Source organism: Aromatoleum toluclasticum ATCC 700605, assembly GCF_000378245.1.
Classification (GTDB): Bacteria; Pseudomonadota; Gammaproteobacteria; order Burkholderiales; family Rhodocyclaceae; genus Aromatoleum; species Aromatoleum toluclasticum.
Map to the genome: position 1 here is coordinate 1 of NZ_KB899494.1, position 57,671 is coordinate 57,671.

Here is a 57,671-nt window from a genome sequence, read left to right on the forward strand (position 1 = left end):
CGCTGCGTCTTGATCCCAAAATGCTGGCCCGGAGCAGGCCTGACGAACTCCATTCGAAGCGCCGATGCCACAGAATCGGGGGCGATTCCCAAGTGCGTCGCCCTCATCCCACCGCTGGCGCCGGCGTCGGTCTCCCGCGCTCGAATTCAATCTCCATAGCGCATCGCCTACGCTGAGCGCTCCCGACCGAAATCCGCGGTTTCCTCCCTGGAGCGTTGTCCAACGCCTGCCATCAGCCTCGACCGATCATCGACGGCTTTCCCGATTGGCAGGCGTCGAACAACGCTAAACCAGTGCCGACCTTGGGCCTGACGCCGACGTCGGGCGGCAATGCGGCGGTTACCTGCCGCTCACCTGCTTGCGGCGGTGAACGACCGCTTCCTTTGTCTGGCTATAGCCGGACCCGACCCAACGCAGCTAATCACTCGACCCATGGCTCACCGGCAGGCGCCAGAGCCAAGCGGTCGTCCAGTAGGACTGCCCAAAGACCGCCGGTCCGCAAGAGTCGGCATATGCCCCGCAATTCAAACCAAGCAGCAATGCTCGCCCTGAGTATTGCAGCAAAGCTGCCAATTAGCACCAATCTGTAAGGCGTTTCTCGTATATCACGATACTTTTTTGTCTCTTCCTTTTTTCGCGTACCGCTCCTCCATGGCTTCCACAACCGCCTTGTTGCGCATGAGAAAAGATCCCTGCAGCCGCTTCAGCAGACTTTGCGCATGCACGGGCTTCGACTGCTGTCCAGGAAGCTTTTTTGTGGCATGGGATTTCAGCTCGATGCCGCGCTGGGTCTCCAAATCGATTCCCGCCGCCGCGGCCAAGCGGACTTTCTCCGCATGTGGCATGTGAAACATGTAGAGGTGGCGAGCGACCTGCCCCTGCAGCAGCTTGTAGCCGAAGTAATTGCGGTCCATGGATTCGGCCAAAGCTTTTATTTCCTCGCTCGGCGGGTTGCCGGGATAGCTCAACTTGGATGAAGCCTTGACGATCTGGTAGGCAAGGCTGCCTTCGGCCCTGGCCACTTGGTCGATGATGGCCGAGAGCTTGGGAGAACCGATAATCTCGCCTTGGCGGCTCACGAACGAATCAGCCACGGCCCCCAGGACATTGAAGATGAATCGCTTGGCAATTTTGTCCGCCCTTTCAGCGGGCACGGACGGCCAGTTCTTTTTGAGCCGGTCGGTAATTTCCATGAGGACAGCATCCGGCGCCGAATTGATGACAGAGATGAAGTAATTGACCCCGCGCAGCGGCGCATCGAAAAGCCGCTTGACCAGATCGGTCTTAACATCCTTTGGGATCGAGCCGTATCGGCCCTTGATGACCTGACCGAGGATCTCGCTGGTCTTGAAGAGAAGATTGAGTTGGGTTACCTGATCCAGTTCCTGGATCGAGGAAACTTCCTTATCGAGCATCGGTTCAGGCAACTCGGCCGCCTTGTCCTCGGTTTTCCGGGCCTCGCGGTTGTTTTCGACCACATTGGTCGCATCGACCACGATTTTCGCCTTGTTGCTGACCCAGGTGTTTAGGAGCTCGGCGTCATCTTCCAGCCTCAGTATCGGGATATCGCCCAGAATTGAAGTCAGTAGATCGGCGATTTCCTGGATTACCCAGTCACTTTGGATATGATGTGTCAGGAAGAGGACGACGTTGGCGTTCTCCCGCAGATACAGATGGGCGCAAAGGTGTTTGATGAGATCCCTGATCTCCACCTTTTCGCTATGGATTGCTAGGTACTTAGCGACGAAGAAGTATTCCAAGTAGGAATAGGCGAAGGCATAGCCGCCATTCCGGGCAACGAGGATCTTGGTCCTTTCGAGTAAACGCAGCCGCTCGATAGGGTCGGTGGGGTGCATTTCATCGGAAAACCACTGGTTGAATCTCATTAGGTCGGCTGCGCTGAGGACCTTCTCTTTGCTCTGGAAATACTCCCAGGCCAGATAGACGAGATAGCTTTGAATCTCATCGATCTCGTCCGCCTTGACCCGTGCAAGGGTTAGGGAGTGGCGGAACATGTATTCGTAGTATTGTGCCGTTCCTGCGTTGGCCAGGGATCCGCGCTCGTTCACTTCGATGGTCTGTAGTAGGACCAGCGTATTAAAGGCAGTCATCGGCACAAGCCCCTTGCTGAGGACGCTGTTGATCGCCCGCTCGGCGGAGTGGACCTTCTCCTGGAGTTCCACCTCCCCCCGCGGGCTGCCGATCTCGTACCAGCGGCGGATGAGATCATGCCGCAGCTTGTAACCGAAGCCGAGCATCCTAAAGTCCTTGTACTCGGTGGTGGCTTTGGCCGCTTCGGTCGAAGAGATGACGGAAACCTCGTAGCGCTCGCCGGCAGTGGTGATGACCCGACCGAACTGTCCCTCAATGTTTCTCAGGACTCGGGCAAGGACATCTCCCCGGGAGCCCACTTCATCCAGGTTGTCGACCAGGGCCACCTTTTCCTCGAAGGGCACTTGGGCGTACTTGTGGACCGATTCATCGCCGTACTGGTCCGCAACCAGACGGTCAACGTGCCGGCGGAAGTGTTCGGCACCATCGATGGCGTCCTTGGCGTCGAACAGGAGGGGTTTTAGTCCCTGGCACAGGAATTGGGCATAGAGGTGTTTCAGAAGACACGTCTTGCCAAACTGTTCATCCCCATAGATGAGGACCCGGCGGTGCTCTTCCTTCAACTGGAGGAAAACCGACGCATTGACGACATCCTGCTCGTCCTTTTCGCTCTCGAACTCGGTCAGATCCGGGGAGACGAAAACATCGGAAAGCTGAATGACTTCGCGCTCCGGATGCAAGAAAGACGCATCAAGCGCCTCGAGCCAACTCTTGGCCCGATCTGTGAGATGAAAGCCGTTCTTAGGCCGCCGCTTTGGAATGGGCTGGGTGTTCCCCCAGTTCGCGAAGGCTTTCGGCGGCCGGTAGCATTCTCCATCCCAGGCAAACGACTCCGGTGCCACGGTTTCCTTGTCGATATCGATCAGGATTACCGCATAACCCGAAGAGCCATTCTCATCAAGCGCCGCGGCCTCGAAGAAGAGCGACGAACGCTTTTCAAGATCGCTCACCAAGCTAGTAGTTAGGTTGTGCTCATGCCCTGACATCACCATCTGATAGTTGGCCTTGGCCATCTCCCGCAATGGGTGGTAGGCGGTCTGAGCGTACCAGTTAAGCGGGTGGTGCATCATGAGGATGTTGATGTTGGCCGTATCCTCCTGGATGGCTTTGTAGCGCTCGACGGGGAAGACCGCCTCGCCCTCTGGAACGGTGGCCACCCAACTCGGATTGATAGCGGAAAACCGCAGGGTTTTCTCGCCGAAGGTGTAGCGGTAGTCCTTCCAGAGCTTGTCGCCGCAGCACATGCCCGTGGTGCCAAGGCCCCCTTCGAACTGATAGTAGTGGGCGAGGGGTTCAGTGCAGACATCGATGACGTCATCGTCAATACTTGGACCGGTCTCGGATCGCAAGGATTTCACGAGGTGGGTGCGGGTCGACTTCGACTGTTTGAACGTGCCATCGTGGTTGCCCGGGGTTACCAGAATCTCGATCTGACCGAGGAAGTCTTTACGGAGATCGGCCCTCAATTCATCCACGAAGGTGCGCGCCAGTCGGAATTCCTCCGCCTCACCGGATTGGGTGATGTCACCGGTATAAACGATGAAAATCGCGCCAACATCTGCGAGGATCGGTCGCAATGTCGCCGCGATCTGGCGATGCCGGCTTAATACCGGCGAGTTGGCGTTATGGATATGGCTGTCGCTAAGATGGAGGAGGATGGCTTTCATGGCGTCGCTTGACTCAGGGTTTCGGCATGGCCATAAGCATAGCTGATCTGCATGATGTGGGTGCCCGCGGCCTAGACCCAAAACAACCATCAGCCTTGGGTACTGAGGCGTTAGGGGCGAGCTACCACCCTCGAGGCAGCAAACTCGACCGCCCGCTGGGCTTGCCTTGAATACTGCCTTCTCGCATGTCCGGTTTCCGTGTGGAAGCGGCCCGTGTTGCTAGCAACCATGAGCGTCGACTTTGGCCGAGCAGCCGCCCTCAAGTCCGACTCGCCCAAAAAAAAACGTGGTAGTGGGCTGTCAGACGAGCCAGTCACGTTACCACTGGGGCTTGCTCACGTTCTCTGCGAAGGCGGAGAACATGAGGTTGAAGCTGAGGCTCACCCGCTCGTGTTCGCTGCCGTTTGCGTCGACGGAGTGCTGCAGGTAGGACGGGAACATCAGCAGGGTGCCGTTCGTGACGCTCACGACGACGTGATCGGTATTCTCGGCGGTAAGTTCGACGACCGGCGGCCGGATGAGGGCGGTCTGGGGTCGCGGGTCGTGGAAGTTGATGGTGTCGGCGCCGGGCGATGTGCGCAGGTAATAAACGCCACTCAGGAAGTTGTTCGGGTGCATGTGCATCGGGTGCGCGGCGCCCGGGGCGAGGATGTTGGCCCAGCAGCCGGTGATCTCGAAGGCGTCGTAGCCGGTACGCAGGAATCGCAGCACGCTCTTCGCTACGCTGTCGATGCACGCGACAAGCTCCGCGAATTCTGCGCGGCGGTGCAGCGTCTGCACGGACTGCCAGCCCTGGCCTGGTGCGAGCGGCGCCGCGTCGCGCCGTAGCTCGTCCAGCACCGCCAGCAGCTTCGCGCCCATCGGTTCGTACAGCTCCGGTTTCAGCTGGACCTTCCACACCAGCGTGGCGAACATCGGAAAGACATCCGAGGAGCCCCAGCGGTTGATCTCTTGCACCATGACACGACTTCCCGCTTCGAAAGCCAATCGCAAGCATTCGGAGACACGTTTTCAGAGCAGCGTTGCCTGCGTCGCCGTTACCCACTGCATTTCAATATAGATCCGTGCGAGCCGCGGGGCTGCCTCCCGCGTGACGGGAAAAACGGGGACAGACCACAATTTGCGCAGTCGCGGGAAAAACGGGGACAGACCACAATTTGCGCAGTCGTGACGCGCTGGATGAGCTCCCTGACTTACTTGCTTCCCTCCCCACCTCCGACTCCCCCAACTGCGCCTCGTCGAGAAACAGGTACTCGTTGCCATCGACCCGCGGCTCGCGCTCGCGCCACGCTTCCAGCACGGCGTCGATGCCACTAAGTTAACGGCGTGCTTCCATGTCGTTCCCGATTTGATCGCGCGCAGGACGTAGGTACACTGCGTGCTCTGCCCGCGAGGCCCCGCCCCTGCCCATGTCGTTCTTCCGCACCGTGAAATTCCGCATCATCGGACTCGGCATCGTGCTCGTCGTCGTCGGGGTCCTGGTACGTCAGCTCGTCATCCTGCCGGCGGTGCGGGACCGCGTGCACGACGTCGTAGCGGACGCGCAGGTGTCGATCGCGACCTATGTTGCTCGGGACCTCGCTTACAGCCTCCACCTGCGCCGCACGCTGATCGGTGAATTGGCGGGCACGCTGCCGCCTGCGCTGCCGCCTGCGCTGTTGCCGCAGCACGCGCAGCTCGCGACGTGGCTGGGCGAGCGCGAACGCCTGAGCCCGCTCTTCGACCGCGGGCTGCGGGTGCTGCGGCCCGATGGCGAGCGGGTGGCGGACAGTCCCAGGGCCGGCGGCGGCGATGCGTCGCCCTTGCCCGCCGTTTCCGAGGCCGACTGGTTCCGTGCGGCACTCGGTTCGGAGGGTCCGGTGATCAGCAGGCCGCACCGCGACGGTGCCGACGGCGCGCCGGTCATCGTCATGGCGGCAGCGGTGCGCGACGGCGGCGGGCGCGTGCTGGGCGTGCTGGCAGGCGAACTGCGGCTCGACGAGGGGGGCTTTCTGCGCGAACTGCAGCAGACGCGGCTGGGCGCGAGTGGCGGATTCCGGGTGATCTCGCCCGCCGACAAGCTGTTCGTCGCCTCGAACGACCCGGCGATGGTGCTCCAGCCCACGCCGGCGCCGGGCATCAACCTGCTGCTCGATCGCGCGATGACCGGATATCGGGGCGCCGGCATCATGGTCGATGCGCAGGGCGCGAACGAACTCGCAGCCATCGCGGCCGTGCCCGACACCGGATGGCTCGTCGTCGCCCACACGCCGACGGCCGAAGTGTCGCAGCCGGTCGCGGAACTGCGCCGCCTGCTGTGGCGCAATTCGTTCGGCACGATGATCGTGCTGAGCCTCATCCTGATGCTGGTGCTGCCGCGCCTGCTGCGGCCGCTGACGGATGCGGCGCGCGCGATTCGCGAGATGGCCGACGGCAAACGGGAGCTCGCCCCTCTCGCCATAACTCGCCAGGACGAAGTCGGTGACCTGCTGCTCGGATTCAACAGCCTGGCGACGAGGCTGCACGACAAGGAGCAGGCGCTTCTGCAGACCCTGAAACAGCTCGACCAGCTCGCCGGGACCGATGCACTGACCGGTGCATGGAATCGGCGCCAGTTCTACCAGGTCGTGACACTGGAACTCGAGCGCGCCCGCCGCTATCGTCACCCCCTCGCGCTGATCCTGCTCGACATCGATCTGTTCAAGGGCATCAACGATCGCTACGGCCACGTCAAGGGCGACGAAGTCCTGCAGGCAGTCGCGGGCTGTATCCGCAGTACCCTGCGCATGCCCGATTCGCTGACCCGCTGGGGGGGCGAGGAGTTTCTCGTGCTGCTGCCCGACACGGATCTCGCAAGCGCGAGGGTGCTGGCCGAGCGCGCACGGGCCTGTATCGCGGCGTATCACATGGACGGAGTCGACAGCATCACGGCGAGTTTCGGCGTGGCCGAGCTGGGCGACAACGAATCCCGCAACGACTGGATCGCGCGCGCCGATGCCGCGCTGTACCGCGCAAAGCAGGGCGGACGAAACCGCGTCGAGGCCGATCATGCCGTGGTCAGCCACACGGCAGAGCAGGACGGACTGATCAAGCTCGTGTGGCATGCGTCCTTCGAGAGCGGCAACGCCGAACTGGACACCGAACATCGCAAGCTGTTCGACGAAATCAACGCGCTGTGGGCCCTGATCGTTGCGGAGCGCCCCATTGCGGAGATTCGCGCGGCCATCGAGGCGCTATACGGGAAGATGCTGGGCCATTTCCGCGACGAGGAACGGCTCCTGCAGCGCATCGGCTACCCCGACCTCGCCGCGCACATCCGGATGCACGATGCGCTCACCGTACGGGCGGACACGCTGATCGCGGACTTCCGCCGCGGCGGCGCGGACTTCGGCGCGCTCTTCACCTTCCTCGCCCACGACATGGTCGCCCGACACATCGTCAGCCAGGACCGCGCCTATTTTCCATACCTGGAAGCGACATCGCGATCGGATCACGGCGTCGCGCCCGTCACAGCGCATGGCGGTGATCGTCAGCTCCGGGCGGACAGCGCCGCATCGGCCCGGACCGCCCTCGCGGACGACGCGGCGTAGAAGACCAGCGGCTGTTAAGCTGTTCCCGCCAGGCCGGGCAACCGACCGGCGCTGTCTAACAGGCTCCCCGCATGAAGACCCTGCTGATCGTCTATCACACCATGACCGGCGGCACGCTGCAGATGGCGCGCGCCGCCGCCGATGCGGCCACCGCGGACGGCTCGGTCGCGGTGCGCCTGCTGCATGCGCACGAGGCGGGCGCCGACGACGTCCTGGCCGCCGACGGCTACATCTTCGCGACGCCCGAGAACCTGGCTGCGATTTCGGGCCAGATGAAGGATTTCTTCGATCGCACCTACTATCCCGTGCTGGATCGCATCAATGGCCGGCCTTACGCGACGCTCGTGTGTGCGGGCAGCGACGGCAGCAACGCGGCGCGGCAGATCGAGCGCATCGCAACCGGGTGGCGGCTGAAGCCGGTCGCGCCGCCGCTGATCGTGTGCACGCATGCGCAAACGCCCGACGAGATTCTCCGGCCGAAACACATCGGCGCCGACGAGCTCGACCGCTGCAAGGAACTCGGCGCCGGAATCGCGGCAGGTCTGGCGCTGGGGATCTTCTGAAGGAAGTCGGCGGCGGTCGCGGCCCTTGCCGCCTTCCGTGACCCGTACAATTCCCCCTTTCAGCCCCATTTTCATGAGCCTGCCTTCCATGACCGACGTGACCATCTACCACAACCCGCGCTGCGGCAATTCGCGCGGCGCCCTGCAGATCCTGCGCGAACACGGCATAGAACCGCGCGTCGTCGACTACCTGAAGACGCCGCCGGGCCGTGACGAACTGGTCGGACTGATCTCGGCCAGCGGCCTCGCCGTGCGCGAGATCATGCGCGACAAGGAAGCCGTCTTCGCCGAGCTCGGCCTTGCTTCGCCCGAGCGCAGCGACGACGAACTGATCGACGCGATGCTCGCGCATCCGATCCTGATCAACCGCCCTATCGTCGTGACGCCGCTGGGCACGCGGCTGTGCCGGCCGCCCGAGCGGGTGCGGGAGATCCTGCCGCCGGCCTGAGGCGCCGCGTCCCGGGCGGCGCGCACCCGTATGGCTCACGACACCTTCGCATCGTCCCCAAACCGGTGCGCTCATCGTTCTCACGCGGACGACGGCGACATGCAGCAGTTTGTTTTTCCTGAATTTTTTGCTTCAGGTCGCGACGGCCCGGATTTTGCGTGACTTCCATCGAGCGGCGCGGGACGGTCGTCGACTGTGCACGACTTCAATCCGCCCACACCGGCTCCACAAGATCCTGGTTCGTTTTCCAGGACGGCTAGCACGAAGACCCTCCCGGTCTTCTCCCTTCTTTCAAGAGGAGACATGCCATGCCACACCGGCCCATTCGCGAAGTCATCGGCCAACGCCCCTTTCCCACGGTCACGTCCGGCAGCACGATCCGCAACTCATCGATCATCATGCGCGAGATGAAATCCTCGGCAGTTCTGATCGTGGATAAGGGAAAGCTGCTCGGCATCCTGACGGAGCGCGACATCGTGTTCCGCGTCGTCGCCTGCGGACTCGATCCGGCCACCACGGCGGTCGAGAGCATCATGACCACGAAAGTGCAGACGATCCACAAGGACAAACCTTTCGGGCACGCCCTGCATCTGATGTATGAAGGCGGATTCCGCCACATGCCCGTCGTGGACGGTCGCGGAACGCCGCTCGGCTTGCTCGCCGCCCACGACGCGCTCGACATCGATGGTCTTCAGCTGGGACAGGATCTGGTGCGCCGCGAGGAAATCTCGGTCATCCTCTGACGCACCGCCTGTCGCCGTACCGGCAATGGCGGTGCGGCGACAGGGCCCGACTCGGCGCGAAACGGGGTAGTCTGTCGCATTGACTTGCCGTGTCGATAGTCGCGACACAAGGGTAACGCGATGCGTGCAGTATGGATCTCGGGACTGACCGCGCTGGCGCTGTGTGCCGGTCTTGCCTGGTATCTCGCGCCCCTCGATCCCGGCGCGCTCGCGCTTCAGTTTGCCTTCACACCCCGAGCCTTCGGGCAGATCATCCATTTCTGGTCGCCTGCCGATCTCGAGCGCTACCGCAGTCACTTGCCCGTCGACTATGCGTTGCTGCTTGCATACGGAGCATTCGGCTACCTCAGCGCGACGCGGGCACGCGTCTTCGCCGCCCATGCGCCTTCGTTCCGCGGTGTTCTGAAGTGGCTTCTGCCGCTCGCGGCATTCTTCGACGCGCTGGAGAATGCCTTGCATTGGTGGCTCACCGAGGTGCCGCGCTTCGGGGTGCCTCTCCTGTACGCGGTGTCGGCCGGGGCCTCCTCGCTGAAGTGGCTGCTGGCCCTCGGCTTCGGGCTGATGTGTGCCTACGCGCTTTTTCGCGCCGAGGACTAGCCGCAGGACGCGAGTTGCGATGGATTCGATACGCGCGGCTTCGGTCTTGGTCCCTACCCGCGTTCGAACAGCACGCGGCAGTCGCGCCGCGCGCCGCACATTACCGCATCCGCGAGCTGCTCGACCGCATCCATGTCCTGTGCGTGATTGTGGAGCGGGATGCGCAGGGTGCGGCTGGCGAGCTGTGCGGGATTCTGACTGATCGTGTACACGACGGCTGGCACCGGCCGCCCGGTACGCGGCGTCACCGGCGCGATCGGCGGCTCCGGGGAATCTGCGACCGTTTCGAGCATCGACGGGGGCGCGGTCAGCAACCGGCACAGCACCGATGTCGACCGGTCGTACCAGCACACCCAAACCGTTTCGGCACCGTCTGCGGCTGCCCGGCCGGATGCACCGACGCCGCACGCAAGGACGCAAAGACCAGCCAGATACGCAGGAAACTCGCCCATATCATGTCACTCGTATATACGAAGGACATTTTAGCGATCGTCCGTCCACCGAACGCGGTAATCCCTCACGCCGGCCCTGTCGATAGCCTATGCGGTAACGATTGACGAGCACCCGGCATCCCGGGCTATAATCCGCGCCCTTCAGCAGTCACTGCGATCCGCCCCGTGCGGCCGCAGGAACGCGACGAAGCCTTGGTGGTGAAATTGGTAGACACGCTATCTTGAGGGGGTAGTGTCGCAAGACGTGCGAGTTCGAGTCTCGCCCAAGGCACCAATCAGAAGTCCGGAGCAGTCCGATCCAGGCCAGCAATCCCGTGCTCTACGAGGGATCTGGCCTTTTTCACGTCTGCCCGCTGCTGCCGGCACACACTGAAATCAGCCGTCCCTGGGGGCATTGCCTGGGAACGCGGCGGTGCCCGCCGGTCGGCTGTTCCCGGAGCTCCGCACCCCTTCACGTCGCCGCAAAAGCCTCCGCGACGGCGGCGCAGACGATGCGGCCCGCATCGATATTCACGCCGGCCGCGAGGTGCGGATCGTCCGCCGTCGCGCGTTGCCAGCCCTTGTCGGCGAGCGCGAGCACGAAGGGCAGGGTGGCGCTGTTGAGGGCGAAGGTGGAGGTGCGTGCGACCGCGCCGGGCATGTTGGCGACGCAGTAGTGCACGATGCCGTCCACGACGTAGGTTGGATCGGCGTGGGTGGTCGGGTGGCTGCTCTCGAAGCAGCCGCCCTGGTCGATCGAGACGTCGACCAACACCGAACCCGGTTGCATGCGCGCGAGCCAGTCGCGCGGCACGAGCCGGGGCGTGCGTGCACCGGGCAGCAGCGCGGCACCTATCGTCAGGTCGGCCTTCAGCACCAGCGACTCGATCGCGCCGCCGGTCGCATGGCGGGTGCGGATGCGCCCGGCGAAGAGCTCGTCGAGACGGCGCAGGCGCTCCAGCGAGGGGTCGGCGACGGTGACCTCGGCCCCCAGCCCGACGGCCATGCGCGCGGCGTTGTAGCCGACCACGCCCCCGCCCAGGATCACGACGCGCGCCGGCGCGACGCCGGGAACGCCGCCGAGCAGGACGCCCGAGCCGCCGTGCGGCTTCTCGAGACAGCTCGCCCCGGCCTGGATCGCCATGCGTCCGGCGACCTCGCTCATCGGCGCGAGCAGCGGCAGGCCGCCCGCGGGGCTGGTGACCGTCTCGTAGGCGATCGCGGTGGCCCCGGACGCGAGCAAGCGGCTCGTCTGCTGCGGGTCGGCGGCGAGATGCAGGTAGGTGAACAGTACCTGGCCCGGCCGCAGCAACGCGCATTCCTGCGGCTGCGGCTCCTTGACCTTGACGACGAGTTCGGCGCGGGCAAAGACCTCGTTGGCGCTATCGACGATTTCCGCGCCTTCGGCACGGTACAGCTCGTCGGGCAGGCCGATCGCCGCACCCGCGCCGCTCTGCACCAGTACGCGATGACGGTGGGCGACGAGTTCGCGCACGCTGTGCGGCGTTGCGCCGACCCGGTATTCGTGCGTCTTGATTTCCTTCGGGATGCCAATTTGCATGATCGAGGGTCCGTGGGAAGGCAGGCGGCCCGCCTGCGGGGTTCGTGCCGGAGCGCTGCATGGCGGACTCGGCAAGTCTCGATGATGAACGCGCCGACGCCCGCCTGTCATGCTGCGCCACAACACGCGTACGAATTCCCGGCGCCGGTATCTGTGGCGCTATCACCAAGGTGCTAGGCGTCATCGCGCCGCGGCGCGCCACTGCGCGATTTGCGGTTTTTTGTTTTCCTTCCGCCGGATTGCCTGCTAGCCTGTCGGCACCGCACGCAGGATCCGACGGACCACACGCTGTTACACGACGAAAATGACACCTCGGCAAGGTTTCGAACGCGTCTCGCCCAATGACATCCGTCTCGGCGAACCCCTGCCCTACGCGGTGTACGACGGTTCCGGGATGCTGTTGCTGCAGGCCGGTTTCGTGATCAATACCGTGAAGCAGCGCGAGGTGCTGATCGCCAACGGCTGCTTCATCAGCAACGACACGCACCACCCCAAGGCCGCGTATCCGACCCTGCCGGTGGCCTCGGTGAGCGAGGAGCACAGCTCCTTCGAGATGTTCGACCTGCTCAAGCTGCGCCTCAAGCGCACCTTCGACCTGTACAAGCACGGCCACCTGGGTGACGAATTCGTGCCGCGCATCGAGGGCATCGCGCTGACGATCCAGGAGGCGTGCACGCACGACACCGACTCCGCGCTCGCCAACCTGCATCTCGACTACGACAGCTCCTACGCGGTCATCCATCACCTGCAGGCAGCGATGTTGTGCGAGCTGATCGGCAAGAAGCTGGGCGTGCCGGACGAGTCGCGCCTGCCGCTGATCAAGGCGGGCCTCACGCACGACATCGGCCTGCTCGACATCCAGGACACGCTCGACCAGCAGCTCGCGCCGCTGACCCCGTTGCAGCGCGAGCGCATCCACCGCCACCCGATCGAGAGCGAATCCATTCTCACGAGCCTCGGCGTGCGCGAGAACACCTGGCTCGACCCGGTGCGCCACCACCATGAACGGCTCAACGGCACCGGCTACCCCGACGGCAGCTCGGGCGACGCGATCAGCCTGCCGACGCGGGTGCTGGCGATCGCCGACATCTACAGCGCGATGGTGCGCGACCGCCCCTACCGCAAGGCGATGGTGTCGACCGAGGCGATGCGCAAGCTGATGCTGGAGCAGGGCTCGGCCACTGACAGCCGCCTGATCGGCATGATGATCAAGGAGATCGGCGTGTTCCCGCCGGGTGCGACGGTGCGCCTCGCGAACGGCGAGATCGCGGTCGTGAAGAAGCGCACGGTGAACACCGCCTGTCCGCTGGTATTTTCCTTCGTCCGCGCCGACGGCATGCCCATGCTGACCCCGGCGCAGCGCGACACCGCGCACGAGCCCTGCCGCATCGAAGGCATGGTGCCGTTTTCCAGCCACCGCGGCGCGGTCGTGGTGCTGCGCGGCCTGTGGAACCGCCACTGAGGACGAGCCCGATGAACCGCTTCGAATGGACGCCGGAATACTCCGTCGATGACGCCGAAATCGACCGCCAGCACGCGGAACTGATCGCGATCATCGACGAACTCGCCACCCAGCTGCACGGCGAGGGTCCGTCGGACGGCGCGCGCAGCGTCTTCGACCACCTCGCGCATTACGTGACGACGCATTTTGCGTACGAGGAAGAGCGCATCGCGCGCGCCGGATACCCCGACGACAAGATCGCCGCGCACCAGGCCGAGCACAACGCGATCCTGCGCCAGGTGCAGGAGTTCGAGCGCGTCTTCGAAAGCGGCGATGCCGCGGCACTGCAGGAGATGATGCCCTTCCTGTACGGCGAATGGCTGATCCATCACATCTGCGGCACCGACAGGGAATACGTGCCCTGGCTCACGGCCGCGCGCTGACGCAGCGGCTCGCCCCCGCGAGCGCCCGAATCGGGTAGCGTTACGACACCGGCAACACACCCCGTTCATGACAATCCGATCGCAGGCGGACTAGAATGAGGCGGTAACCCGATCCTCGCGCGGTTCCTATCGCCATGCTCCGCCTCCCTGACCGCCTCTACTGGGTGCTTCCGCTCGGGGCATGGACCGTCCTTATCCTGCTGTCGCTGGGGCTGATGCTGCATCAAAGCCAGAACACCGCGTTTGCGACCGCACGCCAGCAGGGACGCGACATCTTCCACATGATCGAGGCGATGCGGCTGTGGAATTCGCAGGCGGGCGGCGTGTTCATGCGCCAGAGTGAAGCGACGCCGCCGAACAAGTACCTGGATCTGCCCGAGCGCGATCCCGTCACGACCTCGGGCATCCCCCTCACCACCGTCAATCCCGCCTACATGACGCGCCAGATGGCTGGCGTCATCGAGAAGGAAAGCGGCATCCGCATCCACATCACGAGCCTGCGCCCGATCAACCCCGGCAACCTCGCCGATCCGTGGGAGACGTTGGCATTGCAAGCCTTCGAGAAGGCCGGCGAGAAGGAACGCAGCGAGATCCACCACACCGGGGGCGAACCGGTGATCCGCTACATGGCACCGCTGTTCGTGCGCAAGGAATGCCTGAAGTGCCACGAGAAGCAGAAGTACAGCGTCGGCGACGTGCGCGGCGGCATCAGCGTGTCGATCCCGGCGACGGATTTCGTCGCGCGCCTCGACGCATCGCGGCGCCAGCTCGTGATCACGCATGCCGGCGTGTGGGCGATCGTCGCGCTGATGCTGACGATCTACCTGCGCCAGTATCGCCTGCAGTGGAACAACCTCAAACTCCTCACCGCGACACTGGAAGACCGCGTGCGCGAGCGCACCGCCAAGCTCGAGGAGGAAACCGCCGCCCACCGCGCCAGCGAGCAGGAAGCGCGGCAGCACCACCAACGCTTCCTCGACCTCGTGAATACGACCGACGGCATCGTGTGGGAGGCCGACGCGCAGACCTTCGTCTTCGCCTTCGTCAGCCGCAAGGCCGAGAGCCTGCTCGGCTATCCCGTCGAAGACTGGCAGAAGCCCGGATTCTGGGTCGATCACCTGCATCCGGATGACCGCAGCTGGGCACCGCAGTACTGCGCCTCATGCACCGGTCGACTGGAGCCGCACCGCTTCGAATACCGCTTCATTGCAGCCGACGGCCGCGTCGTGTGGCTGGAGGACATCGTCACTGTGGTCGCCGTGGATGGCAGACCGACGCTGCTGCGCGGCCTGATGGTGGATATCACCGCGCGGCGCGAGGCCGAGCTCGAAGTGCGCCACCTCACGCAACGCCTGATGCTGGCGACGCGCGCGGCCCATATCGGCATCTGGGAATACGAACCGCAGAGCGGCAAGGTCGTGTGGGACGAGGCGATGTACGAACTCTTCGGCCTGAGCCCGGACGAATTCCACGGCCACATCGACGACGTCACGGCGCGGATCCTGCCCGACGACGTGCCGCACCTCACCAAACTGCTCGACGAGACCCTGAATACCGGCAACGACTTCGTCACCACCTTCCGCATCCTGCGCCACGGCACCGAGATCCGCCACATCGACGCCCAGGCGGTACGGGTGCCCGGCAACGGCCACCAGCCGGTGCGCATGATAGGTGTCAATCGCGACGTCACCGAGCGCAAGCGCAACGAACAGGAATTACTGCGCCTGGCGACGACGGACGTACTGACCGGTTGCTACAACCGCGGCTACCTGCAGCGCATGCTGGAACTGGAGATCGACCGCGCACGACGCCACGGCGATATGCTGTCGCTGCTGATGTACGACCTCGACCGCTTCAAGAACATCAACGATACCTGGGGCCACGGCGTCGGCGACCAGGTGCTGGCACACGGCGCCGCGGTGGTGCGCGACACCATCCGCCGCACCGACACGCTGGCGCGCTGGGGCGGCGAGGAATTCATGGTGCTGTGCCCGCGCACCTCGACCGCGGAAGCGAAGGTGCTCGCCGAACGCGTGCTGCAGGCACTGCGCGAGCACCCGACCCCGCCCGCCGGAGTCGTCACGGCGAGCATCGGCGTCGTCACGCTGCGCCCCGAGGACGACGCCGACACCCTGCTCAAGCGTGCCGACGACCTGATGTACCTCGCCAAGCAGTCGGGCCGCAACGACGCGTGCTGCGACACGGACGCGGCCTGAGCACGCCCGCGCTCACGCCAGCCCCGCGGCGACCCGGTATCCGGCCGCCGCCTCCACCAGCCAGTCGCGGAAGGCCGCCAGCGACGCCGTCTCCGCCTTGCGCTCAGGGATGATCAGGTAGTACGCCTTGGTACTCAGATACACGTGCTCGCACGGGATCACGAGGCGCCCGCTGTCGAGCTCCTCGCGGATCAGGAAGGGGGGAATCAGCGCGATCCCCATGTCCTGCATCGCCGCCTGCGCGAGCATGGAGAAAAGCTCGTAGCGCGTGCCGGTCATGTCGTGCGTGACCTGCATCCCCAGGGAGCCGAACCACTCGCGCCACCCGTAGGGCCGCGTCGACTGCTGCAGCAGCGGCAGCGTCGCGATCTCCTCCGGCGTGAGCGCGGCGCGTCCCTGCAGCATGCGCGGACTGCACACCGGGGTGGGGTTCTCGCGCATCAGGAAATGCGCCTCCGTGCCGGGCCAGCCGGCGTCGCCGAAGTACAGCGCGGCATCGAACTCGGTGTCGGCGAACAGGAAGGGGCGCGTGCGGTTGTTCATATTGACGGTGACGCCGGGATGCTGCGCGAGGAACTCGCCGAGCCGGGGCAGCAGCCAGCGCGTCGCGAAGGTCGGCATCACCGCAAGTTCGATCGTCACGCCGCGTCCGTGGTGGGCCATCACGGACAGCGTGTCGCGCTCCATCGCGTCGAGGCGCGCGCTGATCTGGCGGCTGTAGGACAGGCCCGCCTCGGTCAGCGTGACGCCGCGCTTGGTACGGCGGAACAGACGCAGCCCGAGGAAGTCCTCGAGCGAAGCGATCTGGCGGCAGATCGCGCTCTGCGTGAGCGCGAGTTCCTCGGCCGCACGCGTGAAGCTCTCGTGCCGCGCGGCGCGCTCGAAGGCGAGCAGTGCGGCGGTGCTGGGAATCTTGCGGCGCATCGAGGCCTCCGTAAAGTGCGCAATGCGCATGACAGGAAAGAACGCACGGGTGCCTCCGTTGGAGCGGCTACGGCCGTGCGAGGAGGCTGATATCCTTGTGGGAGCGGCTTCAGCCGCGAAGCCGCTGTGTTGCGGAGTGAAGCGCCCGTTCGCGGCTGAAGCCGCTCCCACATCGCCACGGCCATCGCCGTGACCGTTTCAACAAGTGCGTTTTCCGCACAAGCTATCACGAAATTTTCGTTTGTCGCAGCGCTCGATGCGGAACTATAGTGCAGTCACGCACGAAAGCCGGGTGGCCCCGGCGTCCCACCATCCGCCGCATTGAGGAGATTCGACATGGCAACGAACCGCGTGACTTTCGACTGGGCCGACCCCCTGTATCTCGACAGCCAGCTCACCGACACCGAGCGCATGGTGCGCGACAGCGCCCGCGCCTACAGCCAGGAGCGCCTGCTGCCGCGCGTGCAGGAAGCCTTCCGCCACGAGAAGACCGACCCGGCGATCTTCCGCGAGATGGGCGAACTGGGCCTGCTCGGGCCGACGATCCCCGAGGAATACGGCGGCGCCGGCATGAACTACGTGGCCTACGGCCTGATCGCGCGTGAAGTCGAGCGCGTCGATTCCGGCTACCGCTCGATGATGAGCGTGCAGAGCTCGCTCGTGATGGTGCCGATCAACGAATTCGGCTCCGAGGCGACCAAGCAGAAATACTTGCCCAAGCTCGCGACCGGCGAACTGATCGGCTGCTTCGGCCTGACCGAACCCAACCACGGCTCCGACCCCGGCAGCATGGTCACCCGCGCCAGGAAGGTCGACGGTGGCTACAGCCTGTCGGGCGCCAAGATGTGGATCACCAACAGCCCGATCGCCGACGTGTTCGTCGTGTGGGCGAAGGACGACGCCGGCGACATCCGCGGCTTCGTGCTGGAGAAGGGCTGGAAGGGCCTGTCCGCCCCGGCGATCCACGGCAAGGTCGGCCTGCGCGCCTCGATCACCGGCGAAATCGTCATGGACGAGGTGTTCTGCCCCGAAGAGAACGCCTTCCCGACCGTGCGCGGCCTGAAGGGACCGTTCACCTGCCTGAACTCGGCGCGCTTCGGCATCGCCTGGGGCGCGCTCGGTGCCGCGGAAGCCTGCTACGAGACCGCACGCCAGTACACGATGGACCGCAAGCAGTTCGGCCGCCCGCTCGCCGCGAACCAGCTGATCCAGAAGAAGCTCGCCGACATGCTGACCGAGATCACGCTGGGCCTGCAGGGCTGCCTGCGCCTGGGCCGCCTCAAGGACGAGGGCAACGCGCCGGTCGAACTGACCTCGATCATGAAGCGCAACTCCTGCGGCAAGTCGCTCGACATCGCCCGCGTCGCGCGCGACATGCTCGGCGGCAACGGCATCTCGGACGAGTTCTGCATCGCGCGTCACCTCGTGAACCTCGAAGTGGTGAACACCTACGAGGGCACGCACGACATCCACGCGCTGATCCTCGGCCGCGCCATCACCGGCATCGCCGCGTTCTCGAACTGAGTTCGGCACACTCGCCCGTCCCGGCACCGACCTGATCCGGGTCGGGCGCCCGGGCCGGCGCGACGACCCCGACCATCGGGGTTCCTTCTTCCTCCGGGACGCGACCGGGCAGCACCTGCCGGTCGCGGCTCATTCCCGCGGCGCGCTCCGCGACCCCGGCGCAATCACCCGCGCCTAGCCCCCGGCCGCCCCCAAAGCCACCCCCAAGCCGCCTGCCTTCCGCACGACACGGCACATCTGCCCTGCCCGATTCCGGCACACCGGTGTCCTTGGCGCGGCACACTCCACGGCATCGACCGTTCAGGACGGTAGAATTCTCCGACACGCAGCCCGGGCGTCCCGCACTAGCGGTCCCGCGATGCGCCAGGCCGGAGGAACACGATGGAAAAACCGACGGATGCGACTACACCGTGCAACGCGACGGACGCGGCCCGCATCACCGCGCTGATCAACCGCTCGCCGGTGGTGGCGATCGAGTGGCATAACCAGCCGGGCTGGCCGGTCGGTTTCGTCAGCGACGGCGTCGCACAGTGGGGCTACAGCCGGGATGACTTCATCTCCGGCCGGATCCGGTATGCCGACCTGATCCACGCAGACGATCGCCCCCGCATCGAGCTCGACGTCGCCGAACACCTCGCCAACGGGCCGGACGACTACCGCCAGGAATACCGCATCCGCACTGCCTCCGGCACCTGGGTCTGGCTGGACGACCGCACCTGGCTGACGCGCAACGAACACGGCAACGTGACCGACATCCACGGCGTGCTGCTCGACATCACCGCGATCAAGATCGCCGAAGCCGAGGTGCGCCGTCTCAACGCCACACTGGAAGACCGCGTCGCCGAGCGCACCGCCCAGCTGCAGGCCGCCAACCAGGAACTGCGCTCGTTTTCCTATACCGTCTCGCACGACCTCAAGGCGCCGCTGCGCGGCATCGAGGGCTACAGCCAGCTGCTGCTCGAACAATACCGCGACCGCCTCGACGAGGACGGCCACCACTTCCTCATCAGCATCCGGCGCGGCGCGATGCACATGCACGAGCTGATCGAGGATCTGCTTACCTACTCGCGCATCGAGCGCCAGACGCTGGATATCCGTGCCGTGGATCTGCCCGCCCTCGTGCAGGGCGTGCTCGACGGATTCGCGCACGAGATCCGGGCACAGGGCATCGAGGTCGTCGTGAAGGAACTGCCGCCGCAGATCCGCGCCGACCCGAGCGGGCTCACGCTGGTGCTGCGCAACCTCGTCAGCAACGCCCTCAAGTTCACCCGCGCCACGTCCATGCCGCGCATCACGATAGATGCGTACCGCCGTGACCGTCATCTCGTCCTGACGGTGGCCGACAACGGCGTGGGCTTCGACATGAAGTATCATGATCGCATCTTCGAGATATTCCAGCGTCTGCATCGCGCCGAGGACTATCCGGGCACCGGCATAGGGCTCGCGCTGGTGCGCAAGGCGCTGCAGCGCATGGGTGGAACGGTGTGGGCGGTCAGCGAGCCCGGCCAGGGCGCGACCTTCCACGTGGAGCTTCGGCAATGACAGGCGAGCATCGCCCACGCAGCATCCTGCTGGTCGAAGACAATCCGGTCGACCTGGATCTCGCCCTGCGCGCCTTCTCGCGCCAGGGCGCGGAGTGCAGGATAGAGGTCGCACGCGACGGCGAGGAGGCACTCGCCTTCATGCACCGCTGGGAACGGGGACACCCGCTGCCGGCCCTGGTGCTGCTGGACATCAAGCTGCCGCGCGTCAACGGGCTGGAGGTGCTGCGCCAGCTGAAATCGCACCCGCGCTTCGGTTACATCCCGGTCGTGATGCTCACGACCTCGGGCGAGGATGCCGACCTCGGCCAGGCCTACGAACTCGGCGCCAATTCCTACATCATCAAGCCGGTCAACTTCGCGCGCTTCATCGAAGTGACCGAACAGATCGAGCAATACTGGTGTCTGCTGAACGCACTTCCGAACTAGGCGGACTGCGCGTCCTCTACGTCGAGGACAACGCCGACGATGCCGACCTTGCACAGCGCATGCTCGCGCGCGTCGCACCGGACATCGCGCTGGATGTCGTGCCCACCCTGACGGCGGCCCTCGCGCGGCTGTCCGGCCCGCTGCCTTACGACCTGCTGCTGTCGGACCTGCGGCTGCCCGGCGATTCCGGCCTCGAGCTGCTCGCCGAGGTGCGCCGTCGCCAGCTGCCGCTGGCCGTCGTCGTGCTCACGGGTTCCGGCGACCAGGTCGCCGCACTGGCGGCGCTGAAGGCCGGCGCCGACGGCTACGTGCTCAAGCGCGGCGACTACCTCACGCAGCTGCCGGCCACCCTGCGCGCCGCATTCGCGCGCTTCATTGCCACCCCGGTGCGCCGCCTGGCGCCGCTGCACGTCCTGTACGGCGAACACGACGCCCGCCGCGCAACGCTGACGCGCCAGCACCTCGCCCGCCACGTGCCGCACATCCGTCTCGACGTGGTCGCCGACGCCGCAGCGGTGCTCGCCGCCGTGCCGCCCGACCCGGCGCAGGCGCCCGACTTCGACGTCCTGCTGCTCGACACCGGCATCGGCGGGATGGACGGCCTCGAACTCGTGCGCGTGCTGCGCGAGCAGCGCGGGCTCGCCCGCCCCATCGTGCTGCTGGCCGGCAACGGCGGCGAGGAGATCGCGGCCCAGGCGCTGAACGCCGGCGTGAGCGACTGCATCGCACGCCACGAAGGCTATCTCAACGCCCTGCCGGCCACCCTCGAAAAAGTGCGCGAGCAGGCCGAACTGCTGCGCGAGCGCGCCGAACTGCGGGCGACCAGCGCGCACCTGTCCTACCTGCTGGCAGCGAGCCCTGTCGTGCTGTACACGCTGCGCATGCACGACGGCAGCCTGGTCGCGAACTGGATCAGCGCGAACGTCGAACGCATCGTCGGCGGTACCGTGGACGAAGTCCTCGCCCCCGGCTGGTGGCTCGCCCACCTGCACCCGGCCGACCGCAAGGCGGCGCTAGACGCTCAGACCGGCTTGCTGCGCGAGGGCCGGCTCGACCACGAATACCGCTTCGTCGCCGACGACGGCCGCGTGATCTGGATCCGCGACCAGATGCGCGTGCTGCACGCGGACGACGGCGGGCCGCTGGAAGTGGTCGGCACCTGGACCGACGTCACCACGCTGAAGCAGGCCGAGCAACTCAAGGCCGCGCGCGGTTCCGTGCTCAACCGCCTGGTCGCAGGCGATCCGCTGCCGGTGATCCTCGAAGACGTCGCGCAACGCCTGGAACAGCTCGTTCCGCCCATGCGTGCCTCCATCCTGCTGATCGACCCGACGACCGGCTGCCTCACGCACGGCGCCGCGCCCCGGCTGCCGGACTACTACCGCGAAGCCGTCGAGCAGCTGCAGCCGGGCGAGGGCATGGGCTCCTGCGGCACCGCCGCGATGCGCGGCGAGGCGGTGATCGCCACGGACGTGACGACCGACGTCAACTGGGTGCCGTTCCGCGAGATCGCTGCGCGCGCCGGCTTCCGCTCCTGCTGGTCCTTTCCCTTCCGCGACGCCGTCGGCGCGGTGCTCGGCACCTTCGCCGTGTACTTCGACACGCCACGCGAAGTGGACAAGGCACTTGTCGCGATCATCGACGAATTCACAGCGATCACCGCGCTGGCGGTGCAGAAAGTGCGCGCAACCGACGCGCTGCGCCAGGCCGCCGCGGTGATCGAGAGCACGCGTGACGGCGTCATGATCACCGACCTCGAGCGCCGCATCGTCAGCGTGAACCGCGCGTGGTGCGAGATGACCGGTTTCTCGCGCGAGGAGGCGCTCGGCCGCGTGCCGCAGATGCTGAAATCCGGCCTGCAGAACGACGCCTTCTACCGCCGCATGTGGACGCAGATCACCCACAACGGCGACTGGCAGGGCGAAATCTGGAACCGGCGCAAGAACGGCGAGCTGTACCCGCAGTGGCTCAGCATCAGCACCGTGTACGACGACGAACGCCGGCCGACACACTACGTCGGGGTCATGACCGACATCAGCAAACTGAAGCAGTCCGAGGCCCAGCTCGAGCACCTCGCGCACTACGACCCGCTCACCGATCTCCCCAACCGCCTGCTCGTTCAGTCGCGCCTGGAGCACGGGATCGAGCGCGCCGCACGCCAGGGCAGCCACATCGGGGTGCTGTTCATCGACCTGGACCGCTTCAAGACGATCAACGACAGCCTCGGCCACCACGCCGGCGACGAGGCGCTGGTGGAGATCGCCAACCGCCTGCGCGCCTGCCTGCAGCGCGACGACACGCTGGCGCGCTGGGGCGGCGACGAGTTCCTCGTCATCCTCGAAGACCTCGCCAAGCCGGACGAGGCCGCCCACGCCGCGCAGACCTTGATCGACCGGCTGCGCGAGCCGCTGCTGCTCGCGGACGGCCAGCCGGCGTATGTCGGCGCCAGCATCGGCGTGAGCATGTATCCACAGGACGCCCGCACCGCGGCACCACTGATCCAGCATGCCGACACGGCCCTGCACCAGGCCAAGGCGCAGGGGCGCAACACCTACCGCTTCTTCACCGACGCGATGAGCCAGGAGGCGCAACGCCACCTGAGCCTGGAACGGCGGCTGCGCCACGCCCTCGCGCACGACCGCTTCGTGCTGCATTACCAGCCGCAGGTCGACATCGCCAGCGGGCGCATCGTCGGCTGCGAGGCGCTGCTGCGCTGGAACGACCCCGAGGAAGGCCTGGTGCCGCCGGGACGCTTCATCCCCTTCGCCGAGGAGAGCGGCCTGATCGTGCAGATCGGCGAGTGGGCGCTGCATTCGGCCTGCCAGCAAGCGCGCCGCTGGGCCGACGCCGGCCTGCCGCCGCTGCGGGTGTCGGTGAACCTGTCGGCGCGCCAGCTGTGGCAGGCCGAGCTGCCCGACCGCATCGCCGCGATCCTGGAAAGCACCGGCCTGCCGGCGCAGGCGCTGGAACTCGAGCTCACCGAGAGCATGATCATGGGCCACGAGGCCCAGGCCGTCGAACGCCTCGGCCAGCTGCGCAGCATGGGCCTGCGGCTCGCCATCGACGACTTCGGCACCGGCTACTCGTCGCTGTCCTACCTGAAGAACCTGCCGATCGAGGTGCTGAAGATCGACCAGAGCTTCGTGCGCAACATCCCGCAGGACCGCAACGACATGGAGATCGCCGGCGGCATCATCGCACTCGCGCGCAAGCTCAACCTCAAGGTCACGGCCGAAGGCGTCGAGACCGCGGCCCAGCTCGCCTTCCTCGCCGGGCAGGGCTGCGACAGCTACCAGGGCTACCTGTTCAGCCGCCCGGTGCCGGCGGAGGAATTCGAAAAGCTGCTCTCATAGCTCTCATAGCTCTCGTAGGGCGGGAGGAGCGCAGCGTATCCCGCCACCGCGGCATATGCGAACACGGGGCGGTTATCTGGCGGGATACGCCTTCGGCTCCTCCCGCCCTACGATTCAGCGCGTCATCACCACGGCGCATCGCCCGCGACTGCTGCCGGAGCCGAGGCCGAAGACGCCGCCGCCGCCGCCGGGGCCGCAGGGCTTTCGCCGAAACCCGCGGCCTCGCCGCCCTTCAGTTCCCCACCCAGCGCCTCGACCACCGCCGGCAGCAGGCGCTGCAGCTCGCCGGTCATCAGCGCGAAGCCCGCGTCGAACAGCGCGCGCGCGTCCTCGGCGCCTGCCTGGTCGAGGTTTTCCTTCACGACGTCGAGGAAGTCGAGGCGCTTGATCTCGAACTTCTCGGTCAGCACGAAGCTCACGCGGTCGTCGAAAGTCAGCGCGAGGCGGGTCGGCAGCTTGCCGGCGGTGAGGTGGCCTTTGATCTCGTCGCCTTCGAGCGGATGGCGCACGTAGCGCACCGCGGCCTTGTCCTCGCTGACCGAACGCAGCTCGCAGTCCTGGTCGATCGTGAAGCCGGCAGGCGCCTCGTTGCCCGCGAGCCAGTCGGCCATCGCACTGGTCGGCGACAGCTCGGTGCGCACCAGCGCGAGTGGGAGAGTGTCCAGCGTCTGGCGCAATACCTCCAGGACGTCCTCAGCGCGGGCCTGGCTGGGCGCATCGATACCCAGCCACCCCCCGGTGGGGTCTATCCATGCAAAGGCCTTCCTGCGCCGTGTAAACGCGCGCGGCAGCAATTCCTGCAAAACCTGCTCGCGCAGATCCTTCATCTGCTTGCGCCCGGGTTTGTAGCCCTGCTGATCGGCCAGCGCCTCGGCGCGCTCCTCGGCCTCCTGCTTGACCACCGACGAGGGCAGCAGACGGTTCTCCACGCCCAGCGCGATCAGCCACTGGCCGCCGACCTGGTGCACGAGGAATTCGTCACCGGTGGGCGAGAGCCAGCCGCGGGTTTCCTGGTCCTGGCTGCCGCAGGGCTGGAAGCGTTTGCGTGCGAGCTGTTCTTCCAGGGCTTCGGCCGTCATCGTCCAGCCGGCGGGAACGCGATAGATCTGCAGGTTCTTGAACCACATGGGAAATTCGTCCGTGTTGCGGGTTATTGGGGAAATGCGCGGAAAACGCACGGGGAACGCGGACGGCGCTGCGAAACCGCGTCCCGCGGCGCGCAGGGCCGGCGTTCGCGCTACTGGATGCGGCCCGACTCGGTGATCATGCGGATCACGCGCAGGGTGTCGACGTCGGACTGGTGGTAGGCCGACTTGATGTATTCGACATAGGCGACGTCGTCGCCGGTGCCCTGTTCGGTCAGCGTCGTACGGTAACGGAAGCGCAGCACCATCGTCTCGGGGGCCGGCTCCTCGATGCTGATCGTGAGGCTGCCGCCGGCATGCGCGTCGGTGCGTTCGGTGTCGAAACGCACCCATTCCATCGGTTGCAGCGTCACGCGGTCGTGGATCACCGAGTTGCCGAACCTGAGCTCGCGCACCAGTTCGGTGTCGCTGCGCGAAAGGATCGTGCACGCCTCCAGGCCGGGCAGGAAGGGGCGCGAATCCTCGGCGCGGCACAGCAGGCCGAACCACAGCTCCTCGCGCGTGAGCGGCGCGACCAGCGGATTGTCCGGGTCGTTCACGACCAGCAGATGTTCAAAATTCACCAGCAGGCTCCAAGTGCGGGGCGACCATGGTACCGGGGCGAAAGTGTCCCGGATGTTTCGGTTAGCATCCGCCCATGCACATCGAACGAATACTCCATTCCCAGGGGTTCGGCAGCCGCAAGGAATGCCGCGCCCTGATCCGTGCCGGCCTGGTCGCTGTCGCAGGCCGGATTCTCGACAATCCCGCCGAAGACTTCGCGCCCGAAGGCCTCGAATTCAGCGTAGACGACGAAAGCTGGGTCTACCGCGAAAAGGCCTACCTGATGCTGCACAAACCCGCCGGCTATGAGTGCTCGCGCCGGCCCCAATTCCACCCCTCGGTGTTCGCGCTGCTGCCCGACATGCTGGCGAACCGCGACGCGCAGTGCGTGGGCCGGCTCGACCAGGACACCACCGGCCTGCTGTTGCTCTCCGACGACGGCCAGTTCATCCACCGCTGGAGTTCGGGCAAGAAGCGCACGCCCAAGGTGTACGAGGTCACGACCAGCCATCCGGTGGACGACGCCTTGATCGCCGCCTTGCTCAAGGGCGTCGAACTCGTCGATGAACCGGCACCGATCGCCGCGGCTGCGTGCCTGAAAACCGGGGAGCGGAGTCTACGGCTGACGATCACCGAAGGCAAGTACCATCAGGTCAAGCGCATGCTGGCCGCGGCGGGCAACCACGTCGAGGCCCTGCATCGCAGCGTCGTCGGCGGACTGTCCCTGCCCGACGATCTCGCACCGGGCGACTGGTGCTGGCTCGATGAAGCCGATCTGGCCCGCCTCGCCACGTATTCCGAAGACGCCTGAACACCGGCCCGCAACGGGCCGTCCTGCACGGGCTGCGTCCGCAGCGCCGTTTCCGCACCGTGCATTTTCCCTTCCTTGCAGTCTGCACTCCCCGTGTTCGAGGGGAGTGCTCTCCTTTCCGGGGGCACCCCGGCCGCCTTCCGCAGCCTCGTGTTTTGTTCTTCTGTATTTCTTTAAATTTAAAAGATAAAGAAGAAGATAGGCGGCGAATTTCTGTGGATAAGTGCCGGACCGCCAGTACCTGCGGTGTTTTCGGCGTTGTAGAACCCCGTAGACAAGTACCCGGTTCACCTGTGCACCGAATGTGACCCGTTTCGAGGACCCGGGATTTTTCGGTGCTTGCCCACAAAGCGTCCCTCTGCTCCTCCACGGACTTATCCACTGCGCTGCCGGTTTCGACGCCTGGCAGGCCGCGATCACCACAGCGGCGGAAGCCTCGGCAACCCGCTCCCAGAGCAGCACGGTCACTCCCTCCCTTTGAAGGGCGAGGAACAGGGTGTCCGAACGGACTTCATGGCTACGATCGCCGCAGCGTGAAACGAGCTTTTGCGTGCAGGACAGGAGCAGCCGAAGGCGCATCCTGCCGCGCCTGCGGGGGTTTGGGGTTTTGCTTTTAGTATTTTGTTTTAATTAAAAGATAAAGATATATATAGTGGCGCGTTTTCTGTGGATAAGTCCGGTTTCGCCAATGCCTGCGGGCACTCCGGGACGGTAAAAGTCCGTAGATAAGCACCGGGTTCACCTGTGTGCCGATTGTGTCCCGTTTACGGCTTCTTCCCGATGCAGCCCTTTTCCCACAAAGCATTCCCGCCTTTTCCCCGTACTTGTCCACTGCCATGAGCCTTTCCGACGCCTCGTCCGCCTTCGACTGGGACATCTTCTGCCGGGTTGTGGATAACTTCGGGGATATCGGCGTCTGCTGGCGGCTGGCGCGCTGCCTGGCGCGGGATCACGGCTGTGCGGTGCGCCTGTGGGTGGACGACTGGGGGAGCTTCGCGCGCCTGTGTCCGGCAGTCGCTGAAGCGGGAGATATGCTGCGCGCACAGGGCGTCGAAGTGCGCCGCTGGTGCGAGCCCTTTCCCGACGTGGCGCCGGCGCGTGCGGTCGTCGAGGCCTTCGCGTGCGAGCCGCCCCCGGGCTACGTCGAGGCGATGGCGGCCTGCACGCCGCGGCCGCAGTGGATCAACCTCGAATACCTGTCGGCCGAGGACTGGGTCGAGGGCTGTCACGGCCTGAGCTCACCGCATCCGCGCCTGGGGCTGACGAAGCGATTCTGCTTTCCCGGCTTCACGCCGCGTACCGGCGGCCTGTTGCGCGAGAAGGGGCTGATCGCGGAACGCGAGCGTTTCCGCGCCGATGTGGCAATGCGGCGCGACTGGCTCGCCGGCCTCGGCATTCCGGCGGTGTCCGACGACACGCGGCTGGTGTCGCTGTTCGCCTATGAGCAGCCGCAACTGCCGGAACTGCTGCGCGTGTGGGCCGCGGCGCCGCTCCCGACCCTGCTGCTGGTGCCCGAAGGCCGCGTGCTGGGCGACGTGCTGCGCTTCTTCGGCCGTGACGAAGCCAAAGCGGGCGAGATCCTGGCCGCGGGCGGATTGACGGCCGCGGTCCTGCCCTTCCTCGACGCCGCCGACTACGACCGCCTGCTATGGGCGTGCGCGCTCAACTTCGTGCGCGGCGAGGATTCCTTCGTGCGCGCGCAGTGGGCCGCGCAGCCCTTCGTGTGGCACATCTACGAGCAGGACGAGGCCGTGCATCACGACAAGCTGGAGGCCTTCCTCGCCCGCTACCTCGCCGGCCTCGATGCGCCGGCCGCGGACGCGACGCGGGCGTTCTGGAAGGCCTGGAACGGCGAGGGGAGCCTTGCCGCCGCCTGGCCCGCGTTCGCCGCTGCGCTGCCGCGGCTTGCGTCGCACACGCGCCGCTGGTCGGACGGGCTCGCGGAGAGCCAGGATCTTGCGTCGGCGCTCGTGCAATTTTCAGAACTATCGGTAAAATAACCGGTTTTTTACGATGTGCGGCCAAAATGTCCGCGCCCGATCTACATCAGGAAACAGCATGAAAACCGCACAGGAACTCCGCTCCGGCAACGTCATCATGGTTGGCGCCGACCCGCTGGTCGTGCAGAAGGCCGAATACAACAAGTCCGGCCGCAACTCTGCGGTCGTGAAGATGAAGCTCAAGAACCTGCTCACCGGCGCCCCGTCGGAGTCGGTGTACAAGGCCGACGACAAGTTCGAAGTCGTCCAGCTCGACAAGAAGGAAGTGACCTTCTCGTACTTCGCCGATCCGATGTACGTGTTCATGGACGCCGACTACGAGCAGTACGAAGTCGAAGCCGAGAACATGACCGACGCGCTGAAGTACCTCGAAGACGGCCTGCAGTGCGAAGTGGTGTTCTACAACGGCAAGGCGATCTCGGTCGATCTGCCGAACTCCGTCGTGCGCGAAGTGGTCTACACTGAACCCGCCGTGAAGGGCGATACCTCGGGCAAGGTGATGAAGCCCGCCAAGCTCGCGACCGGCTTCGAACTGCCGGTGCCGGCCTTCGTCGAAATCGGTGACAAGATCGAAATCGACACCCGCACCGACGAGTACAAGAACCGCGTCAAGTAATCCGCGCGGAACGCGTCGCGACCGGAAGGGCCCGCCGAGTGCGGGCCCTTCGTTTTTTCCGGGTCCCTCATTTCGCCATCATGTTCGCCTTGAACTTTCCGATACCGGCGATATCTTGAGAGCACCTGTCCCCCCTGGAGCTCAACATGAAAAAGACTCTGCTCGTCATCCTGATCGCGGGCCTGTCCGCCGGACTGGCCGCGTGCGGCAAGGACAAGCCGGCCGAAAAGGCCAGCACTGCCGGCAGCCAGGCGGTTGAAGCCGCGAAGGAGTCCGCACAGAAGGCCGGCGAGGCCGCGCAAAAGGCGGGCGAAGCCGCCTCCGCCGCGGCCGAATCGGTGAAGGAATCTGCGAAGGAAGGTATGGAGAAGGGCAAGGAGGTCGCGAGCGAAGCCGGCCAGGCCGCCAAGGAGATGGCGCACAAGGCCGCCGACGCGACGCGTGAAGCGGCCGAGAAAGCGAAGGAAGCGGGCAAGGAAGCCGTCGACACAGCCAAGGACGCGATGCGCAAGGAAGAAAAGTAGACGATGTCCGACCGCATCCGCATCTTCGGCGCGCGCCAGAACAACCTCAAGAACCTCTCGCTCGACATCGCGCTGAACGAGCTGACGGTCGTCACCGGAGTCTCGGGCTCCGGCAAATCCTCGCTGGTCTTCGACACGCTGTACGCCGAAGGCCAGCGCCGATACGTCGAGACCTTCTCGCCCTACGCGCGGCAGTTCCTCGACCGCATGGACAAGCCGCAGGTCGACCGCATCGAAGGCGTGCCGCCGGCGATCGCGATCGACCAGACCAACCCGGTGCGCACCTCGCGCTCCACGGTCGGCACGATGACCGAGCTGACCGACCACTTCAAGCTGCTGTACGCGCGGGGATCGAAACTCTACTGCCGCGGTTGCGGCAAGCCGGTGCGGCGTGACGATCCGGACAGCATCCACGCGGCGCTCGCCGAGCGTTGTGCGGCCGAAGATCCGCGCCTGGTGCTGACTTTCGCGGTGCCGGTGCCGAAGAACTTCAGCGAAGAGGAAGTCACACAGCTCCTCAACCAGCAGGGCTACACGCGCATCCATTCACGCGAGTCGACCGATGGCGGCGAGCTGCTTCATGTCGTACAGGATCGCTTCCGCTTCTCCAACGCCGAGCGTAGCCGCGTCATCGAGGCCGTCGAGACCGCGATGACGCATGGCCACGACAAGCTCGCGGTGCGCGCGCAGGGGGAGGGCGGCGAGACGGTGTGGCGTTTCTCGCGCGACCTGCACTGCGCCGACTGCGACATCCATTACGCGGATCCGACGCCCGGCCTGTTTTCGTTCAACTCGCCGATTGGCGCCTGCGATACCTGCCGCGGCTTCGGCCGCGTGATCGGCGTCGATTTCTCGCTGGTGATCCCCGACGAGTCGAAGACGCTCGCCGAAGGCGCGGTGAAACCCTGGCAGACCGCGAGCTACCGCGAATGCCAGGACGACCTCGCGAAGATGGCGAAGAAATATGGCGTCGCGATGGACGTGCCGGTGCGCGACCTGCCGCCGGAACACCGCGCGTGGCTGCTCGAAGGCGACCCGGAGTGGAAGAGCTGGGAGGCCTCGTGGCCGCGCAAGTGGTACGGCGTGCGCCACTTTTTCGACTGGCTGGAGACCAAGGCCTACAAGATGCACATCCGCGTGCTGCTGTCGCGCTACCGCAGCTACACGGAATGCCCGGCGTGCAAGGGGGCCAGGCTGAAGCCGGAGGCCCTCCTCTGGCGGCTCGGTGAAAAAGCGACGGGCAGCGAAATAGGGGACAGACCCCAATTTGAGATTCATAAATTGGGGTCTGTCCCCTATTTCGCGGATTCCGGGCACGGCCTCGCGATCCACGAACTGATGGCCCAACCGGTAAGCCGCGTCCGCGACTTCATCGCCCGCGTCGAGCTCCCCTCCGGCCTCGACGAAGCCACTGAACTGCTGCTGGGCGAGATCAAGAGCCGCCTCGACTACCTTGCCAACGTCGGCCTCGCCTATCTCACGCTCGACCGCCAGTCGCGCACGCTGTCGGGCGGTGAAGTCCAGCGCATCAACCTCACGACCGCGCTCGGCACCTCGCTCGTGAACACCCTGTTCGTCCTCGATGAACCCTCGATCGGCCTGCATCCGCGCGATATCGACCGCATCCTCGCGGTGATGACGCGCCTGCGCGATGCCGGCAACACCCTGGTCGTCGTCGAACACGACCCGCAGCTGATGTCCGCCGCCGACCGCCTGCTGGATATCGGCCCCGGCCCCGGCGAGCGCGGCGGCGAGATCGTCGCCTACGCGCCACCGGCCGAAATCGCCGCCGATCCGGCCTCGCTGACGGGCGCCTACCTGTCCGGCCAGAAGCGTGTCGACGCCGGCCGCAAGCCGCGCACGGTCGGCAAGGACGATCCCGTGCTGCGTCTCGTCGGTGCGTGCGAGCACAACCTGCGCAGCCTCGACATCGCGATTCCGCTCGGCAAGCTGGTGTGCGTGTCAGGCGTTTCGGGCTCGGGCAAATCCACACTGATCCAGGATGTGCTCTACCCCGCGCTCGCGAAGCATTTCGGCCAGGCGACCGAAGCGCCCGGCGCCTTCGCGCGCCTCGAAGGGCTCGACCAGCTCGCCGGTGTTGTTATGGTCGACCAGTCGGCGATCGGCAAGAGCGCGCGCTCCAACCCGGTCAGCTACGTCGGCGCGTGGGACGCGATCCGCGCGCTGTTCGCCGCGCTGCCCGAAGCGAAGACGCGCGGCTACACGCCCGGCACCTTCAGCTTCAACTCCGGCACCGGCCGCTGCCCGACCTGCACCGGCTCGGGCTTCGAGCATGTGGAGATGCAGTTCCTGTCCGACGTGTATCTGCGCTGCCCGGACTGCGACGGCAAGCGCTACCGGCCGGAAGTGCTGGAGCTCCAGTGGCGCGACAGGTCGGTGTCGGATGTGCTCGACATGACCGTGTCGGAAGCGCTGGCCTTCTTCGCCGACCAGTCCGCGGTGCAGGCCGCGCTTGCGCCGCTCGCCGACGTCGGCCTCGAATACCTGAAACTGGGCCAGCCGGTGCCGACGCTGTCCGGCGGCGAGGCGCAGCGCCTCAAGCTCGCGGGGCATCTCGCCGATGCGGCGAAGCTGTCGGGCAGGAAAGCGAAGGCGAAAGCGCAGGCCGGCCGCCTGCTGTTCCTCTTCGACGAACCGACCACCGGCCTGCATTTCGAGGACGTCGCGACGCTGCTGCGTGCCTTCGAGAAACTGCTCGACGCCGGCCATGCGCTGGTCGTCATCGAACACAACCTCGACGTGTTGCTCGCCGCCGACTGGATCCTCGACCTCGGCCCCGAAGGGGGCGAAGCGGGCGGCGAGCTGGTCGTCGCGGGCACACCGCAGACCGTGATGGGCTGCGCCGCGTCGCATACCGGCGTCGCGATGCGCGCCTACGCCGAATCGCTCGGCAAGCCGACTGCCATCGTCGCCGAGCCCGTCGCCCGCTACCGCCCCGTCACCACCCCGGCGATCGAGATCCGCCACGCGCGCGAGCACAACCTCAAGAACGTCAGCCTGACGATCCCGCGCGACCGCTTTACAGTCATCACCGGCCTCTCCGGTTCGGGCAAATCGACACTCGCGTTCGACATCGTGTTCGGCGAAGGCCAGCGACGCTACCTCGAGTCGCTCAACGCCTACGCACGCCAGTTCGTGCAGCCGGCGGCGCGGCCCGACGTCGATGCGCTGTTCGGCATCCCGCCGACGGTCGCGATCGAGCAGCGCGTGAGCCGCGGCGGCCGCAAGAGCACGGTCGGCACGCTGACCGAGATCCAGCCCTTCCTGCGCCTGCTGTACGTGAAGCTCGGCACGCAGTTCTGCCCGAAGTGCGACGTGCCGGTGTCGCCGCAGAGCTTCGACGCGATCGCGGCTCAGATCCTGCGCGACTACCGCGGGGCGTCGGTGGAACTCCTCGCGCCGCTGGTCACCAACCGAAAGGGCCTGTACACAGCGCTCGCGAAATGGGCCAAGGGCAAGGGTTTCGACCAGCTGCGCGTCGACGGCGGCTACCTGCCGACCGCGAAATGGCCGCGGCTGGACCGCTACGTCGAGCACACCATCGAGCTGCCGGTCGGCATGGTCGTGGTCGGGCCCGAGCATGAGGCGGCGCTGCGCACGCAGCTCGCCGAGGCGCTCGAACACGGCAAGGGCGTCGCCAAGGTGCTGCAGCTCGGCAAGGTCGGCGCGCAGCCGCACACCTTCTCGACGCTGCGCGCCTGCCCGTCCTGCGGCGATAGCTTCCCGGAACCCGATCCGCGTCTCTTCTCGTACAACGCCAAGCACGGCTGGTGCCCGAGCTGCTACGGTACCGGCCAGCGCACCATCGGCCGCGTCGAGGACGCCAACGAGCTGGATCTGGCCGAGACCGAGCAGGTCACCGACGAAATCTGCCCGACTTGCGACGGCGCGCGCCTGAACCCGGTGGCGCGCGCGGTACGTTTCAGGGAGCTTGGCATCCACGAACTGTCCGCGCAGCCGGTCGCGAAGGTGTCGGGCTTCTTCGACAGCCTGAAACTCGAAGGCCGCGAGACCGACATCGGCCGCGATCTCGTCAGCGAGATCCGCGGCCGCCTCGATTTCCTGCAACAGGTCGGCCTCGCCTATCTCGCGCTCGACCGCGGCGCGCCGACCTTGTCCGGTGGCGAAGCGCAGCGCATCCGCCTCGCCGCGCAGCTCGGCTCCAACCTGCGCGGCGTGTGCTACATCCTCGACGAGCCGACGATCGGCCTGCACCCGCGCGACAACCGCATGCTGCTCGATACCCTGGAAGCCCTGCGCGACCGCGGCAACACGCTGCTCGTCGTCGAGCACGACGAGGACACCATCCGCCGCGCCGACCACGTGATCGACCTCGGCCCCGGCGCCGGCGTGCGCGGCGGCGAAGTCGTCGCCGAAGGTCGGCTCGCCGACCTGATGGCGGCGCCGCAATCGGCGACCGGCGCCTGCTTCCGCGCGCCGCTGCAGCACCCGATGCGCCCGCCGCTGGCGATAGGCGACGATCACCCCTTCCTGGTCGTGAGGAACGCGACGCTGCACAACCTGCAGGCCGTCGACGCGCGCGTGCCGCTCGGGCGGCTGACGGTCGTCACCGGCGTGTCGGGCTCGGGCAAATCGACGCTCGCGCGCGACGTGATCCACGCCAGCCTGCACGCCCTGCTCGGCGACCCCGACGCCCAGCGCGCCCGCCGTCGCGGCGAGGCGCAGACCAGTGCGGCCGACCCCATCGGCTGCGACCGTATCGACGGCTGGCAGGCGGTCGGCCGCGTGCTCGAAGTCGACCAGACGCCGATCGGCAAGACGCCGCGCTCCTGCCCCGCGACTTATGTCGGCTTCTGGGACGCCATCCGCAAGCTCTTCGCCGAGACTTTCGAAGCCAAGACGCGCGGCTGGAGCGCGTCGCGCTTCTCGTTCAACACCGGCGCCGGCCGCTGCCCGGTGTGCGAGGGCCAGGGCCAGACCACGGTCGAGATGAGTTTTTTGCCCGACGTGAAGCTGCCCTGCGACGCCTGTGGCGGCGCGCGTTTCAATCCCGAGACGCTGACGGTGCGCTGGCGCGAGAAATCGGTCGCGGAAGTGCTGGCGATGCCGGTCGACGAAGCCGTGGACTTCTTCGCGGCGCATCCGTCGATCGCCCATCCGCTCGCGCTGCTGCAGGACGTCGGCCTCGGCTACCTGACGCTCGGCCAGCCCAGCCCGACGCTGTCCGGCGGCGAGGCGCAGCGCATCAAACTCGTCACCGAACTCGCGAAGGTCAGAGGCCGCGCAGGAGAAAGTGCCAAGACCGGCGGCCGCCCGCTGCCCGCCGAAAAGCACACCCTGTACGTGCTCGACGAGCCCACCGTGGGACTCCACATGGCCGACGTCGACAAGCTGATCCGCGTGCTGCACCGTCTCGCCGACGCCGGCCACACCGTGCTCGCGATCGAGCACGACCTCGACGTGATGGCCGAGGCCGACTGGCTGATCGACCTCGGTCCCGAAGGTGGCGATGGTGGCGGGCGCATCGTCGCGCAGGGGCCGGTCGCGGACGTATGCGCGGGCGCCGGCTCGCATACCGCGACCATCCTCGCGGAATTTCTCGCGTCGCGCGCTGTTAACGGGGAAGGGGCAGCCGCCCCGAAGCGGAAAGCGAAGAAAGGTAGCAAGGCATGAAGCACCCCATCCTGCTGTGGGACCTCCCCACCCGCCTCGCGCACTGGCTGCTCGTCGCGCTGGTCGCCAGCGCGATAGTCAGCGTGAAGATCGGCGGCAACGCGATGGACTGTCATGGCCGCATCGGCCTGGCGATCCTCGGCGTCGTCGTGTTCCGCATCGTGTGGGGCGTGGTCGGCTCGACCTATGCGCGCTTTGCGCAGTTCCTGCCCACGCCGGCAACGCTGCGCTCCTACCTCGCAGGGCACTGGCGTGGCGTCGGCCACAACCCGCTGGGGGCGCTGTCGACGGTCGCGCTGTTGTCGCTGATGGCCGGCCAGGCGCTCGCGGGCGCGTTCGCTAACGACGACATCGCCTTCTACGGCCCGCTCTACCAAGCCGTGTCGAGCGAGCTGTCGGCGTGGATCACCGGCCTGCACCGCCAGGCCGAATGGATCGTGTATGGCCTCGTCGGGCTGCACGTCGGCGCGGTGATGTGGCACACGCACGTGAAGAAGGACAACCTCATTACCCCGATGATCACCGGCGTCAAGGCCGTGGATGATCCCGCGATTCCGCCCGCGCGCGGCGGCGGTCCGGTCGCGCTGTTCGTCGCGCTCGCGTTCGCCGGTTTCGCGGTGTGGGCCGTGTCCGGCGGACTGCTGCCACCGCCCGCGCCCGTTCCGGCCGCGACGACCCCGGCCTGGTAGGCCGGATTCGTTCCGTGCCGTGCCGGTCGGCGCCTGCAGCCGGCCCGCCGTCAGCCGCCGAGCTTCCCCCACGGCGGCTCAGGCTTCTGCATCGCCTCCAGCTCGTCCAGCAGCACCTTTACCTTGGGCAGGCGCGCCCGGCTGGGCATGTAGCAGGCGTACAGGTGGCGGCCGAAGTCGATGCGCGGCGTGTAATCCCTCAGCACGCGCACGAGCCGCCCTTCGGCCAGCTCCTTGCAGCACAGGTAGGTCGGCAGGATCGCCAGTCCGTGCCCGGCCAGCGTCGCATCGAGGATGCTTGCCGGTTCGTTGAACTGGATGCGGCCGCGCACCGGGATCGCGACTTCCGTCCCTGCGTGGTCGATCAGGCGCCAGATGCGGTTGTCCGAGAGCAGGAAGCTGAAGCACTGGTGATCGACGAGCTCGCGCGGCTGCTTCGGCGTGCCATGCCGGGCGAGGTAGGCGGGTGCCGCGCAGATCACCGTTTCCATCGTGAAGATGCGCTTCGCCACGACATCCTCCGGCGGCGTCTTGCAGAAGCGCAGCGCGAGGTCGATGCGGTCCTCGGCGAGGTCGACCAGCGTGTTGGTGAGGATCAGCTCGCACTCGAGCTCGGGGTAGCGGGTGGTCAGGCGCGGCAGCAGCGGCGCGACCCAGATGCGGCCGAACACCACGCTCGCGCTGATGCGCAGCAGCCCGCTCGGCACGTCGCCGAGGTTGCGCACGGCGACCTCGGTCAGCTCCACCGACTCGAGCGCGCGCAGCGCATGCTGGTAGAACACTTCGCCCGACGGGGTGAGGAAGAGCTTGCGCGTCGAGCGGTCGAACAGGCGCACGCCGAAACGCCGCTCGAGCTCGCCGATCTGCTTGCTGACCTGCGCCCGCGTGCAGTCCAGGCGCCGCGCGGCGGCTGCCATGCTGCCGCTTTCGACGACTTTCACGAAGGTGTCCCAGCTTGCGAGCCAGCTCATCTGTCAATCTCGGTTGTCAACACATCGTTGACGTAGCGGCAACTATTATCGGCTTTTTGTTTCCGTATCTGTAGGTTAAATTCTCGGTCACATACGCTAGGGTATTGAACATGCACAAGAGCATCGCGCTTCCCGAAGCCTTCTTCCAGCCGCTCGGCGACAACGCCTACCAGCCCACCGAAGCCACGATCGGCCCGTGGTCGGTGGAGAGCCAGCACGGCGGCCCGCCGATCGCGCTGCTCGCGCAGGCGCTGCGCCGCTTTCCGTCCGAATTCGGGCTCGACATCGCGCGCATCACCTTCGAGATCCTCGGGCCGGTGCCGGTCGAGCCGTGCGAGCTGCGCGTGCGCGTGCTGCGTCCGGGCCGGCGCATCGAGCTGATCCAGGGCGAGATGCTGGTGCGCGGCAAGCCGGTGCTGCTGGCCCACGCGTGGCGCGTCGAGCGCCTGCCCGAGAGCGCCGTCGCCGTTGCCGACCCCTTCGCGGTGCCGCCGCTGCCCGAGGCGCAGGCCCAGGTGTTCTTCCACGGCGTCGACTACTTCCCCTACGCCGACGCGCTCGAATGGCGCTTCGCCGACGGCAGCTTCATCGAGCCCGGCCCGGCGACGGTGTGGGCGCGTCCGCGCATCCCGCTCGTCGCCGGCCAGCCGACCGACGGCATCGAGGCCCTGCTGCTGATCCTCGATTCGGCCAACGGCATCAGCGCCGAACTCGACATCCGCCATTGGACCTTCGTGCCGGTGGATCTCACGATCAACATGCACCGCCATCCGACCGGCGAATGGTTCGGCATGTCGGCGCGCACCATCATCGACACGGGCGGCATCGGCACCGTGACGACCGCGGTGTTCGACCGCGACGGCGCGCTGGGCCGCAGCCTGCACACGCTGTTCGTGCGCAAGAAATAGATCAGGGCGCACCCCCGACCCCGACCATAACGACAAAGAAAGAAGACCCCCATGCTGCGATCCCTCAACACCCGCGCCGCGCTGATCGTCACCCTCTCGGCCGCCGGCATCCTGATGGTGACGATGGGCGCGCGCCAGTCGCTGGGCCTGTTCGTGTCCCCGCTCAACACCTCGACCGGGCTGGGCATCGCGACGATCAGCTTCGCCCTCGCGGTCGGGCAGTTCATGTGGGGCGCGATCCAGCCCGTCGCCGGCGCATTTGCGGACCGCTACGGCGCGGCGAAGGTGCTGGTGTGGGGTCTCGTGATCCTCGCGCTGGGCAGCGCGCTGACGCCCTTCATGGGTTCGGGCATCGGGCTGGTCGTGTCGCTGGGCCTGTTGTCGGCGATGGGTTCGGGCGCGGGCAGTTTCTCGGTGCTGATCGGCGCCGCGGCGCAGCGCCTGCCGGTGGAAGCGCGCGGCACCGCGTCGGGCGTGATCAACGCCGGCGGATCGTTCGGCCAGTTCGTGTTCGCGCCGGTGCTGCAGAAGCTGATCCAGAGCATAGGCTGGATGGGTGCGATGTGGTCGCTGGCGCTGATGACGCTCGCCGCATTGCCGCTGATCCGCGTGCTCGTCGATCCCAGGCACGCGACGCATCACCACGGCGCGCACGAGGACGCCGGCCTGTGGCGCACCGTGCGCCAGGCGATGGGCGACCGCAGCTACCTGCTGCTGCACGCCGGCTTCTTCACCTGCGGCTTCCACATCGCCTTCCTCGTCACGCACCTGCCGGGCGAAGTGGATCTGTGCGGCCTGCCGCCGACCGTCGCGAGCTGGTCGCTGGCGATCATCGGCCTGTCCAACATCGTCGGTAGCCTGTATGCCGGTGCCTCCGTGTCGCGCTACCGCAGCAAGTACGTGCTCGCGGCGATGTACGCCTCGCGCGCGCTGCTCGTCGCAATCTACCTGATGGCACCTAAGACCGCGCTGACCTTCTACCTCTTCGCCGCCGGCCTCGGCTTCACCTGGCTCGCGACCGTGCCGCCCACCGCCGCCATCGTCGGCAAGCTCTTCGGCATCCGCTACCTCGGCACGCTGTTCGGCCTGACGCTGCTGTCGCACCAGATCGGGGGCTTCCTCGGCGCGTGGCTGGGCGGCATCGCGATCACCGAGTTCGGCGACTTCTCGTGGATGTGGTACGCCGACATGGCGCTCGCCGCGATGGCCGCCGTCGTGAACCTGCCGATCCGCGAGGCGCCGGTGCTGCGCCCCGTGGCGCAGCCGGCCTGAACGCCGTCCCCCAAAGCGAAAATGGCCACCCCGTGGGGTGGCCATTTTGCTGTTCACCGTACCGGATCACCCGGCGCGCATCACTCCTCGACGCGGTACTTGTCGTGACAGGCCTTGCAGGCCTTGCCCATCTCGCCGAACTGGGCCTTGATCGCGGCCTGGTCGCCCGTCATCGCGACCTTCTGCAGCGTGTTGGCCTGCTCGATGAAGTTCTTCGCGATCTTGCCGACTTCCTCCTGCTCCTTGAAGAACTCGGCCTTCACGCGCGTGTCCTTCCAGCCCTTGCCCTTGTCGGTACCGGGCAGGTACAGCGCCCCCAGGCCGGAGTTGGCGGTTGCGGCGATCACGTTGGCGGCGGCGACGACCTGGTCCTTGTTGTACGGCGTCGTGCCGTCGACGACCTGCGCCTTGATCTTGCCCATGTTCCACGCCATGAAGGTGTAGCCGGACTGGCGGTTCTTGATCGCGTCCTCGGGCTTCATCTGCGCGGAGGCGAGGCCGGCGACGGACAGGGCGATGAGGCCGGCAGCGGCATGGGTGAGGAGTTTCTTCATTGATCGTTCTCTCGTTTCAGGTGGTTGGAATAAACCGCGTAGTGCGCGGCCGGACGCGTGTGCGCCGGTCCGCGCGATGATCCTGCGCAAACATGAACAGCAGTGTATCGGGATTTATTCCACGGCCAAGCCGCGCGTGACCCAGGTCACATAGCCCGGATGCGTATGCCGGCCGGCAGCGGATGGAGCGTCCGCCGCCGGCCGGCCCTGATCGGGCCGGCTTGCGGGACGCTCAGCTGCCGATGCGGATCGGCACGAAGAGGCGCGTGCCGCTGCGCTGCACGAGCAGCGCGAAGCGGTTGCCGACCTTCTCCATCAGCTGGCGGAAGGCCTGCACCGTGGTCACCGGCTGGTTGTTCACGGCCAGCACGATGTCGCCCTGCTGCAGGCCCGCCTGCGCTGCCGGACCATTCACACGTTCGACCAGCAGGCCGCCGCGCACGCCCAGCTGCGCGGCCTCCTCGTTCGTGAGCGCGCGGCCGGCGAGGCCCAGCTTGCCGCCCGCGTCCTCGCCGCGCTTGCCCTCGCCCCCGCCGCCCTGCACCTCGGCCAGGGTCTCCGGGTTCATCTCGCCCAGCGTCGCGCTCACCGTGCGGCTCTTGCCATCACGCCAGATCTCCAGCTTCACGCTCGTGCCGGGGCGCTTGTCGCCGATGATGCGCGGCAGGTCGCCCGATTCGCCGACATTTGCGCCGTCGACGCCCAGCACCACGTCGCCCGCCTTCAGGCCCGCCTTGTCGCCGGCGCTGTCGGGCTCGACGCTCGCGATCAGCGCGCCGCGCGGCTCGGCCAGGCCGAAGGACTGCGCCAGCTCCTTGTCCAGCCCCTGGATCGTGATGCCCAGCTTGCCGCGCTGCACGCGGCCGTACTTGACGATCTGGTCCTTGACCTTCAGGGCGACGTCGATCGGGATCGCGAACGAGATGCCCATGAAGCCACCCGAGCGCGAATAGATCTGCGAGTTGATGCCGATCACCTCGCCGGCGAGGTTGAACAGCGGCCCGCCCGAGTTGCCGGGGTTGATCGCGACGTCGGTCTGGATGAAGGGCACGTAGTTCTCGTCCGGCAGGCGGCGCGCCTTGGCCGAGATGATGCCGGCCGTGACCGTGTTGTCGAAGCCGAAGGGCGAACCCACCGCGACCACCCATTCGCCGACGCGCGAGCGCTCCGCGTCGCCCGTGCGCACGGTCGGCAGGCCGGTGGCGTCGATCTTCAGCAGCGCGATGTCGGTACGCCTGTCGGTGCCGACCACCTTGGCCTTGAATTCGCGCTTGTCGATCAGCTTGACCGTCACTTCCGATTCGCCCTCGCCGACGACGTGCGCATTCGTGAGCACGTAGCCGTCGTTGCTGACGATGAAACCGGAGCCCACGCCGCGTTGCGCGCGCGGGCCGCGGTTGCCATGGCCCGGCTGGCCGGGCATGCCCGGCGCCGGCACGCCGAAGCGGCGCAGGAAGTCGTAGAACGGATCGTCGGGCGACAGACCCTGGGCGTCCTCGCCCATCGGGCGCGCCTTTTCCTTAGGAGTCACCGCGATGTTCACCACGGCGGGACCGACCTGCTCGACGAGATCGCCAAAATCGGGCAGGCCGAAGCGGTTGAGCTGTGCCGCCTGTGCCGTCGGAACCGGGCTCGCCGCGAACGCCGCGGGAACCATGAGGCCGTCGATGAAAGCGGAGCCCAGGCCCATTGCCAGGGCGGTGACAAGGATCGTCTTGCGCATGTTGTGCTTTTCCCCTGAGTTGTCATCAATCCGTCGCGTAGACGCACGGCGGCCGCCGGCGTTCCCGGCCGCGTCATGCACCACAGATTCGGGGCGAAGCGCGCCGGACACAAGTCCGGCGCCTGCGCGGCAGCTCAGAAGCCGGCCGACACGCTCAGCATCACGACCGGCTCGAGGCGGTTGACCGGGTCGTTGGAGCGGGACGCCTGCTGCACCGGGAAATTCGCCAGCTCCTGGTGGCGTCCGAGGAGGTTGAGGCCCGTCAGCCGCAGCTCCAGCGTCCGTCCGCCGTCGAGGCGGAACTCGCGCGCGATGCTCGCATCGAGCTGCGTATAGTCCGGCACCGTGTAGCGGAAGCTCGGCGTGAACCCGTTGCCGGCCCGCACCGGCCCGACCCGCAGCAGGGTCAGCGCGCTCTGCCACGCACCCATGCGCTGCAGCCACGTGATGCTTGCCGAATACGGCGCGACGCTGTCCTCGGTGCCGTCGTCGCTGGCGCGCCCACGCATCAGCGTGTGGCGCAGCAGCAGCGTGCCGTTCTGCCAGGGCTTGAAGTCGAATTGCGTCTCGACGCCGTCGAGCCAGACCGTGCCGTGGCCGTTTGCCCACTGCGACGGCGGCAGGATCGCTTTCGGGACCAGTGCCGGCAGCGAGTTCTCCGCTTGCTGGCGCTGGATCTGGTCGTGGATGCGCTCGTGGAACACGCGCACGTCGAGGTTGCCCTGCAGCGACGGGAAGCGGCGCGCGTGGCCGATCTCGAAGCTGTCGAGGCGTGACGGATCGATGTCCGGATTGGGAACGAAGCGGTGCTGCAACAGCCCGAGGAAGGGGTGGATGATGCGCACGTCGCTGTAGCGGCCGAACACGCCGGGATTGCGCCAGGCGCGCGCGTAGCCGGCTCGCCAGGTCTCCGTCTCGTTCGGCAGCCAGTTGAGGAACACGCGCGGCGACAGGCGGGTACGGTCGTCCTGGAAGCGCTCGGCCATCGCGCCGAAGTTCCACTGCCATTGCGGCGCTGCCCGCCATTCGACGTTCGCGAACAGGCGGCGGCTTTCCTCGGCCGGGTCGGAACGGCCGAAGAAAATGAACGGCGCATGGACTTCGTCGCGCCGCCACTCGGCCCCCCAGCTCAGCCTCAGGCCCGTCCGGGGCGAGACGTTGTGCTGGAATTCGAGGTTCTGGCGCCGTGTCGTGAAGCTGTCGTTCACGGGGATCGAGAACGGGCCGCCGGGAAAGCGCAGCGGGCCGTTGTTGATCGCCCACTCGTTGCGCGTGCGCTCGTAGGCGTAGTAGCCCGACAGCAGGAACTCCTCGTCCGGACTGACGGCATGGCGCCAGCGCAGGTGGCCGAAATGCTCGCGCGTGTCCATGTCCCGCTCGGGATGCGAGTTGAACGGCGTGTTCGGGTAACCCGTCCCGCGCTCGATGTCGGTGAAGCCCGCGAGCAGGGTCAGCTCGTCGTGCTGGCCCAACTGCAGGTCGCTGCGCAGGCTCGCGCGCTGGCGGTCGCGGCTGTCGTTCAGGTCGTGCACACCCTCGTCGCGCAGGTGCTGCGCCGTGATGCGCAGGCCCAGCGGCCCCGAGCGCGTGACCACGCGGCCGCTCACTTCAGAATAGCCGTTCGTGCCGCCCGCAACCGAGACCTTCCCGCCGCGCTCCTCCGCGGTGTGGCGCGTGATGATGTTCACCACCCCCATGTAGGCGTTCGTGCCGTAGGACGCCGCGTCGGTGCCGCGCACGACCTCGATGCGCTCGATGTCCTCGATCGCGAGCGGGAATGAATTGCGCCCGAAGCTGCCGAAATACGCCGCGCTCACCGAGCGCCCGTCGATGAGGATCTGCAGCTCCTGCGGGGAATCGCGGTTCGGGCCATGGTAGCTGACCCACTGCTCGCTGCCACGTTCCTTCGCGACCAGCATGCCCGGCACCAGGCGCAGCAGGCGGTCCAGGCTGCGGTAGCCGGTCGCGCGGATCGTCTCGCGATCGAGCACGGTGATCGCCGCAGGCGTTTCGTTCTGCGGTCGCGGCATGCGCGAGACGGTGAGTACGACCGGGAGGGAATCGAAATAGCTCGATTCCGAAATCGGCGAGTCCGGCGAGGTTTCCGGCGCCATGCCGGACTGGGCCGTCGTCATCGACGAGCTCGCGGCAATCGAAATCGCGGCGACGGCGCGCAAATATAAGCGGAAAGTCATAGATAGTTATTGTTTGTAGCCCCGCCGTGCGGGGCATTCACTCGATGCGAAGTATAAGCGGCAGCCGCACCGAACGGGTTGCCGGAGGTGTCCCGATGTGCCCATGCGGAGTAACATCTTCGACGCATGCCATTGCCCGGCGTAACACCATGACCCTCACCGACCTCCGCTATCTCATCGCCCTCGCCCACGAGCGCCACTTCGGCCGCGCGGCCGAGAAGTGCCATGTCAGCCAGCCGACGCTTTCGGTCGCGATCAAGAAGGTCGAGGACGAACTCGGCGTGCAGCTCTTCGAGCGCAGCGCGACCGAGGTCAAGATCACCTCCACCGGCCAGCGCATCGTCGCCCAGGCCGAGAAGGTGCTGATGGAGGCGGCGCAGATCCCGGAGATCGCCGCGGCCGGCAAGGACCCCCTGTCCGGGCCGCTGCGCCTGGGGGTGATCTACACCATCGCGCCCTACCTGCTGCCGCGGCTGATCCCGCGCGTGCACAAGCTCGCGCCGCGCATGCCGCTGATCATCCACGAAAACTACACGACGCGGCTGCTCGAGGCGCTCAAGCGCGGCGAACTCGACGTCATCGTGCTGTCCTTGCCCTTCGACGAAGCGGGCGTCGTCGCCCAGCCGGTGTACGACGAACCCTTCCGCGTACTGATGCCGGCGACGCACCCGTGGAACGCGCTGGAGCACATCGATCCCGACAAGCTCGCCGACGACCAGCTGCTGCTGCTCGGCGCCGGCAACTGCTTCCGCGACCAGGTGCTCGAAGTGTGCCCGCACTGTCGCAGCGTCAGCGGCCTGCAGCGCACGCTGGAAGGCAGCTCGCTGGAGACGATCCGCCACATGGTCGCGACCGGTCTTGGCGTCACGGTGCTGCCCAGCACCGCCGCGGACGACCTGCCGGCGCAGAACACGCTGGTCGCCGTGCGCCCGTTCTCGGACCCCGAACCCTCGCGCCGCGTCGCGCTCGCCTGGCGCGTCACCTACCCGCGCAGCGGCGCGATCGACGTCCTGCGTACCGCCATCCTCGAGAGCGACCTGCCCGGCGTGCGCCCGATCGGCCGCGCGGCGCCGCTGGAGCTCGCCTGACGGATCGGAAACGCCCGTTCGCCCAGCGCTCGGAGTCGGCACGAACGCCGCGTGGCGGGATGCGCTGCGCTCCTCCCACCCTGCGAATCCGTGCCTTCACGAACAATTTTGCAACTAGCCTGACGACAAGCGCACTCATGCGATTGCCCTGGCGGACGTGACCGATTGCCGCGCCGTCCCGCGCGCCGGCGACTAGCGTGAAACCATGCCTTCCCCGGGGGAGCGCCGTGAATGCACCGCTCGTGATCGTCGGCACCGGCTTCGCCGGCTACGCGCTGTTGCGGGCGCTGCGCCAGCGCGACCGCCGGCGCGAGATCCACCTGATCGGCGCGGATGAGGCTGCCGCCTACTCCAAGGACCAGCTCTCTGCCGGTCTCGCGCGCGGGCGCGGCGCGGACGAGCTCGTGATCGCCACCGCCGAACAGATGGCCTATCGCTTCGAGGCCACGATCACGCCACGTCGCCGCGTGCTCGCGCTCGACCTCGCGGGCCATGTGTTGCGCACCGACAACCCCGCGCAGCCGGAACAGGCCTGGTCGCAACTGGTGCTTGCGACCGGTGCGGAAGCGATCCGGCCGGCAAACCTGCGCGGCAGCGACGCTGCGGCCGTCCTCACCGTCGGCAGCCTCGCCGAGTACGCCTATCTGCGTTCCGAGCTCGCGGGGCGCAAGCGCGTGGCCGTCGTCGGCGGCGGCATCCTGGGCTGCGAGCTGGCGGAAAGCCTCAGGCGCGGCGGGTGCGAGGTGACCCTGCTGGAGCCCGATCCGCGCCTGCTGGGAGGCGGCGTGCCGGCCCTGTGTGCCGAACGCATCGCCGTCGCGCTGGCGTCCGCGGGCGTGCGCATCCGCACCGAGGACGGCGTGCAGCGCATCGAGCGGGCCCTGGACGAACTCCACGTCACGACGCTGGGCGGAAAAGTGCTCGACGCGGACGTGGTCGTCGCCGCGCTGGGAAGCCGGCCGTGCGTGCAGGCCGCGCGGGCCGCGGGCCTGGACGTCGCGGTGGGCATCGTCGTCGATGCCGCGCTGCGTGCCTCGGTCGAGGGCATTTACGCGCTGGGCGGCTGTGCCGAATTCGAAGGACGCGTCTTCAAGCTGCAGGAAGACATCGATGAGGGCGCTCAGGTTCTTGCCGACGTGCTGACGGGACATGCGGCCCGCATGCGCTGGAAGGCGCGCGTGCGGCGCCTGAACCTGGAGTGTTGCGCGGTTGCGCTGTGCGAGCCGCCGCCCGTCGCCGGCGAATGGCACGAATCGGCCACTGCCCGCGGCGTGCGCGCTCTGTTCCACGACCGCAAGGGAGTCCTGCGCGGCTTCGCGCTGGTCGGCGATCCCGTCGGCGAAAGCGCCGGCCTGCTCGGCCGCGTCGCGCGCTGAAGCGCGACCCGCGCCGACGCCGGGATCAGGCTTCCTTGCGGGTCCGCGTGCCGGTTTTGCGGGCTGCGGGCTTGGCGGCTGCCTTGTCGGCCGTCCCGGCCGCCGCCGTTGCGCCTTCCTTGCCGGTCCCGTCGCCCGCCTTGGCCTTCGCACCCGCCTTGGGCGCCTTCGGCTCGAACTCGAAGCCCACCTTGCCGTCCGCGCCGCGCACGAGGAAGGCCGAGAACTTGCGCTTCGTGCGCGTCGACACGAAGCCCTTGAGCAGGTCGGTGCGGCCGTCGGCGAGCAGCTTCGTCATCTGCTCGCGCTCCACCGGCTGCTGCAGGATCACCTTGCCCGAGCGGAAGTCGCACGACTTCTCCGGCCCCACCGATTTGGCGCACACGTAGGCCATGCCGTGCTCGTACACCGGCGAGGCGCACTTCGGGCATGCGCCCAGCGTCTCCTGGCCGGAGAAATCGACCGGCTCGGCGCCCTCGCCGTCGTCCTTCGGCTGGCCGAAGTCGAACTCGGGCTGCTTGTCGTCGTTGAGGCGGATCTCGGCGTTGAAGAGCCGTCCCATCTTGCTGCGGAAGCCCATCAGCGGGCCGACCTTGCCCTCGCGCAGCAGCGTCTCGATCTCGGCGATCTCGAACTGGCGCCCGGCGACGATCTTCCACGCGCTCCAGTCGCAGCCCTGGCACGCGAACTTCTTGTAGTTCTCCTTCACGACGCCGCCGCACTTCGGGCACGGCGTAGCCAGCGTGACGAAGTCGCCCGGCACCGTGTCCGACTCGTAGCGCTTGGCGCGCTCGACCACTTCGCGCGCCATCTCGGCGATCTCGCGCATGAACTCGGGCCGCGACAGCTGGCCGCGCTCCATCTGCGCGAGCTTGTGCTCCCATTCGCCGGTCAGCTCGGGCGAGGTCAGGGCCGACACGTCGAGGCCCTTCAGCAGCGTGATCAGCGAGAAGGCCTTGGCGCTCGGGATCAGCTCGCGCCCCTCGCGGTGGATGTACTGCTCCGCGATCAGGCCCTCGATGATCTGCGCGCGCGTCGCCGGCGTGCCGAGGCCGCGTTCGCCCATTGCCGCGCGCAGCTCCTCGTCGTCGACCATCTTGCCCGCGCCTTCCATGGCGGAGAGCAGCGTCGCTTCGTTGTAGCGTGCGGGCGGCTTGGTGACGAGCGACTTCACGAGGATGTCGTCGGTCGATACCGTCTCGTTCGGCTGCACCGCGCACAGCTGCGCGCCGCCGCCGCTTGCGCCATCCTCGTCGTCCTTGACGGCTTCCTTGCCGTACACGGCCAGCCAGCCCGAATTCACCAGCACCTTGCCCTCGGTCTTGAAGGCCTCGCCCGCGACGCGCGTGATGCGGGTCGTGATGCGGTATTCGGCGGCCGGGAAGAACACCGACAGGAAGCGCCGCGTCACCAGGTCGTAGATCTTGTGCTCGGCTTCCGACAGGCTCTTCGGCACCGTCCCGGTCGGGATGATCGCGAAGTGGTCGGAGATCTTCGCGTTGTTGAAGATGCGCTTGTTCGGTTTCACCCAGCCCTGCTTCGTGATCTCGTTCGCGAAGGGGGCGTATTCGTCCGGCAGCGCGCGCATCACGTCCTTGACCGTGCCGAGGTAGTCCTCGGGCAGCGCGCGCGCGTCGGTACGCGGATAGGTCAGCGCCTTGTGCTTCTCGTACAGCGCCTGCGCGATCTGCAGCGTCACGCGCGCCGAAAAGCCGAAGCGGCCGTTGGCCTCTCGCTGCAGGCTGGTGAGGTCGAAGAGCAGCGGCGAGAGCTGGGTCGAAGGCTTGGATTCCTCGCTGACCGTGCCCGGCTTGCCGTCGCACTTCGCCTTGATCGCCCCGGCCTGCGCCTTGTCCCACAGGCGGAAGGCGGTCGCGTGCTCGTCGCCTTCGGCTCTTTTGAACTTCTCGTCGAACCAGCGTCCCGCGTAGCTGCCGGCCTGGCAGCCGAAGGAGGCTTCCAGTTCCCAGTAGTCGCGCGGCTTGAACTGGCGGATCTTCTGTTCGCGCTCGACCACGATCGCGAGCGTCGGCGTCTGCACGCGCCCGACCGTGGTGAGGTGGAAGCCGCCGGTCTTGGAATTGAACGCGGTCATCGCGCGCGTGCCGTTGATGCCGATCAGCCAGTCGCTCTCGGCACGGCACACCGCCGCCTGTCGCAGGCCCTCGACTTCCTGTGCCGAACGCAACTGGGCGAAGCCGTCACGGATCGCCGCAGCCGTCATCGACTGCAGCCACAGCCGGCGCACCGGCTTGTCGCTCTTGGCGTGCTGCGCGATGAAATTGAAGATCAGCTCGCCCTCGCGCCCCGCGTCACAGGCGTTGATCAGGCCGGTGACGTCCTTGCGCTTGATCAGCCGGGTCAGCAGCTTGAGGCGGTCGTCGGTCTTCTCGATGGGTTTCAGCGCGAACTGCGGCGGGATCACCGGCAGGTGGGCAAAAGTCCATTTGCCGCGCTTGACCTCGTACTCGTCGGGCACGACCAGTTCGAGCAGGTGGCCGACGGCCGACGAGAGCACGTACTCGTCCGACTCGAAATAATCCTTTTCCTTCGTGAAGCCGCCCAGCGCGCGGGCGATGTCCTGCGCGACCGAAGGTTTCTCCGCGATGATCAGTTGCTTGCTCATGCCGCTTGGCCGCCTTGGAAAACCCTTTCGGTCTTCGTGTATGGGGTGATCGAGCGGCGCATGATAAGCAGGCCGCCGTCAAGGGTGCAAGCTCGGGAGCTTGCCTAGTGCGGCAACGGCGCGGACTCTTCGCCCTCTTCGCCGAGCAATTCATCGACGATCAGGCTGTCGAGCGGCAGCTCGCGCTGCCACAGCACCATCAGCACGATCACCTTGAGCCGGGCGAGGCTGGCGGTGACGCCGTTCAAGGCCAGCGTGCGCTCGATGATGATTTCGCGCGTCCCTGCGTCGAGGGCGCCGGCATTTTCCAGGAAGGCGAGGAAGCCGCGGCACTCGGTGCCGAGCCGTGCTTCCTCCTCGGCCGCGTAGATGCGGAAAGCGCCCGGCGCGGGCGTCGTCGCGAGCGGCGAGGCGTCGGAAATGCTGCGCAGGCCCGAGAGCCAGTCGAGGGCTTCGGTGATTTCATCCTCCTCGAAACCGGCCGCCGAGAGCTTGCGGGCGAGCTGGTCGATTTCGGGGCAGGCGGTGGCGTGAACGTAGTTCTCGAAGAGGTATACAAGGATGTCGAACATGGCGGCACACCGTCAGGTCAATGGCGCTGGTAGCGCCCGCCGGGGAGTCGGCTGATCCGCCCGTCGAGCTCCAGTGCAAGCAGGATGGCGTAGAGCGCATCGAGCGTCAAGCCGCTGCGCGCGGCCAGGGTGTCGACATCGAGCGGGTCGTGCCCCAGGGCGGCGAGCACTGCGGCCTGCTCCGGTGGAAGGCCCGCATCGGGCGCAGGCGGCGGGAACAGGGCCTGCGAGGCGTCGGCGGCCGCAGGACTGCGCCGTCGTTGCGTGCCGCGGGCGGGGGGCGTCTCCGCGGCGGCAGGCCGGCCCCAGGCCAGTTCGTCGAGCACGTCGGCCGCGGTCTCGACGAGCTTGGCGCCGTCGCGGATCAGGCGATGGCAGCCGCGCGCGAGCGGCGAATGGATGGAACCGGGGATCGCGAACACCTCGCGCCCGCATTCGGACGCGAGCCGTGCGGTGATCAGCGAGCCGCTGCCGATGGCCGCCTCGACGACCAGCACGCCGCGCGCGAGCCCGGCGATGAGGCGGTTGCGGCGCGGGAAGTTGTGCGGCAGCGCGGGTGTGCCGAGCGGCAGTTCGCTGACGATGGCGCCCCGCTGTGCGATTTCGCGCGCGAGTGCCTGGTGGCGGGCGGGATAGACGCGGTCCGCACCGGTGCCGATGACCGCGACGGTCCTGCCCTCGCCCTGGGCGAGCGCACCGCGGTGGGCCGCGGCGTCGATGCCGAGCGCGAGTCCGCTGACGATCGTGAGGCCCGCGCCGGCGAGGTGTTCCGCAAAGGCCTGGGCGTTCGCGGCGCCGCCCGGCGTTGCCGAGCGCGCGCCGACGATCGCAAGCGCATTCGACGACAGCAGGGCCGGATCGCCCTTCACGTACAGCAGCACCGGCGGGTCGGGGATCTCGAGCAGGCCGCGCGGATAGGCGGCGTCGCCGAGGGTGAGGATGTGGTTGCCCGGTTCCGCGGCCCACGCGAGCGCTGCAGCGATACGCGCCTCGTCGGGCGCGGCGAAGAGAAGGTCCGCTGTGTCTGCGCCGGCCACCGCGATGATCGCGCTGCGCCCGGCGGCGAAGACCTGTCCGGGCAGCCCGAACGCGGCGAGCAGGCTGCGCTGGCGCTCGGGTCCGATCCCGGGGAGGAGGGTCAGCCGCAGCCAGGCGGCGAGATCGTCCTCCACCGCTGACGCGTCAGGGCTTGCGCACGCTGTCGCCGACCGTGACCTGGCCATCGGTCTCCATCACGAGCGCGTAGGAGACGCGGTCGAACACACGGAATACGAAGGCGAGGCCGTAGCGCTTCTCGGGCAGGTCGTAGGTTTCCTTGTTGCCGTCGTCGTCCTTGTAGACGATCGTGCCGCGGTTGCGGTGCAGCGCCAGCACGGTGCCGCGATCGACGCCTTCGCGGGTGCCGACGTTGAGCGTCACGACGTGGTTGCGGCCGGTCTCCGCGACGCCGCGGTAGATGCCGATCAGGCGCCCGGCGACATCGAACATCGGTGCGTGCGGGACGAACGAGAACACTTCGGGCTTGTCGCTGGCGAGGAGGCGGTCGCCCGTGCCGATTTCCTCGACGGCACTGAGGATCTCGAGCGTGGCAGGGGTTCCGTTCTCGGTGACGCGGGCGGCGCCGAGATAGGCGGCCTCGTAGCCGAGCACTTCCCTGGTCTCCGGATCGACGAGCGGCTTGGCCGGACGCAGGACCTGCCACACCTTCTGGTCGTCCTTGATGTTCTTGGCGAAGATCGTGTCGCCGGGGCCCATGAAGACGCGGCTCGTCTCCGTCGCGACCACGGTGCCGGCGTCGGCCAGTCGCGCTTCGTCGACGACCAGCGGCTTCGTCAGGAAGGGCTCGATATCCTGCATCGGGATGCTGGAGACGGCGTCTTTCAGATCTTCGTTATAGACCTGCGGCTGCAGTTTCTGGTCGCCGACGCGGCGGCCGATCGACAGGTACGGGCCGCTGCGGTCGAGCACGATGATCTGGCCGGGGTAGATCAGGTGCGGGTTGCGGATCTGGTCGCGGTTGAGGCGCCACACTTCGGGCCAGCGCCAGGGTTCCTTGAGGAACTTGCCCGAAATTCCCCACAGCGTGTCGCCGCGTACGACGGTGTGGCTGTCGGGGGCATTGTCGGCGATAGCGGCCGGCGCTGCGAGTGCGGGTGCGCCGAGAAGGGTCGCAACGCTGAAGAGGAGAGGGAATATAATGCGGGTCATCGCTCGCTTCCGATTGGAACGAACCGGATTTTCCGCTACCGGAACGTCTTCCGCCGGGCGAGGGTTCCGATCCGCAGACTCGATTCGAATGCCGGGGCGACCCCGACAGCATGCCAAAGCACTTGAAATTCTGCACGTAATGACTTAACCCGGCAAGCATTTATGGCGCTACTACCGATCCTCCGCTATCCCGACCCCCGTTTGCACACGCGCGCCGCCCCGGTTGCGCAGGTGGATGATTCGATCCGTCAGCTCGTCAAGGACATGGCCGAGACCATGTACGAGGCGCCCGGCATCGGGCTCGCCGCGACCCAGGTGGATGTGCACAAGCGGGTGGTGGTGATCGATGTCAGCGAGGACCGATCCGACCTGCGCGTGTTCATCAACGCCGAAATCCTGGAGAAGTCCGGCGAGCACATCGGCGAGGAGGGCTGCCTGTCGGTGCCCGGCATCTACGAGAGCGTGCGGCGCGCCGAGCGCGTGCGCGTGAAGGCGCTCGACGCCGCGGGCGAGCCCTTCGAGCTGGAGACCGACGGGTTGCTCGCGGTGTGCATCCAGCACGAGCTGGACCACCTCGAGGGCAAGGTCTTCGTCGAATACCTGTCGCCGCTCAAGCTCAACCGCATCAAGACGCGGCTGGCGAAGAAAGCGCGGATCACCGCGTGAGCGCGGCCATCCCCCTGCGCGTCGCCTTCGCGGGCACGCCTGAGTTCGCCGCCGCGGCGCTGGAGGCGATCCTCGCCGCGGGTTTCGCGGTGCCGCTGGTGCTGACCCAGCCGGACCGCCCCGCCGGGCGCGGCATGAAGCTCGGCGCGAGCCCGGTGAAGCAGGTCGCGCTCGCGCACGGCATTCCCGTCGACCAGCCCGAGAAGCTGCGCAGCGAGGAGCAGCGCGCGGCGCTCGCCGCGTGTGCGCCGGACATCCTCGTCGTCGCGGCCTACGGCCTGCTGCTGCCGCCGGCGGTGCTGGAGCTGCCGCGCCTGGGCTGCATCAACATCCATGCCTCGCTGCTGCCGCGCTGGCGCGGCGCGGCGCCGATCCACCGTGCGATCGAGGCGGGCGACGCCGAGACCGGCATCACGATCATGCAGATGGACGAGGGTCTCGATACCGGCGCGATGCTGATGAAGCGTGCGCTGGCGATCGCGCCCGACGACACGACCGCGACGCTGCACGACCGCCTCGCGGCGTTGGGCGCGGAGATGGTGGTCGAGGCCTTGCGCGCGCTGCCGCAAGGCACGCTGCGGGCCCAGCCGCAGCCCGAGGCCGGCGCGACCTACGCGGCGAAGATCGGCAAGGCCGAGGCGGCGATCGACTGGGGGCGTCCGGCGGTCGAAATCGGGCGCGCGGTGCGGGCCTTCAATCCCTTCCCGGGCGCGGTCGGCACGCTGCGCGAGGTCGCCGTGAAGGTCTGGCGCGCGGAGCCCGTCGCGGGCGCCGGCGAGCCCGGCACGGTGCTGTCGGCGGACGAATCGGGGGTCGTCGTCGCGTGCGGCGAAGGGGCGCTGCGCCTCGTCGAACTGCAGAAGCCGGGCAGCCGGCGCATGCCGGCCGGGGAATTTCTGCGCGGATTCCCGGTCAGTGCAGGCGAGCGCTTCGGCAGCGGGAGCTGAAGGCGTGCGGGGAAAATCCCCGCCCTGCATTGAAGCCGTGGCGTTCGGCCCCAGATAGGGGTCACACAAGCCCAATCACTGAGGAAGGAATTACGCACATGTTCGGCAACTGGCTGAAGACCTCGATCCTGATGGCAGGAATCGTCGCCCTGTTCGGTGCCGTGGGTGGAATGCTCGGCGGCAAGCAGGGCATGCTGATGGCGCTGGTGTTCGGTGGCGCGATGAACGTGTGGGCCTACTGGTTCTCCGACAAGATGGTGCTGCGCATGTACAACGCGCGCCAGGTCGACGAGACCAGCTCGCCCTACCTGTACAACATGGTGCGCGGGCTCGCGCAGCGCGCCGGCCTGCCGATGCCCAAGGTGTACCTCATCGACGAGGAGCAGCCCAACGCGTTTGCGACCGGGCGCAACCCGGACCACGCGGCCGTCGCGGCGACCACCGGCATCGTCCGCATGCTGTCCGAGCGCGAGCTGCGCGGCGTTATGGCGCACGAGCTCGCGCACGTGAAGAACCGCGATATCCTGATCTCGACGATTTCGGCGACGGTGGCCGGTGCGATCTCGATGCTGGCGCAGTTCGGCATGTTCTTCGGCGGCAACCGCGACGGCGAGCGTCCGAACCCGGTGCTGGGCATCCTCGTGATGATCCTCGCGCCGATGGCGGCGATGATCATCCAGATGGCGATCTCGCGCACCCGCGAGTTCGGCGCGGACCGCGGCGGTGCCGAGATCTCGGGCGATCCCGAGGCGCTCGCGAGCGCGCTGGCGAAGATCGACGCCTACGCGCGCGGCATCCCGATGCACGTTGCCGAGGCGCATCCCGAGACCGCGCAGATGATGATCATGAACCCGCTGTCGGGCGGGGGGCTGCGTGGCCTGTTCTCGACCCACCCGTCCACGCAGGAGCGTGTCGCGCGCCTGCGCGAGATGATGGTAGGTCGCTAGGCTTCCCCTCTTGCTCGCGGAGTCGGGGCGTACCGCGAATCGTGAAGCTCCGAAGCGCACGGGCTGGGCCGACCGGCTGCGCAGCTCGGTCCGTGCCAAGCTGCTGGTGCTCGTGCTCGCTCCGCTGCTCGTGGGCGTGCCGGTGCTGCTGGGGCTGGTGTGGACCTGGGGCAACGAGGCCTACGAGCGCCTCCTGAACTTCAAGATCGGGTCCGATCTCGTCACCGCGCACGAGTATTTCGATCGCGTGCGCATCGGCGTCGGGAGCGACGTGCAGGCGCTTGCCGAGTCGCATCGTGTGGTCGGGCTGCTCGGCGCGCGGCCGTCGGCGATGTCGGCCCTGCTGGCGGAACTCGCGCCCGGGCGGCGGCTGGATTTCCTGCTGCTGCTCGACCGCGAGGGCCGTCCGCTGGCGGCGTCGCAGCCGCTCGCGGGTGCGGCGGCCACACGCCTGGAGTGGCCTGTCGTCGCCTCGGCGCTACACGGATCGGCGCTGACGACGGTAGAACGATTCTCCGCCGGCGCGCTCCAATATCTGTCCCCGGCGCTGCGCGAGCGCGCCTGGCTGCCGCTCGTGGAGACGCGCGCGGCGGCCCCCGATGCGCGCACGGCAGAGGACCGGGGACTGGTGATCCACGCCGCCGCACCGGTGTATGACGAAAAGCGCAACCTCGTGGGCGTGCTCGAGGGCGGCGTCCTCCTCAACGGCAATCTGGAGATGGTCGACCGCATCAACGCCATCGTCTATCGCGACGGCTCGCTGCCGCTCGGCAGCCGCGGGACCGCCACCCTGTTCCTCGACGACACCCGCATCGCCACCAACGTGCGCCTGTTCGGTGACACGCGGGCGCTCGGCACGCGCGTCTCGCAGGCGGTGCGCGAGCTCGTGCTGGGGCGCGGGGAGACCTGGCTGGGCGCGGCCTTCGTCGTGAATGACGACTACGTCTCGGGCTACGAACCGATCGCGGACGGTCGTGGCGAGCGTGTCGGGATGCTGTACGTGGGCTTCCTCGAGGAGCCTTTCCGCGCTGCGGGCCGCATGGCGATGGGGGCCTTGTTCGTGCTGTTCATCGGCATTAGCGCGGCCGGTGCGGTGCTGAGCCTGCGCTGGGCGCGCAGCGTGTTCCGGCCGATCGAGCGCATGAACGCGGTGATCCAGCGCGTCGAACAGGGAGAGGTCGACGAGCGCGTGGGTGCGGTCGCGAGCCGCGACGAACTGGGGCGGCTGGCGGGCGAGTTCGACCACCTGCTCGACACGCTGTCGGCCAAGCGCGAGGAGCTGCAGCGCTGGGCCGAGGAGCTCGACCGCAAGGTCGCCGAGCGCACGGTGGAACTGCGCGAGGCCAACGAGACCTTGCGGCGTGCGCAGCAGCAGCTGGTGATGAGCGAGAAGCTCGCGGCGATCGGCGAGCTGACGGCGGGTGTCGCGCACGAGATCAACAATCCGGTCGCGGTGATCCAGGGCAACCTCGACGTGATGCGCGACGTGCTGGGGCCGGCGGCGGAACCGGTGCGCGAGGAGATCCGCCTGATCCACCAGCAAGCCGACCGCATCCGCCAGATCGTCACGAAATTGTTGCAGTTCGCGCGTCCGGGCGAGTTCGCCGGCTATGCCGAGGCGGTGGAGGTGAACGAGGTCGTCGCCGACTGCCTGTTCCTCACGCAGCACGGTTTCGACCGCCGCGCGATCGAGGTCGCGACCGACTTCGCGGCGAGCGTGCGTATCGAGATCAACCGCAGCGAGCTGCAGCAGGTGCTGATCAACCTGATCGTCAATGCCGTGCAGGCGATGCCCGACGGCGGGCGGCTGGGCCTGGCGACGGCGGACTGGACCGAGGACGGCGAGACGGTCGGGGCGGTGATCCGCGTGCGCGACAGCGGGCATGGCATCGCACCGGAGGATCTGTCGCATATCTTCGATCCCTTCTTCACGACCAAGAAGGGCAGCGGCACCGGCCTGGGCCTGTCGATCAGCTACACGATCGTCGAGCGCTACGGCGGCCGCATCGCGGTCGACAGCCGGCCCGGTGAGGGCACCGAGTTCGCGCTGTGGCTGAGGCGCGACGCGCGTTACGACGAGTCCCCGAGCGCCCCGGGGTTTTTGCGGCGCTGGTGAGTCATAGTTGGGACAGTGCCCCGACCGGCTCGGTTATCATGAAAATGTAACTGCGCGGCGCGCGCAGCGGGCGACACATGAAAAGGACAGCGATGCAGCACGAGCGCGAGGGGGGAGCCGCGAGCCCAGCCGGCACTCCCGAGTTCAACTGGCAGGCGCATTCGGTCCTCATCGTCGATGACGAGGAGGGCATGCGCAGCTTTCTCGAGCGTGCGCTGAAGCCGCGCTGCGGCCTCGTCGAGACCGCGCCGGACGCCGAACACGCGATGCGCCTGATGGCGCGCCTGCACTTCGACCTGCTGATCCTCGACATCGCGCTGCCGGGCAAATCCGGCCTCGACTGGCTGCACGAGCTGCGCGAGTCGGGCTTCGCCGGCGACGTGATCCTGATCACCGCCTTCGCCGACCTCGACACCGCGATCAACGCGCTGCGCGGCGGTGCGTCGGACTTCATCCTCAAGCCTTTCCGCGTCGACCAGATCCTCAACTCGATCAAGAACTGTTTCCAGCGCGCCCATCTCGCGCGCGAGAACTTCATCCTGCGGCGCGAACTCGCAGGCCTGTCGGCCGAGGTCGAAGGCCTGGTCGGGCACTCGGCGGCGATGGACGCGCTGCGCACGGTGCTGCGCCGCGTCGCGCAGATGCCCAGCACGGTGCTGCTGCTCGGCGAATCGGGCACCGGCAAGGAGGTTGCGGCCCGCGCGCTGCATCGCATGAGCCCGCGCGCGCAGCGTCCCTTCGTGCCGGTAAACTGCCCGGCGATCGCGGCCGGCCTGATCGAGAGCGAGCTCTTCGGCCACGTGAAGGGCGCCTTCACCGGGGCCACCGAGACGCGCAACGGCCTCTTCTACTATGCTCACGGTGGCACGCTGTTCCTCGACGAGATCAGCGAACTGCCGCTCGCGCTGCAGACACGCCTGTTGCGCGTACTGGAGGAGCGCAGGCTGCGCCCGGTCGGCTCGGAGCGCGAGGTGCCGGTGGACGTGCGCATCATCGCCGCGTCGAACCGTGATCTCGCCGCCGAGGTCGCTGCGGGGCGCTTCCGCCAGGACCTGTACTTCCGCCTCGCGGTGGTCGAGATCGTGATCCCGCCGCTGCGCGAGCGCGCCGAGGACATCCCGGACCTGGTGCGGCATTTCATGCAACTGTTGACGGTGCAGCTGGGCGTCGCGCCGCTGGCGCTGTCGAACGCGCTGTTTGCGCGCCTCGAGGCCTATGGTTGGCCGGGCAATGTGCGCGAGCTGCGCAACTTCGTCGAGCGCTCGCTGATCCTCGGCGGCTTTCCGGTGGAGGCGCTGGGTCCGCGCGGCGACGTGCTCGCGGGCGGCACGGACCTGTCGCTCGACGAGGTCGAGAAGCGCCACATCCTGCGCATGCTGGATGCGTGTGGCGGTAACAAGTCGGAGGCGGCGCGGCGGCTGGGGGTGTCGCGCAAGACGCTGGAGCGCAAGTGCGCGGAGTGGGGCGAGTCGGTCGCGTGAGTACGCGCCGACGCCCGTGAGACAGGACAGAGCATTGAAAGTGATCGGATTCGCCGGCTGGTCCGGCAGCGGCAAGACTTCGCTGATCGAGAAGGTCGTCGCGGTGCTGAGCGCGCGCGGCCTCGACGTGTCGCTGATCAAGCACGCGCACCATACGTTCGACATCGACCACGAGGGCAAGGACTCGTGGCGCCACCGCAACGCCGGCTGCCGCGAGGTGCTGGTCAGCTCGGGGCGCCGCTGGTCGTTGATGCACGAGTTGCGCGGCGATCCCGAGATGACGCTGGACGAGTTGCTGGAGAAACTCTCGCCCTGCGACCTCGTGCTGGTGGAGGGCTTCAAGCACGCGCCCATCCCCAAGATCGAGGTGCGCCGCACGGCCGTGCGCGAGTCGCCGTTCTACCTGCAGGACCCGCACATCGTCGCCGTTGCGACCGACGTCGAACTCGACACCGCATTGCCGCAGCTCGATATCA

43 protein-coding genes and 1 tRNA gene (1 of these 44 running past the window's edge) are annotated in these 57,671 nt (G+C 67.2%); 29 read left to right on the forward strand and 15 right to left on the reverse strand.

The features are described 5' to 3' along the window. Nucleotides 1-605: 605 nt before the first annotated feature. Nucleotides 606-3,779 carry a metallophosphoesterase gene (locus F464_RS0107685; protein ID WP_018989211.1) on the reverse strand — a complete coding sequence of 1,058 codons (3,174 nt, stop codon included), beginning with the start codon at nucleotides 3,777-3,779 and terminating at the stop codon, nucleotides 606-608. A 318-nt stretch (nucleotides 3,780-4,097) separates the two neighbouring features. Continuing rightward, complete coding sequence (locus tag F464_RS0107690; protein ID WP_018989212.1) at nucleotides 4,098-4,739, reverse strand: 2OG-Fe(II) oxygenase family protein; 642 nt, start codon at nucleotides 4,737-4,739, stop codon at nucleotides 4,098-4,100. 449 nt (nucleotides 4,740-5,188) lie between these two features. On the opposite strand from F464_RS0107690, the gene F464_RS27995 reads away from it, so the two are divergent. The 5 genes from F464_RS27995 to F464_RS0107715 all read left to right on the forward strand — a co-directional run bounded on the left by F464_RS27995 (nucleotide 5,189) and on the right by F464_RS0107715 (nucleotide 9,699). Continuing rightward, complete coding sequence (locus F464_RS27995) at nucleotides 5,189-7,348, forward strand: diguanylate cyclase (RefSeq protein WP_018989213.1); 2,160 nt, start codon at nucleotides 5,189-5,191, stop codon at nucleotides 7,346-7,348. Nucleotides 7,349-7,419: 71 nt separating this feature from the next. After that, nucleotides 7,420-7,911 (forward strand): flavodoxin family protein, encoded by a 492-nt coding sequence (locus tag F464_RS0107700; protein WP_018989214.1) that lies wholly within the window; start codon nucleotides 7,420-7,422, stop codon nucleotides 7,909-7,911. A gap of 88 nt (nucleotides 7,912-7,999) precedes the next feature. After that, nucleotides 8,000-8,359, forward strand: coding sequence for an arsenate reductase (glutaredoxin) (gene arsC, locus F464_RS0107705; protein ID WP_018989215.1), 360 nt, complete (start codon nucleotides 8,000-8,002; stop codon nucleotides 8,357-8,359). A gap of 308 nt (nucleotides 8,360-8,667) precedes the next feature. Further along, nucleotides 8,668-9,102 carry a CBS domain-containing protein gene (locus F464_RS0107710; protein ID WP_018989216.1) on the forward strand — a complete coding sequence of 145 codons (435 nt, stop codon included), beginning with the start codon at nucleotides 8,668-8,670 and terminating at the stop codon, nucleotides 9,100-9,102. Nucleotides 9,103-9,222: 120 nt separating this feature from the next. Further along, nucleotides 9,223-9,699: a hypothetical protein gene (locus tag F464_RS0107715; protein WP_018989217.1), complete on the forward strand. Its 477-nt coding sequence runs from the start codon at nucleotides 9,223-9,225 to the stop codon at nucleotides 9,697-9,699. A gap of 53 nt (nucleotides 9,700-9,752) precedes the next feature. On the opposite strand, the gene F464_RS0107720 is transcribed toward F464_RS0107715, so the two are convergent. Further along, nucleotides 9,753-10,151 (reverse strand): hypothetical protein, encoded by a 399-nt coding sequence (locus tag F464_RS0107720; RefSeq protein ID WP_157353599.1) that lies wholly within the window; start codon nucleotides 10,149-10,151, stop codon nucleotides 9,753-9,755. Between the two features lie 189 nt (nucleotides 10,152-10,340). Here F464_RS0107720 and F464_RS0107725 point away from each other — a divergent pair. After that, nucleotides 10,341-10,425, forward strand: a tRNA-Leu gene (locus F464_RS0107725). A gap of 177 nt (nucleotides 10,426-10,602) precedes the next feature. Here F464_RS0107725 and ald read toward each other — a convergent pair. Then, nucleotides 10,603-11,691, reverse strand: a complete 1,089-nt coding sequence (gene ald, locus F464_RS0107730) for an alanine dehydrogenase (protein ID WP_018989219.1) — start codon at nucleotides 11,689-11,691, stop codon at nucleotides 10,603-10,605. 304 nt (nucleotides 11,692-11,995) lie between these two features. On the opposite strand from ald, the gene F464_RS0107735 reads away from it, so the two are divergent. The 3 genes from F464_RS0107735 (at nucleotide 11,996) to F464_RS0107745 (ending at nucleotide 15,791) form a co-directional block, all read left to right on the forward strand. Continuing rightward, nucleotides 11,996-13,153, forward strand: a complete 1,158-nt coding sequence (locus tag F464_RS0107735) for an HD-GYP domain-containing protein (RefSeq protein WP_018989220.1) — start codon at nucleotides 11,996-11,998, stop codon at nucleotides 13,151-13,153. Nucleotides 13,154-13,164: 11 nt separating this feature from the next. Next, nucleotides 13,165-13,575 (forward strand): bacteriohemerythrin, encoded by a 411-nt coding sequence (locus F464_RS0107740; protein WP_018989221.1) that lies wholly within the window; start codon nucleotides 13,165-13,167, stop codon nucleotides 13,573-13,575. 134 nt (nucleotides 13,576-13,709) lie between these two features. Beyond that, on the forward strand, nucleotides 13,710-15,791 hold the full coding sequence (locus F464_RS0107745) for a diguanylate cyclase (protein WP_018989222.1): 2,082 nt from the start codon (nucleotides 13,710-13,712) through the stop codon (nucleotides 15,789-15,791). A 12-nt stretch (nucleotides 15,792-15,803) separates the two neighbouring features. Here F464_RS0107745 and F464_RS0107750 read toward each other — a convergent pair whose 3' ends face one another. Next, nucleotides 15,804-16,715 (reverse strand): LysR family transcriptional regulator, encoded by a 912-nt coding sequence (locus F464_RS0107750; RefSeq protein WP_026295836.1) that lies wholly within the window; start codon nucleotides 16,713-16,715, stop codon nucleotides 15,804-15,806. Nucleotides 16,716-17,051: 336 nt separating this feature from the next. Between F464_RS0107750 and F464_RS0107755 the strand changes: the two genes are divergently transcribed. The 4 genes from F464_RS0107755 (at nucleotide 17,052) to F464_RS0107770 (ending at nucleotide 23,562) form a co-directional block, all read left to right on the forward strand. Beyond that, nucleotides 17,052-18,239 (forward strand): acyl-CoA dehydrogenase, encoded by a 1,188-nt coding sequence (locus tag F464_RS0107755; RefSeq protein WP_018989224.1) that lies wholly within the window; start codon nucleotides 17,052-17,054, stop codon nucleotides 18,237-18,239. 381 nt (nucleotides 18,240-18,620) lie between these two features. Continuing rightward, on the forward strand, nucleotides 18,621-19,781 hold the full coding sequence (locus tag F464_RS28000) for a sensor histidine kinase (RefSeq protein WP_018989225.1): 1,161 nt from the start codon (nucleotides 18,621-18,623) through the stop codon (nucleotides 19,779-19,781). Next, nucleotides 19,778-20,209: a response regulator gene (locus tag F464_RS0107765; RefSeq protein WP_018989226.1), complete on the forward strand. Its 432-nt coding sequence runs from the start codon at nucleotides 19,778-19,780 to the stop codon at nucleotides 20,207-20,209. The genes F464_RS28000 and F464_RS0107765 overlap by 4 nt, the downstream gene beginning before the upstream one ends. Next, nucleotides 20,182-23,562: an EAL domain-containing protein gene (locus tag F464_RS0107770; protein ID WP_018989227.1), complete on the forward strand. Its 3,381-nt coding sequence runs from the start codon at nucleotides 20,182-20,184 to the stop codon at nucleotides 23,560-23,562. Before F464_RS0107765 ends, F464_RS0107770 begins: the two co-directional genes overlap by 28 nt. A 125-nt stretch (nucleotides 23,563-23,687) precedes the next feature. Here F464_RS0107770 and F464_RS0107775 read toward each other — a convergent pair whose 3' ends face one another. Together F464_RS0107775 and F464_RS0107780 are read right to left on the reverse strand one after the other, a co-directional pair. Beyond that, complete coding sequence (locus F464_RS0107775) at nucleotides 23,688-24,689, reverse strand: recombination-associated protein RdgC (protein WP_018989228.1); 1,002 nt, start codon at nucleotides 24,687-24,689, stop codon at nucleotides 23,688-23,690. Between the two features lie 110 nt (nucleotides 24,690-24,799). Continuing rightward, entirely contained in the window at nucleotides 24,800-25,270 is a 471-nt protein-coding gene (locus tag F464_RS0107780; protein ID WP_018989229.1) for an SRPBCC family protein, read from the reverse strand. A gap of 74 nt (nucleotides 25,271-25,344) precedes the next feature. Between F464_RS0107780 and F464_RS0107785 the strand changes: the two genes are divergently transcribed. The 6 genes from F464_RS0107785 to F464_RS0107810 all read left to right on the forward strand — a co-directional run bounded on the left by F464_RS0107785 (nucleotide 25,345) and on the right by F464_RS0107810 (nucleotide 35,545). Further along, the gene (locus F464_RS0107785; protein ID WP_018989230.1) at nucleotides 25,345-26,061 is read left to right on the forward strand and encodes a 16S rRNA pseudouridine(516) synthase; all 717 of its coding nucleotides are present in this window, start codon (nucleotides 25,345-25,347) and stop codon (nucleotides 26,059-26,061) included. A gap of 836 nt (nucleotides 26,062-26,897) precedes the next feature. Then, the gene (earP, locus tag F464_RS0107790; protein ID WP_018989231.1) at nucleotides 26,898-28,061 is read left to right on the forward strand and encodes an elongation factor P maturation arginine rhamnosyltransferase EarP; all 1,164 of its coding nucleotides are present in this window, start codon (nucleotides 26,898-26,900) and stop codon (nucleotides 28,059-28,061) included. Nucleotides 28,062-28,119: 58 nt separating this feature from the next. Further along, complete coding sequence (efp, locus tag F464_RS0107795) at nucleotides 28,120-28,677, forward strand: elongation factor P (protein ID WP_018989232.1); 558 nt, start codon at nucleotides 28,120-28,122, stop codon at nucleotides 28,675-28,677. Between the two features lie 146 nt (nucleotides 28,678-28,823). Further along, nucleotides 28,824-29,201: a hypothetical protein gene (locus F464_RS0107800; protein WP_018989233.1), complete on the forward strand. Its 378-nt coding sequence runs from the start codon at nucleotides 28,824-28,826 to the stop codon at nucleotides 29,199-29,201. 3 nt (nucleotides 29,202-29,204) lie between these two features. After that, nucleotides 29,205-34,856 carry an excinuclease ABC subunit UvrA gene (gene uvrA / locus F464_RS28005; RefSeq protein ID WP_018989234.1) on the forward strand — a complete coding sequence of 1,884 codons (5,652 nt, stop codon included), beginning with the start codon at nucleotides 29,205-29,207 and terminating at the stop codon, nucleotides 34,854-34,856. After that, a complete protein-coding gene (locus F464_RS0107810; protein ID WP_018989235.1) occupies nucleotides 34,853-35,545 on the forward strand; it encodes a cytochrome b/b6 domain-containing protein in 693 nt (230 codons plus the stop codon). The genes uvrA and F464_RS0107810 overlap by 4 nt, the downstream gene beginning before the upstream one ends. 50 nt (nucleotides 35,546-35,595) lie before the next feature. On the opposite strand, the gene F464_RS0107815 is transcribed toward F464_RS0107810, so the two are convergent. Beyond that, complete coding sequence (locus F464_RS0107815; protein WP_018989236.1) at nucleotides 35,596-36,516, reverse strand: LysR family transcriptional regulator; 921 nt, start codon at nucleotides 36,514-36,516, stop codon at nucleotides 35,596-35,598. A 110-nt stretch (nucleotides 36,517-36,626) separates the two neighbouring features. Here F464_RS0107815 and F464_RS0107820 point away from each other — a divergent pair, with 110 nt between their 5' ends. Continuing rightward, a complete protein-coding gene (locus F464_RS0107820) occupies nucleotides 36,627-37,424 on the forward strand; it encodes a thioesterase family protein (protein ID WP_040394729.1) in 798 nt (265 codons plus the stop codon). A 51-nt stretch (nucleotides 37,425-37,475) separates the two neighbouring features. Next, a complete protein-coding gene (locus F464_RS0107825) occupies nucleotides 37,476-38,696 on the forward strand; it encodes an MFS transporter (protein ID WP_018989238.1) in 1,221 nt (406 codons plus the stop codon). An 80-nt stretch (nucleotides 38,697-38,776) separates the two neighbouring features. Here the strand turns inward: F464_RS0107825 and F464_RS0107830 are convergent, their stop codons facing one another. From F464_RS0107830 to F464_RS0107840, 3 genes are all read right to left on the reverse strand, one after another. After that, nucleotides 38,777-39,250 (reverse strand): c-type cytochrome, encoded by a 474-nt coding sequence (locus tag F464_RS0107830; protein WP_018989239.1) that lies wholly within the window; start codon nucleotides 39,248-39,250, stop codon nucleotides 38,777-38,779. A gap of 232 nt (nucleotides 39,251-39,482) precedes the next feature. Further along, on the reverse strand, nucleotides 39,483-40,973 hold the full coding sequence (locus tag F464_RS0107835) for a DegQ family serine endoprotease (protein WP_018989240.1): 1,491 nt from the start codon (nucleotides 40,971-40,973) through the stop codon (nucleotides 39,483-39,485). Between the two features lie 134 nt (nucleotides 40,974-41,107). Further along, the gene (locus F464_RS0107840; protein WP_018989241.1) at nucleotides 41,108-43,168 is read right to left on the reverse strand and encodes a TonB-dependent receptor plug domain-containing protein; all 2,061 of its coding nucleotides are present in this window, start codon (nucleotides 43,166-43,168) and stop codon (nucleotides 41,108-41,110) included. 149 nt (nucleotides 43,169-43,317) lie between these two features. On the opposite strand from F464_RS0107840, the gene F464_RS0107845 reads away from it, so the two are divergent. Together F464_RS0107845 and F464_RS0107850 are read left to right on the forward strand one after the other, a co-directional pair. Further along, nucleotides 43,318-44,256 carry a hydrogen peroxide-inducible genes activator gene (locus F464_RS0107845; RefSeq protein WP_018989242.1) on the forward strand — a complete coding sequence of 313 codons (939 nt, stop codon included), beginning with the start codon at nucleotides 43,318-43,320 and terminating at the stop codon, nucleotides 44,254-44,256. A gap of 227 nt (nucleotides 44,257-44,483) precedes the next feature. After that, nucleotides 44,484-45,632 carry an NAD(P)/FAD-dependent oxidoreductase gene (locus F464_RS0107850; protein WP_018989243.1) on the forward strand — a complete coding sequence of 383 codons (1,149 nt, stop codon included), beginning with the start codon at nucleotides 44,484-44,486 and terminating at the stop codon, nucleotides 45,630-45,632. A 25-nt stretch (nucleotides 45,633-45,657) separates the two neighbouring features. Here F464_RS0107850 and F464_RS0107855 read toward each other — a convergent pair whose 3' ends face one another. The 4 genes from F464_RS0107855 to F464_RS0107870 all read right to left on the reverse strand — a co-directional run bounded on the left by F464_RS0107855 (nucleotide 45,658) and on the right by F464_RS0107870 (nucleotide 51,038). Then, nucleotides 45,658-48,258, reverse strand: a complete 2,601-nt coding sequence (locus F464_RS0107855; protein ID WP_018989244.1) for a DNA topoisomerase III — start codon at nucleotides 48,256-48,258, stop codon at nucleotides 45,658-45,660. Nucleotides 48,259-48,362: 104 nt separating this feature from the next. Next, complete coding sequence (locus F464_RS0107860) at nucleotides 48,363-48,830, reverse strand: DUF494 family protein (RefSeq protein WP_018989245.1); 468 nt, start codon at nucleotides 48,828-48,830, stop codon at nucleotides 48,363-48,365. Nucleotides 48,831-48,847: 17 nt separating this feature from the next. Then, complete coding sequence (gene dprA / locus F464_RS0107865; protein WP_051092261.1) at nucleotides 48,848-50,053, reverse strand: DNA-processing protein DprA; 1,206 nt, start codon at nucleotides 50,051-50,053, stop codon at nucleotides 48,848-48,850. Next, nucleotides 50,013-51,038, reverse strand: a complete 1,026-nt coding sequence (locus F464_RS0107870) for a LysM peptidoglycan-binding domain-containing protein (RefSeq protein WP_018989247.1) — start codon at nucleotides 51,036-51,038, stop codon at nucleotides 50,013-50,015. Before F464_RS0107870 ends, dprA begins: the two co-directional genes overlap by 41 nt. Before the next feature lie 162 nt (nucleotides 51,039-51,200). On the opposite strand from F464_RS0107870, the gene def reads away from it, so the two are divergent. The 6 genes from def to mobB form a co-directional block, all read left to right on the forward strand. Further along, nucleotides 51,201-51,704 (forward strand): peptide deformylase, encoded by a 504-nt coding sequence (gene def, locus F464_RS0107875; RefSeq protein WP_018989248.1) that lies wholly within the window; start codon nucleotides 51,201-51,203, stop codon nucleotides 51,702-51,704. Beyond that, nucleotides 51,701-52,651 carry a methionyl-tRNA formyltransferase gene (fmt, locus tag F464_RS0107880; protein WP_018989249.1) on the forward strand — a complete coding sequence of 317 codons (951 nt, stop codon included), beginning with the start codon at nucleotides 51,701-51,703 and terminating at the stop codon, nucleotides 52,649-52,651. Before def ends, fmt begins: the two co-directional genes overlap by 4 nt. A 98-nt stretch (nucleotides 52,652-52,749) precedes the next feature. Further along, nucleotides 52,750-53,598, forward strand: coding sequence for a zinc metalloprotease HtpX (gene htpX / locus F464_RS0107885; RefSeq protein WP_018989250.1), 849 nt, complete (start codon nucleotides 52,750-52,752; stop codon nucleotides 53,596-53,598). 10 nt (nucleotides 53,599-53,608) lie between these two features. Further along, entirely contained in the window at nucleotides 53,609-55,714 is a 2,106-nt protein-coding gene (locus tag F464_RS0107890; protein ID WP_018989251.1) for a sensor histidine kinase, read from the forward strand. Nucleotides 55,715-55,806: 92 nt separating this feature from the next. Further along, nucleotides 55,807-57,195, forward strand: coding sequence for a sigma-54-dependent transcriptional regulator (locus tag F464_RS0107895; RefSeq protein ID WP_018989252.1), 1,389 nt, complete (start codon nucleotides 55,807-55,809; stop codon nucleotides 57,193-57,195). 34 nt (nucleotides 57,196-57,229) lie between these two features. After that, nucleotides 57,230-57,671 carry the 5' portion of a molybdopterin-guanine dinucleotide biosynthesis protein B gene (gene mobB, locus F464_RS0107900; RefSeq protein ID WP_018989253.1) on the forward strand. Its footprint extends 68 nt past the window's final position, so only the first 442 of its 510 coding nucleotides appear in the window; it begins with the start codon at nucleotides 57,230-57,232; the stop codon falls past the right edge of the window.

Coding starts and splice junctions, on each gene's coding strand:
- F464_RS0107685 (WP_018989211.1), bottom strand. CDS start 3,779: ATGAAAGCCATCCTCCTCCATCTTAGCGACAGCCATATCCATAACGCC.
- F464_RS0107690 (WP_018989212.1), bottom strand. CDS start 4,739: ATGGTGCAAGAGATCAACCGCTGGGGCTCCTCGGATGTCTTTCCGATG.
- F464_RS27995 (WP_018989213.1), top strand. CDS start 5,189: ATGTCGTTCTTCCGCACCGTGAAATTCCGCATCATCGGACTCGGCATC.
- F464_RS0107700 (WP_018989214.1), top strand. CDS start 7,420: ATGAAGACCCTGCTGATCGTCTATCACACCATGACCGGCGGCACGCTG.
- arsC (WP_018989215.1), top strand. CDS start 8,000: ATGACCGACGTGACCATCTACCACAACCCGCGCTGCGGCAATTCGCGC.
- F464_RS0107710 (WP_018989216.1), top strand. CDS start 8,668: ATGCCACACCGGCCCATTCGCGAAGTCATCGGCCAACGCCCCTTTCCC.
- F464_RS0107715 (WP_018989217.1), top strand. CDS start 9,223: ATGCGTGCAGTATGGATCTCGGGACTGACCGCGCTGGCGCTGTGTGCC.
- F464_RS0107720 (WP_157353599.1), bottom strand. CDS start 10,151: ATGGGCGAGTTTCCTGCGTATCTGGCTGGTCTTTGCGTCCTTGCGTGC.
- ald (WP_018989219.1), bottom strand. CDS start 11,691: ATGCAAATTGGCATCCCGAAGGAAATCAAGACGCACGAATACCGGGTC.
- F464_RS0107735 (WP_018989220.1), top strand. CDS start 11,996: ATGACACCTCGGCAAGGTTTCGAACGCGTCTCGCCCAATGACATCCGT.
- F464_RS0107740 (WP_018989221.1), top strand. CDS start 13,165: ATGAACCGCTTCGAATGGACGCCGGAATACTCCGTCGATGACGCCGAA.
- F464_RS0107745 (WP_018989222.1), top strand. CDS start 13,710: ATGCTCCGCCTCCCTGACCGCCTCTACTGGGTGCTTCCGCTCGGGGCA.
- F464_RS0107750 (WP_026295836.1), bottom strand. CDS start 16,715: ATGCGCCGCAAGATTCCCAGCACCGCCGCACTGCTCGCCTTCGAGCGC.
- F464_RS0107755 (WP_018989224.1), top strand. CDS start 17,052: ATGGCAACGAACCGCGTGACTTTCGACTGGGCCGACCCCCTGTATCTC.
- F464_RS28000 (WP_018989225.1), top strand. CDS start 18,621: ATGGAAAAACCGACGGATGCGACTACACCGTGCAACGCGACGGACGCG.
- F464_RS0107765 (WP_018989226.1), top strand. CDS start 19,778: ATGACAGGCGAGCATCGCCCACGCAGCATCCTGCTGGTCGAAGACAAT.
- F464_RS0107775 (WP_018989228.1), bottom strand. CDS start 24,689: ATGTGGTTCAAGAACCTGCAGATCTATCGCGTTCCCGCCGGCTGGACG.
- F464_RS0107785 (WP_018989230.1), top strand. CDS start 25,345: ATGCACATCGAACGAATACTCCATTCCCAGGGGTTCGGCAGCCGCAAG.
- earP (WP_018989231.1), top strand. CDS start 26,898: ATGAGCCTTTCCGACGCCTCGTCCGCCTTCGACTGGGACATCTTCTGC.
- efp (WP_018989232.1), top strand. CDS start 28,120: ATGAAAACCGCACAGGAACTCCGCTCCGGCAACGTCATCATGGTTGGC.
- F464_RS0107800 (WP_018989233.1), top strand. CDS start 28,824: ATGAAAAAGACTCTGCTCGTCATCCTGATCGCGGGCCTGTCCGCCGGA.
- uvrA (WP_018989234.1), top strand. CDS start 29,205: ATGTCCGACCGCATCCGCATCTTCGGCGCGCGCCAGAACAACCTCAAG.
- F464_RS0107810 (WP_018989235.1), top strand. CDS start 34,853: ATGAAGCACCCCATCCTGCTGTGGGACCTCCCCACCCGCCTCGCGCAC.
- F464_RS0107815 (WP_018989236.1), bottom strand. CDS start 36,516: ATGAGCTGGCTCGCAAGCTGGGACACCTTCGTGAAAGTCGTCGAAAGC.
- F464_RS0107820 (WP_040394729.1), top strand. CDS start 36,627: ATGCACAAGAGCATCGCGCTTCCCGAAGCCTTCTTCCAGCCGCTCGGC.
- F464_RS0107825 (WP_018989238.1), top strand. CDS start 37,476: ATGCTGCGATCCCTCAACACCCGCGCCGCGCTGATCGTCACCCTCTCG.
- F464_RS0107830 (WP_018989239.1), bottom strand. CDS start 39,250: ATGAAGAAACTCCTCACCCATGCCGCTGCCGGCCTCATCGCCCTGTCC.
- F464_RS0107835 (WP_018989240.1), bottom strand. CDS start 40,973: ATGCGCAAGACGATCCTTGTCACCGCCCTGGCAATGGGCCTGGGCTCC.
- F464_RS0107840 (WP_018989241.1), bottom strand. CDS start 43,168: ATGACTTTCCGCTTATATTTGCGCGCCGTCGCCGCGATTTCGATTGCC.
- F464_RS0107845 (WP_018989242.1), top strand. CDS start 43,318: ATGACCCTCACCGACCTCCGCTATCTCATCGCCCTCGCCCACGAGCGC.
- F464_RS0107855 (WP_018989244.1), bottom strand. CDS start 48,258: ATGAGCAAGCAACTGATCATCGCGGAGAAACCTTCGGTCGCGCAGGAC.
- F464_RS0107860 (WP_018989245.1), bottom strand. CDS start 48,830: ATGTTCGACATCCTTGTATACCTCTTCGAGAACTACGTTCACGCCACC.
- dprA (WP_051092261.1), bottom strand. CDS start 50,053: ATGGCCAGGTCACGGTCGGCGACAGCGTGCGCAAGCCCTGACGCGTCA.
- F464_RS0107870 (WP_018989247.1), bottom strand. CDS start 51,038: ATGACCCGCATTATATTCCCTCTCCTCTTCAGCGTTGCGACCCTTCTC.
- def (WP_018989248.1), top strand. CDS start 51,201: ATGGCGCTACTACCGATCCTCCGCTATCCCGACCCCCGTTTGCACACG.
- htpX (WP_018989250.1), top strand. CDS start 52,750: ATGTTCGGCAACTGGCTGAAGACCTCGATCCTGATGGCAGGAATCGTC.
- F464_RS0107895 (WP_018989252.1), top strand. CDS start 55,807: ATGCAGCACGAGCGCGAGGGGGGAGCCGCGAGCCCAGCCGGCACTCCC.